The 57671-nt window shown below is 69.7% G+C and carries 50 protein-coding genes and 1 pseudogene (2 of these 51 cut by a window edge); 19 read left to right on the forward strand and 32 right to left on the reverse strand.

From position 1 onward, the window contains the following. From ABZW60_RS39400 to ABZW60_RS39415, 4 genes are all read right to left on the reverse strand, one after another. A protein-coding gene (locus ABZW60_RS39400) for a hemolysin family protein (protein WP_355485771.1) crosses the window boundary here: on the reverse strand, positions 1–575 show its 5' portion. 730 nt of this gene lie to the left of the window's left edge; the window shows 575 of its 1305 coding nt (coding positions 1–575); its start codon is at positions 573–575; its stop codon lies off the left edge, out of view. Between the two features lie 7 nt (positions 576–582). Further along, the gene (gene ybeY, locus ABZW60_RS39405; RefSeq protein WP_355485772.1) at positions 583–1059 is read right to left on the reverse strand and encodes an rRNA maturation RNase YbeY; all 477 of its coding nucleotides are present in this window, start codon (positions 1057–1059) and stop codon (positions 583–585) included. Next, positions 1056–1982, reverse strand: a complete 927-nt coding sequence (locus ABZW60_RS39410; RefSeq protein WP_355485857.1) for a PhoH family protein — start codon at positions 1980–1982, stop codon at positions 1056–1058. The genes ybeY and ABZW60_RS39410 overlap by 4 nt, the downstream gene beginning before the upstream one ends. A gap of 151 nt (positions 1983–2133) precedes the next feature. Beyond that, complete coding sequence (locus tag ABZW60_RS39415; protein WP_355485773.1) at positions 2134–3096, reverse strand: hypothetical protein; 963 nt, start codon at positions 3094–3096, stop codon at positions 2134–2136. 104 nt (positions 3097–3200) lie between these two features. Between ABZW60_RS39415 and ABZW60_RS39420 the strand changes: the two genes are divergently transcribed. Together ABZW60_RS39420 and ABZW60_RS39425 are read left to right on the forward strand one after the other, a co-directional pair. Next, the gene (locus ABZW60_RS39420) at positions 3201–3710 is read left to right on the forward strand and encodes a SigE family RNA polymerase sigma factor (protein WP_355485774.1); all 510 of its coding nucleotides are present in this window, start codon (positions 3201–3203) and stop codon (positions 3708–3710) included. After that, entirely contained in the window at positions 3707–4834 is a 1128-nt protein-coding gene (locus ABZW60_RS39425; protein WP_355485775.1) for a Gmad2 immunoglobulin-like domain-containing protein, read from the forward strand. The genes ABZW60_RS39420 and ABZW60_RS39425 overlap by 4 nt, the downstream gene beginning before the upstream one ends. 1 nt (position 4835) lies before the next feature. On the opposite strand, the gene ABZW60_RS39430 is transcribed toward ABZW60_RS39425, so the two are convergent. The 6 genes from ABZW60_RS39430 to ABZW60_RS39455 are packed head-to-tail and all read right to left on the reverse strand — an operon-like array spanning position 4836 to position 9922. After that, positions 4836–5165 carry a helix-turn-helix domain-containing protein gene (locus ABZW60_RS39430; protein ID WP_355485776.1) on the reverse strand — a complete coding sequence of 110 codons (330 nt, stop codon included), beginning with the start codon at positions 5163–5165 and terminating at the stop codon, positions 4836–4838. Between the two features lie 49 nt (positions 5166–5214). Further along, positions 5215–5931, reverse strand: coding sequence for a 16S rRNA (uracil(1498)-N(3))-methyltransferase (locus ABZW60_RS39435; RefSeq protein ID WP_355485777.1), 717 nt, complete (start codon positions 5929–5931; stop codon positions 5215–5217). Then, complete coding sequence (gene dnaJ / locus ABZW60_RS39440; RefSeq protein WP_355485778.1) at positions 5932–7074, reverse strand: molecular chaperone DnaJ; 1143 nt, start codon at positions 7072–7074, stop codon at positions 5932–5934. 25 nt (positions 7075–7099) lie between these two features. Further along, positions 7100–8122 (reverse strand): heat-inducible transcriptional repressor HrcA, encoded by a 1023-nt coding sequence (gene hrcA, locus ABZW60_RS39445; RefSeq protein ID WP_355485779.1) that lies wholly within the window; start codon positions 8120–8122, stop codon positions 7100–7102. Positions 8123–8171: 49 nt separating this feature from the next. Beyond that, positions 8172–9275 carry a Gfo/Idh/MocA family oxidoreductase gene (locus ABZW60_RS39450; RefSeq protein ID WP_355485780.1) on the reverse strand — a complete coding sequence of 368 codons (1104 nt, stop codon included), beginning with the start codon at positions 9273–9275 and terminating at the stop codon, positions 8172–8174. Continuing rightward, positions 9272–9922: a ThuA domain-containing protein gene (locus tag ABZW60_RS39455; RefSeq protein WP_355485781.1), complete on the reverse strand. Its 651-nt coding sequence runs from the start codon at positions 9920–9922 to the stop codon at positions 9272–9274. The genes ABZW60_RS39450 and ABZW60_RS39455 overlap by 4 nt, the downstream gene beginning before the upstream one ends. A 343-nt stretch (positions 9923–10265) precedes the next feature. Between ABZW60_RS39455 and ABZW60_RS39460 the strand changes: the two are divergent. The 4 genes and pseudogenes from ABZW60_RS39460 to ABZW60_RS39475 form a co-directional block, all read left to right on the forward strand. Further along, positions 10266–10565: pseudogene (locus ABZW60_RS39460) on the forward strand (EF-Tu/IF-2/RF-3 family GTPase); the annotation flags it as partial. A 13-nt stretch (positions 10566–10578) separates the two neighbouring features. After that, positions 10579–11349 (forward strand): MBL fold metallo-hydrolase, encoded by a 771-nt coding sequence (locus ABZW60_RS39465; RefSeq protein ID WP_355485782.1) that lies wholly within the window; start codon positions 10579–10581, stop codon positions 11347–11349. Positions 11350–11440: 91 nt separating this feature from the next. Then, positions 11441–12976 (forward strand): NCS1 family nucleobase:cation symporter-1, encoded by a 1536-nt coding sequence (locus ABZW60_RS39470; RefSeq protein WP_355485783.1) that lies wholly within the window; start codon positions 11441–11443, stop codon positions 12974–12976. Positions 12977–12985: 9 nt separating this feature from the next. After that, a complete protein-coding gene (locus tag ABZW60_RS39475) occupies positions 12986–13810 on the forward strand; it encodes a DUF3097 domain-containing protein (protein ID WP_355485784.1) in 825 nt (274 codons plus the stop codon). Here the strand turns inward: ABZW60_RS39475 and ABZW60_RS39480 are convergent. Further along, positions 13785–16364, reverse strand: a complete 2580-nt coding sequence (locus tag ABZW60_RS39480) for a DUF3376 domain-containing protein (protein ID WP_355485785.1) — start codon at positions 16362–16364, stop codon at positions 13785–13787. The genes ABZW60_RS39475 and ABZW60_RS39480 overlap by 26 nt on opposite strands. 35 nt (positions 16365–16399) lie before the next feature. Here ABZW60_RS39480 and ABZW60_RS39485 point away from each other — a divergent pair, with 35 nt between their 5' ends. Continuing rightward, on the forward strand, positions 16400–16954 hold the full coding sequence (locus tag ABZW60_RS39485; protein ID WP_355485786.1) for a hypothetical protein: 555 nt from the start codon (positions 16400–16402) through the stop codon (positions 16952–16954). 12 nt (positions 16955–16966) lie between these two features. On the opposite strand, the gene ABZW60_RS39490 is transcribed toward ABZW60_RS39485, so the two are convergent. The 5 genes from ABZW60_RS39490 to ABZW60_RS39510 form a co-directional block, all read right to left on the reverse strand. Beyond that, entirely contained in the window at positions 16967–17986 is a 1020-nt protein-coding gene (locus tag ABZW60_RS39490; RefSeq protein WP_355485787.1) for a LacI family DNA-binding transcriptional regulator, read from the reverse strand. Between the two features lie 106 nt (positions 17987–18092). Continuing rightward, the gene (locus ABZW60_RS39495; protein ID WP_355485788.1) at positions 18093–19415 is read right to left on the reverse strand and encodes an ABC transporter substrate-binding protein; all 1323 of its coding nucleotides are present in this window, start codon (positions 19413–19415) and stop codon (positions 18093–18095) included. Between the two features lie 211 nt (positions 19416–19626). Continuing rightward, positions 19627–20727, reverse strand: a complete 1101-nt coding sequence (locus tag ABZW60_RS39500; protein ID WP_355485789.1) for a LacI family DNA-binding transcriptional regulator — start codon at positions 20725–20727, stop codon at positions 19627–19629. After that, a complete protein-coding gene (locus ABZW60_RS39505; RefSeq protein WP_355485790.1) occupies positions 20687–22591 on the reverse strand; it encodes a DUF2264 domain-containing protein in 1905 nt (634 codons plus the stop codon). Before ABZW60_RS39505 ends, ABZW60_RS39500 begins: the two co-directional genes overlap by 41 nt. Before the next feature lie 151 nt (positions 22592–22742). Then, complete coding sequence (locus ABZW60_RS39510; protein ID WP_355485791.1) at positions 22743–23909, reverse strand: hydroxyacid dehydrogenase; 1167 nt, start codon at positions 23907–23909, stop codon at positions 22743–22745. Between the two features lie 151 nt (positions 23910–24060). On the opposite strand from ABZW60_RS39510, the gene ABZW60_RS39515 reads away from it, so the two are divergent. The 4 genes from ABZW60_RS39515 to ABZW60_RS39530 are packed head-to-tail and all read left to right on the forward strand — an operon-like array spanning position 24061 to position 28930. Next, positions 24061–25080, forward strand: a complete 1020-nt coding sequence (locus tag ABZW60_RS39515; RefSeq protein WP_355485792.1) for an ABC transporter permease subunit — start codon at positions 24061–24063, stop codon at positions 25078–25080. Next, positions 25077–25970 (forward strand): carbohydrate ABC transporter permease, encoded by an 894-nt coding sequence (locus ABZW60_RS39520; RefSeq protein ID WP_355485793.1) that lies wholly within the window; start codon positions 25077–25079, stop codon positions 25968–25970. Before ABZW60_RS39515 ends, ABZW60_RS39520 begins: the two co-directional genes overlap by 4 nt. A gap of 12 nt (positions 25971–25982) precedes the next feature. Beyond that, positions 25983–27674, forward strand: coding sequence for an extracellular solute-binding protein (locus ABZW60_RS39525; protein ID WP_355485794.1), 1692 nt, complete (start codon positions 25983–25985; stop codon positions 27672–27674). Next, positions 27671–28930: an alpha-L-fucosidase gene (locus ABZW60_RS39530; protein WP_355485795.1), complete on the forward strand. Its 1260-nt coding sequence runs from the start codon at positions 27671–27673 to the stop codon at positions 28928–28930. Before ABZW60_RS39525 ends, ABZW60_RS39530 begins: the two co-directional genes overlap by 4 nt. A 90-nt stretch (positions 28931–29020) precedes the next feature. Here ABZW60_RS39530 and ABZW60_RS39535 read toward each other — a convergent pair whose 3' ends face one another. From ABZW60_RS39535 to hemW, 3 genes are all read right to left on the reverse strand, one after another. Continuing rightward, positions 29021–30364, reverse strand: a complete 1344-nt coding sequence (locus ABZW60_RS39535; protein ID WP_355485796.1) for a M60 family metallopeptidase — start codon at positions 30362–30364, stop codon at positions 29021–29023. 80 nt (positions 30365–30444) lie between these two features. Continuing rightward, positions 30445–32802: a polysaccharide lyase 8 family protein gene (locus ABZW60_RS39540; RefSeq protein ID WP_355485797.1), complete on the reverse strand. Its 2358-nt coding sequence runs from the start codon at positions 32800–32802 to the stop codon at positions 30445–30447. A gap of 99 nt (positions 32803–32901) precedes the next feature. Then, positions 32902–34128 (reverse strand): radical SAM family heme chaperone HemW, encoded by a 1227-nt coding sequence (gene hemW / locus ABZW60_RS39545; RefSeq protein ID WP_355485798.1) that lies wholly within the window; start codon positions 34126–34128, stop codon positions 32902–32904. 97 nt (positions 34129–34225) lie between these two features. On the opposite strand from hemW, the gene ABZW60_RS39550 reads away from it, so the two are divergent. Next, positions 34226–36241, forward strand: a complete 2016-nt coding sequence (locus ABZW60_RS39550) for an MDR family MFS transporter (protein WP_355485799.1) — start codon at positions 34226–34228, stop codon at positions 36239–36241. Positions 36242–36244: 3 nt separating this feature from the next. On the opposite strand, the gene ABZW60_RS39555 is transcribed toward ABZW60_RS39550, so the two are convergent. Continuing rightward, positions 36245–37033 (reverse strand): META domain-containing protein, encoded by a 789-nt coding sequence (locus ABZW60_RS39555; protein WP_355485800.1) that lies wholly within the window; start codon positions 37031–37033, stop codon positions 36245–36247. Between the two features lie 61 nt (positions 37034–37094). Between ABZW60_RS39555 and ABZW60_RS39560 the strand changes: the two genes are divergently transcribed. From ABZW60_RS39560 to ABZW60_RS39570, 3 genes are all read left to right on the forward strand, one after another. After that, on the forward strand, positions 37095–37772 hold the full coding sequence (locus tag ABZW60_RS39560; RefSeq protein WP_355485801.1) for a Crp/Fnr family transcriptional regulator: 678 nt from the start codon (positions 37095–37097) through the stop codon (positions 37770–37772). A gap of 103 nt (positions 37773–37875) precedes the next feature. Then, positions 37876–38766 carry an MBL fold metallo-hydrolase gene (locus ABZW60_RS39565; RefSeq protein WP_355485802.1) on the forward strand — a complete coding sequence of 297 codons (891 nt, stop codon included), beginning with the start codon at positions 37876–37878 and terminating at the stop codon, positions 38764–38766. A 397-nt stretch (positions 38767–39163) separates the two neighbouring features. Then, entirely contained in the window at positions 39164–39856 is a 693-nt protein-coding gene (locus ABZW60_RS39570; RefSeq protein WP_355485803.1) for an IMP cyclohydrolase, read from the forward strand. 17 nt (positions 39857–39873) lie between these two features. Here the strand turns inward: ABZW60_RS39570 and ABZW60_RS39575 are convergent, their stop codons facing one another. Beyond that, entirely contained in the window at positions 39874–40290 is a 417-nt protein-coding gene (locus ABZW60_RS39575; RefSeq protein ID WP_355485804.1) for a hypothetical protein, read from the reverse strand. A gap of 141 nt (positions 40291–40431) precedes the next feature. After that, on the reverse strand, positions 40432–42267 hold the full coding sequence (locus tag ABZW60_RS39580; RefSeq protein WP_355485805.1) for an AMP-dependent synthetase/ligase: 1836 nt from the start codon (positions 42265–42267) through the stop codon (positions 40432–40434). A gap of 181 nt (positions 42268–42448) precedes the next feature. On the opposite strand from ABZW60_RS39580, the gene ABZW60_RS39585 reads away from it, so the two are divergent. Next, on the forward strand, positions 42449–43975 hold the full coding sequence (locus tag ABZW60_RS39585) for a peptide-N4-asparagine amidase (protein ID WP_355485806.1): 1527 nt from the start codon (positions 42449–42451) through the stop codon (positions 43973–43975). Here the strand turns inward: ABZW60_RS39585 and ABZW60_RS39590 are convergent. The 4 genes from ABZW60_RS39590 to ABZW60_RS39605 all read right to left on the reverse strand — a co-directional run bounded on the left by ABZW60_RS39590 (position 43963) and on the right by ABZW60_RS39605 (position 49660). After that, positions 43963–46689, reverse strand: a complete 2727-nt coding sequence (locus ABZW60_RS39590) for a BTAD domain-containing putative transcriptional regulator (RefSeq protein ID WP_355485807.1) — start codon at positions 46687–46689, stop codon at positions 43963–43965. The genes ABZW60_RS39585 and ABZW60_RS39590 overlap by 13 nt on opposite strands. Before the next feature lie 40 nt (positions 46690–46729). Further along, positions 46730–47755, reverse strand: a complete 1026-nt coding sequence (locus ABZW60_RS39595; protein ID WP_355485808.1) for an aspartate-semialdehyde dehydrogenase — start codon at positions 47753–47755, stop codon at positions 46730–46732. 155 nt (positions 47756–47910) lie between these two features. Next, on the reverse strand, positions 47911–48096 hold the full coding sequence (locus ABZW60_RS39600; protein WP_355485809.1) for a tautomerase family protein: 186 nt from the start codon (positions 48094–48096) through the stop codon (positions 47911–47913). 52 nt (positions 48097–48148) lie between these two features. Continuing rightward, positions 48149–49660 carry a sodium:solute symporter family protein gene (locus tag ABZW60_RS39605; RefSeq protein ID WP_355485810.1) on the reverse strand — a complete coding sequence of 504 codons (1512 nt, stop codon included), beginning with the start codon at positions 49658–49660 and terminating at the stop codon, positions 48149–48151. Between the two features lie 151 nt (positions 49661–49811). Here ABZW60_RS39605 and kduI point away from each other — a divergent pair, with 151 nt between their 5' ends. Genes kduI through ABZW60_RS39620 form a run of 3 tightly spaced genes read left to right on the forward strand, consistent with a single transcriptional unit; the run spans position 49812 to position 52164 of the window. Further along, positions 49812–50636 (forward strand): 5-dehydro-4-deoxy-D-glucuronate isomerase, encoded by an 825-nt coding sequence (gene kduI / locus ABZW60_RS39610; protein ID WP_355485811.1) that lies wholly within the window; start codon positions 49812–49814, stop codon positions 50634–50636. Next, the gene (locus ABZW60_RS39615; protein ID WP_355485812.1) at positions 50633–51388 is read left to right on the forward strand and encodes an SDR family oxidoreductase; all 756 of its coding nucleotides are present in this window, start codon (positions 50633–50635) and stop codon (positions 51386–51388) included. Before kduI ends, ABZW60_RS39615 begins: the two co-directional genes overlap by 4 nt. A 20-nt stretch (positions 51389–51408) precedes the next feature. Continuing rightward, complete coding sequence (locus tag ABZW60_RS39620) at positions 51409–52164, forward strand: IclR family transcriptional regulator (protein ID WP_355485813.1); 756 nt, start codon at positions 51409–51411, stop codon at positions 52162–52164. On the opposite strand, the gene ABZW60_RS39625 is transcribed toward ABZW60_RS39620, so the two are convergent. From ABZW60_RS39625 to lepA, 6 genes are all read right to left on the reverse strand, one after another. After that, positions 52129–53382 (reverse strand): MFS transporter, encoded by a 1254-nt coding sequence (locus ABZW60_RS39625; protein ID WP_355485814.1) that lies wholly within the window; start codon positions 53380–53382, stop codon positions 52129–52131. The two genes, ABZW60_RS39620 and ABZW60_RS39625, sit on opposite strands and share 36 nt — an antisense overlap. After that, positions 53379–54005 (reverse strand): MOSC domain-containing protein, encoded by a 627-nt coding sequence (locus tag ABZW60_RS39630; RefSeq protein ID WP_355485815.1) that lies wholly within the window; start codon positions 54003–54005, stop codon positions 53379–53381. The genes ABZW60_RS39625 and ABZW60_RS39630 overlap by 4 nt, the downstream gene beginning before the upstream one ends. Positions 54006–54044: 39 nt before the next feature. Next, the gene (locus ABZW60_RS39635; RefSeq protein ID WP_355485816.1) at positions 54045–55424 is read right to left on the reverse strand and encodes an MFS transporter; all 1380 of its coding nucleotides are present in this window, start codon (positions 55422–55424) and stop codon (positions 54045–54047) included. Then, positions 55421–55999 (reverse strand): TetR/AcrR family transcriptional regulator, encoded by a 579-nt coding sequence (locus ABZW60_RS39640; protein ID WP_355485817.1) that lies wholly within the window; start codon positions 55997–55999, stop codon positions 55421–55423. The genes ABZW60_RS39635 and ABZW60_RS39640 overlap by 4 nt, the downstream gene beginning before the upstream one ends. 71 nt (positions 56000–56070) lie before the next feature. After that, positions 56071–56979: an aminoglycoside phosphotransferase family protein gene (locus ABZW60_RS39645; RefSeq protein WP_355485818.1), complete on the reverse strand. Its 909-nt coding sequence runs from the start codon at positions 56977–56979 to the stop codon at positions 56071–56073. Continuing rightward, positions 56980–57671, reverse strand: the end of a protein-coding gene (lepA, locus tag ABZW60_RS39650) for a translation elongation factor 4 (RefSeq protein ID WP_355485819.1). 1198 nt of this gene lie beyond the right edge of the window; only the last 692 of its 1890 coding nucleotides appear in the window; its start codon lies beyond the right edge, outside the window — the gene reads right to left on this strand; its stop codon occupies positions 56980–56982.

A 57671-nucleotide genomic window follows, 5' to 3' on the forward strand; every position in this document is an offset into this window, starting at 1 on the left:
ATCATCTGCCGCTCGCCGGACTCGATCACCGCGGACTTCTCCGCGTAGTCGACCAGCGCCCGCAGCTCGGCCTCGGTCGCGAACGGGCCCTCGGCGAACCCCTTGCCCGGGGTCAGCGCGTTGCCGAGCATGATCAGCACCTTCGGCAGCGGGCCGAGGATCCGGGTCACCGCCATCACCGGGCCCGCCGACAAGATCGCGAACCGGTCCGAGTGCTGCCGGCCGAGGGTCCGCGGCGCGACGCCGATGATCACGTACGAGACCAGCACCATCACCACGGAGGTGATCAGGATGTGTTCCCAGGTCACCTCGAGGACCTCGGACAGCGCCTGGGTGACCAGCACGATCGCGGTGATCTCGCAGCTCAGCCGGAGCAGGAGCAGCGAGTTCAGGTAGCGCGGCGCGTCGGACAGCAGGTCGCGCAGCCGGACCGCGCGCAGGTTGCCCTGCTCGACCTGCTCGTTCGCCCGCACCTTCGAGTACGACGACAGCGCCGCCTCCGCGCCGGCGAACAGCCCGGCGAGCAGCACCAGCACCGCAGCCACAACCAGCAGGACCAGGTCGTGGGAAGTCATCGCAGTATCACGCCTCTAAACGATTGCCGGGTGCGCGCCATGCTTCCAGCAGGCGCCCCTGGACGTCCCACATCTCCGCTTTCTCGGCGGGTTCGGCGTGGTCGTAGCCGAGCAGGTGGAGGATGCCGTGCACCGTCAGCAGCTCCAGCTCGGCCCACGTGCCGTGGCCGGCCTTCGCGCCCTGCGCGGCGGCGACCGTCGGGCAGAGCGCGATGTCGCCGAGGTGGCCGAGCGGCAGGTCGTCGTCCGACTCGCCGTCGGACCCCGGCCGCAGCTCGTCCATCGGCCACGACATCACGTCGGTCGGACCCGGCAGGTCCAGGAACTCGACGTGATACCGCGCCATGGTGTCCTCGTCGACCAGCTTGATCGACAGCTCACACTCCGGGTGCAGCCGCAGCGACGACATCACGAACCGGCTGAGCCGCATCAGTCCGTGTGCGTCGATCTCGACCCCGGACTCGTTGTTGACCTCGACGTTCATCGGTGGTTGTCAGCACTACCTTCATAGTTTTCGTAGGCCGACACGATCCGGCCGACGAGCTTGTGCCGAACCACGTCGTGCGACGTCAGACGACAGAATGCCAGATCTTGCACACCCTCGAGAATTTCCTGCACGACCTTGAGCCCGGAGTTGGTCCCGTTCGGCAGGTCGACCTGGGTGACGTCGCCGGTGACGACCATCTTCGAGCCGAACCCGAGCCGGGTCAGGAACATCTTCATCTGCTCCGGCGAGGTGTTCTGCGCCTCGTCCAGGATGATGTAGGCGTCGTTCAGCGTCCGGCCGCGCATGTAGGCCAGCGGCGCGATCTCGATCGTGCCGGCGGTCATCAGCCGCGGGATGGACTCCGGGTCGAGCATGTCGTGCAGGGCGTCGTACAGCGGCCGCAGGTACGGGTCGATCTTCTCCGACAGGGTGCCGGGCAGGAACCCGAGCCGCTCGCCGGCCTCGACGGCCGGCCGGGTCAGGATGATCCGGTTGACCTCCTTGGCCTGCAGCGCCTGGACCGCCTTGGCGACCGCCAGGTAGGTCTTGCCGGTACCGGCCGGGCCGATGCCGAAGACGATGGTGTTCTTGTCGATCGCGTCGACGTAGCGCTTCTGGTTCAGCGTCTTCGGCCGGATCGTGCGGCCGCGGCTGGACAGGATGTTCTGGGTCAGCACCTCGCGCGGGGACTCCGCGGTGGCCTGCTTGATCATCGCGATGCTCCGCTCGACGGAGTCGGCGGTCAACCCGTGCCCGGTGCGCACGACCGCGACCAGCTCGTCGAAGAGCCGCTCGGTGAGGGCCAGCTCGGCCGGCTCACCGGTCATCGAGATCTCGTTGCCGCGGACCATGATGTCGGCGGCGAACTCCTTCTCGACGATGCGGAGGAACTCGTCCCGGGCTCCGAGCAGGGCCACCATGTCGATGCTGTTCGGCACGACGATCTTGTGCGACGCCTGCGTGCTGGTGGCGGCGCCGGCCACAGTGCCGTTCGCGCGCGCCTCCGGTTCGATACTGCGTGGCCTGGACAGGCTCTTCCTCCTGGGATCAGTGGTGTTGACCCTGTCCATGCTAGCCGCCCCGTCCGACACCCTCACTCGAAATTCCTCCGGACACGCCTGGCCTCGCCGCCGGCGCCCCGGTCGCGGGCGTGATCCGGGCCGCGTCGGCGTTCGCCGCGAGGACCGCGCTCAGCCGGTCCAGCTCGCCGCGCCCCGGCGCGGAGCCCGGCGCTGCGGAGGTGCGCTCGAGCCCGATCCGGCGGTCGCGCTCGGCGGCCCATTCGCGGTTCGGGTGCAGGTTGACGGTCACGCCGGACGCCGACGGACGCAGCATCGGGGCGAGATCGGTGCGCCGGGCCCGGTCGGCCGCGCCGGGCTCCTGGCTCCGGTGCAGCTCGTAGCTGCGCAGCATCCGGTACGTCGCCTCGATCGCGGCCCGGGTCGATCCGGACTCGGCCGGCGGTGTGTCGAACTCGTCGGCGTGGGTGTTCTTCCCGTCGTCGATGCCGACCGCGTGTGCGGGCGTGAACACGTGCAGCGACTGCACCGGCGCGGCCGGATCACCGTCGTACACCGAGTCCTCGCGCCAGGCGTGCGCGCCGGAGTAGCTGTCCTGCAGGGCGTGCGCGGCCGCGCCGAGATGCGTGAACTCGGCGTCCGACGCACCGTGCGCGGCGGCGAGTTGCTCGTGGACGTACCCGACGTTCGTGGCGAGGTTGTCCCAACCCTTGCGGAACGGGTCCGCCATGAAGTGTTCGCGCTGCGCGTTGGGGTTCGCGTACGCCGAGTGCGTGGTCGGCCCGGGGCCCGCGTACGGATAGGACAGCCCCGTGCCCTTGAAGTTCTCGATCAGGCCGGCGCCGAGCGGGCGGTCCTGGTGCGCCTGGGCCTTGTCGAGCGCGGCGGCGTACTCGTCCCGCCGCAGCCCGTGGATGGTGCCGTCCGGGGCGGACAGGTGCTGGTACAACCGGGCCACGGCGGCGTACGTGATGTCGTGATGACCCGACCACGTACCGTCCCCGCGCTGCTTCATCCCCTCAGAATTCCACGTTGTCGGGCCACGGCTGTTGTCAACCTGGGACAGGGTCTTTGCGTCGTCTTTTCGTGGCACAACCGGCCGTGGTGTACGAAGAGTGCGTGACACATGAGTCCTCGTGGGATGCCGACGAGGCGCTGACGGCTGTCTACACCGCGCACTACACCTCGCTGGTCCGCCTCGGGTCCCTGCTGCTGCGCGACACCGGGACGGCCGAGGAGATCGTGCAGGACGCCTTCGTCGCGATGCACGGCCGCTGGAACCGGCTGCGCGACCCGCACAAGGCGCTCGCGTACCTGCGCACCGCGGTGGTGAACCGCTGCCGCTCCCGCCAGCGCCACCTGGTGGTGGTGGACAAACACACCCCGAAGTCGCTGCCCGACGAGCCGAGCGCCGAGCAGGCCGCCCTGCGGACCGCGGAGACGGACCGGGTGATCGAGGCGATGCGGAACCTCCCGGAGAAACAGCGCACCGTGATGGTCCTGCGGTACTACGGCGACCTGTCGGAAGCCGAGATCGCGGACACGATGGGTATCAGCCGGGGATCCGTGAAGAGCCATGCCGCGCGCGCGACCAAGTCGCTGCGCCAGCTCCTGGAGCAGACCGTATGAACGACAAACCGAACGACCCGTTCGACGAGCTGATGCGGCGCGCCCTCCACGAGGAGGCGGACCGGATCGAGCCGTCCGACGCGCTGCCGGAGATCCGCGCCCGCGCGCACGCCCAGCGCCCGGCCGCGCGGCGCCCCTGGCTGATGACCGCCGGCCTGGCCGCGGTCGGCACCGCGGCCGCGATCGGCGCCTTCACCGTGCTGAACGGCGCCGACGACAACGCCAACGACGGCGACGAGGTGGCCGGCCCCGGCACGACGGTCACCGCGACCGGCGTACCGCAGAGCCAGGCCCCGTCGGTCCTGACCGCCTCCCCCGAACCGTCCGCGGCCCCCACACAGCCGCCGAGCACGTCCCCGTCGGCGAAGACCGCCGGCCCGACCGACCGCGGTGTCACCGAACCGCCCGTCAAGAACACCCTCGTGCCGGTCTACTGGCTCGGTCAGCAGGTCGGCGCGCGAGAGAAGTCGGCCGCCCGGCTGTACCGCACCTGGGCCAAGGTCAGCGGCCGCCCGGCCGAGCAGGCGGTGCGCATCATGACCACCAAGCAGCCGGACGACCCCGACTACTACTCCGTCTGGCGCGGCGCCGCACTGAACACCGTGACCCGCTCGGACAGTGTCATCACCGTCGACTTCAAGCAACTTCCGAAGACGACCCTGGACGGCAACCTCGCGAGGCTCGCCGCCCAGCAGTTGGTCTACACCGTCCAGGGCGCGTTGCAGGACAACCAGACCCCGATCCAGGTCACGCAGGGCGGCCGCTCGGTCCAGAAGCTGTTCGGCCAGGTCGACACCAGCACGCCTCTGGGCCGTGCACAGGCCGCGGAGGTGCAGGCACTGGTCTGGATCGACTCGCCGTCCGAGGCTGAGGTGGTGAAGCCCAAGGTGACGGTCCACGGCGTCGCGGCGGCCTACGAGGCGACGGTCAACTACCAGGTGACGAACCTGAAGACCCGTGAGACGAAGAAGAGCTTCGCGAACACGAAGGAAGGCCAGAAGTTCTCGCCGTACTCGTTCCAGCTGACGCTCAGTCCCGGCCCGTGGCAGATCAGCGTCTACCTCGTGTCGGGGGAGGACGGCCGGATCACCGATACGGACAGCAAGTCGGTGCTCGTGAAGTAGGTCAGTCCGCGCGGTCGATGGTGGCGGCGAGGAGCCCCGGGAAGGCGGAGTCGAACTCGGGGCGGCGCAGGCGGTTGAGGCGGCGGGCGCCTTCGTCGCGTTGCTCGATCAGGCCGGCGGACCGCAGGACGGCGAAGTGATGGCTGGCGGTGGCCTTCTTCACCGGCAGGTCGAACGTGCCGCACGCGCGCGTCCACTCGTCGTGTACAGCCAGGTCGCGCAGGATCGAGCGGCGCACCGGGTCGGCCAGCGCGTCCAGAGCCGCCTGCAGCGGCACCTCGGCCGGGTCGACGTGGGTGAGCGTACGGGCGCGGGCTGACTCGACGGCCATGTTCGATCCTTGTGTTCGGTTGCTGTCTAACAGCGTACGCCGCGGATCGTCACAGCCAACGTGAGCGCGCCAGGAGCGCGGCGGCGGCCGCCACACCGGCCGTCGACGTGCGCAGGACCGTGTCGCCCAGGCGGACCGGCTCGACGTCGAAAGCCTTCAGCTCCGCCGGTGCGATGCCGCCCTCGGGGCCGATCACGATCACGATGTCGCCGGACGCCGGCGGTTCGAGGGACGCCAGCGGGATGGTGGCCTCTTCGTGCAGTACGACGGGCAGCGCCGCGCCGGCCAGCAATGCCGCGACGTCGGCCGTGGTGGCGAGCGGAGCGACCTCCGCGAACCGGGTCCGCCGCGACTGCTTGCTCGCCTCGAACGTCCAGGCGCGCCACTTCGCGAGCATCTTCTCCACCCGCTCGGGATTCGCCCGGAACTGGCTGCGCTCCGCGTTCCACGGGACGATCACGTCGACGCCGACCTCGGTCAGCATCTCCACCGCCAGCTCGGCCCGCTCCCCCTTCGGCACCGCCTGCACCACAACCACCCGCGCCGCGGGCACGTCGACCGTCCCCCGCTCGTCGACCGCCACGGTCACGCCGGTCTTGGACGCGGCCACCACAGGCCCTTCGGCCCAAGCCCCACGCCCGTCCGTCAGCCGGATCCGCTCGCCGGGCCCGATCCGCCGGACGACAGCAGCGTGCCGTCCTTCAGCACCTTCGAGGGTCAGCTCGGCACCGGACAGGTCTTCCAGGTGGAAGACGGCGACCCCCATCTAGTGGGCGCCGAAAGCGTCGCGCAGTCGGCCGAAGACACCCTTGTGGGTGGCTTGGACCTGGCCCTGCGGGCGCTCCTCGTCGCGGAGGCCTGCCAGCTGCTTCAGCAGGTCGGCCTGGGCGTCGTCGAGCTTGGTCGGGGTCTCGACGATGACCTGCACGATCAGGTCGCCACGGCCCGCGTGCCGCAGCCGCGGTACGCCGCGCGCGGACAGCGTCATCGCCGTGCCGGACTGCGTGCCGGGCCGGATCTCCAGCGGTGTCGTCTCGCCCTCAAGCGTCGGCAGGTCGATCGTCGTACCGAGCGCGGCCGCCGTCATCGGCAGCGTCACCGTGCAGTGCAGGTCGTCGCCGTTGCGGGTGAAGATGTCGTGCGGCTCGACCTCGATCTCGACGTACAGATCTCCGGCCGGGCCACCGCCCGGGCCGACCTCCCCCTGACCGGACAGCTGCACGCGCGTCCCGGTGTCGACACCGCCCGGGATCTTGACCGTGACGGTCCGCCGGGACCGCACGCGGCCGTCGCCGGAGCACTCGACGCACGGGTTCGGGATCGTGGTGCCGTAGCCGCGGCAGTTCGGGCAGGGCCGCATGGTCCGCACCTCGCCGAGGAACGACCGCTGCGTGTGCGTGACCTCGCCGCGGCCGTGGCAGATCTCGCAGGTGACCGGCTCGGACCCGGCCGCGGCGCCGGACCCGCTACAGGTCGGGCACAGCACGGCCGTGTCGACCTTGAGCTCCCGCGTCGTGCCGAAGGCGGCCTCGGCCAGGTCGATCCGCAACGGGATCAGCGCGTCCTGACCGCGCCGGGTCCGCGGCCGCGGCCCGCGGGTCGCCCCGCCGGTCTGGCCGAAGAAGGCGTCCATGATGTCGGTGAACGTGAACGCCTGGCCGAAGCCGGCGCCGCCCGGCCCGCCGCCCGCGGCCGCGAACGGGTCGCCGCCGAGGTCGTGCATCTGCCGCTTCTGCGGGTCGCTGAGCACCTGGAACGCGCGCCCGATCTCCTGGAACTTCTGGTGCGCGTCCTCGGAGTCGTTCACGTCCGGGTGGTACTGACGTGCCAGCTTGCGGTACGCCTTCTTGATCTCGTCCGGTGACGCGTCACGGCTGACACCTAGGACGGCGTAGTAATCGGTGCTCATACTCCAGACCAGGGGGTTGTATTCGTCATGATTCAGCCAGGATCTGGCTGACGTAGCGCGCGACGGCCCGTACGGCGCCCATCGTGCTCGGGTAGTCCATGTGCGTCGGTCCGACGATGCCCAGTGTGGCCAGCACCTCCGACTTCGACCCGTATCCGGTCGCGACCACCGAGGTCGTCGCGAGTTCCTCGAACGGGTTCTCGTGGCCGATCCGGACGGTCAGGGTCTGCGGGTTGGTCGCCTCGCCGAGCAGCTTCAGCAGGATGACGTGCTCCTCCAGCGCCTCCAGCACCGGCTTCACGTTCCGCTCGAAATCGTCGCCGTACCGGGTCAGGTTGGCGGCGCCGCCGACCGCGATCCGCTGCTCGCCGACCTCGTCGGTGAAGGCTTCCAGCAGCGTGGTGACGATGGCCGCGACCAGTGACCGGTCGGCCGGCGCGAACAGCTCCGGCACGCCGGCCAGTGAGGCCGTCGCCTCGGTCAGCCGCTGCCCGGCCACGGCGGTGTTCAGCCGGGACCGCAGATCCGCGATCACCTGCTCATCGACGTCGTGCGGATGCTCGACGAGCCGCTGCTCGACCCGGCCGTTGCTGGTGATCAGCACCAGCAGCAGCCGCCGCGGGCTCATCGTGACGACCTCGATGTGCCGCACGCTCGACCGGTTCAGCGACGGGTACTGCACGATGGCGACCTGGCGGGTGATCTGGGCCAGCAACCGGACGGTCCGGCGGACCACGTCGTCCAGGTCGACCGCTCCGGCCAGGAACGACGTGATCGCCTTCTTCTCCGCGATCGAGAGGGTCTTGACCGTGCTCAGCTTGTCGACGAACAGCCGGTAGCCCGCGTCGGTCGGGATCCGCCCGGCGCTGGTGTGCGGCTGGGTGATGTACCCCTCCTCCTCCAGCGCCGCCATGTCGTTACGCACGGTGGCCGGGGAGACGCCGAGGTTGTGCCGGTCGACCAGAGTCTTCGAGCCGACCGGCTCATGGGTGGCCACGTAGTCCTCGACGATGGCGCGGAGAACATCCAGCTTGCGTTCGTCGAGCACGCGCACCACCCTCTCGGCCTCTTGGCACTCAATCCTTCAGAGTGCCAGTCTAGGCGGTCTCGGGCGACGCTCCCAACGGAACGGGCGCGGGGCGCGTCACTGTACTGGCCACATCAAGCGGCTGGTCCTGGACCGCGGAGTCCACGAACGACTCCAGTACGTCGAGCACGTGGTACGCGAGCTCCCCGCTGGCGCGGTGCGGCTCACCAGTACGCACGGCCCGGGCCATGTCCGCGACACCGACCCCGCGCCCGGCCCCGGCGTACCCGCCGCTGACCGGCACCTCGGTCCACTCGCGCTGCTCCGGAGTCACGATCTCGACGGTCCCGTCGAACCCGTTCGGGTCCGGCACCGACAGGCTGCCGTCCGTACCGTGGACCTCGATCCGCGGCAGCCGGCCGGCCCACACGTCGAACGACATCAGCACCGTGGTCAGCGCGCCCGACTCGTGCTCCAGTACGCCGGTGACGTGCGTCGGCACCTCGACGTCGAACACGGTCCCGGCCCGCGGGCCGGTGTGGATCTTCCGCTGCTGTTTCGCCCGGCCCGCGCGGGCCGTGACCCGGACGACCGGGCCGAGCAGCGTCACCAGGCTGGTCACGTAGTACGGCCCCATGTCGAGGACCGGGCCGCCGCCTGGCTGGTAGTAGAACTCGGGCGCCGGGTGCCACAACTCGTGGCCGGGCGTCACCATGAACGCGGTCGCCGCGTGCGGGGTGCCGATGTCGCCGCGGTCGATCACGGCCCGGGCCGTCTGGGTGCCGGTACCGAGGACCGTGTCCGGCGCGCAGCCGATCCGCAGGTCGTTCGCCGCGGCGTACTTCAGCAGCGGCTCCGCCTCGGCGCGGTCCATGGCCAGCGGCTTCTCGCCGTACACGTGCTTGCCGGCGGCCAGCGCGGCCTGGTGTACGGCGGCGTGCGCGGCCGGGATGGTGAGGTTGAGGACGATGTCGACGTCGTCGGCGGCGTACAGCTCGTCCGGGGAGAGCGCGCGGATGCCCGGGCTCTGGTCGGCGACCGCCTGGGCGCGGGTCACGTCCAGGTCGGCGACGGCGACCACGTCGACGCCGGGCAGCTTGCCCAGGTGGTCGAGGTACGTGCCGGAGATGACGCCGGTACCGACGATGCCGACACGGGTCACGGCGTCGGTCACTTGCTCGCCCACAGCAGCCCCCGCTCGATGATCGTCTTGACCTCGGGCGTCTCCAGGTCGTCCAGCTTGTGGCCGACCGTGCAGACGAAGACCTTGCCCTCGCCCCAGGTGCGGGTCCAGACCGCCGGCATCACGGCGCCCTCGATCCACGGGTAGTCCGGGTGCGACTCGAACGTCGTCGTGGCGAGCACGGTGTTGGTCGGGTCGTAGTGGATGTAGTACTGCTCGGTGTGCACGTCGAAGTGCGTGATGCCCGCGACGATCGGGTGATCGGACTGCTCAGGGACCACGTCGACGCGGTAGTCGGTGAACCCGTGCGGGTGCGAGATGAACTGCCCGCCGGTGATGAAGCTGTAGTCGACGTTCTTCCGGAACGAGTCCGCGATCCCGCCGTGCCAGCCGGCGAACCCGGTGCCGCGGCGGATCGCCGCCTCCAGGCCCTTGAAGTGGTCCGGCTCGATGTCGCTCATCGTGACGCACTGCAGCACGAGGTCGACGCCGTCCAGGTCGAGATACGCCGCGGTCGTGTCGGAGACCGTGACGTCGAAGCCGTTCTCCTTGAGGAACGGGATGAACAGGTCGGTCGCCTCGACCGGCGAGTGACCCTCCCAGCCGCCCCGGACCACCACAGCACGTCGTGTCGTCACACCGGCCACCCTTCGAAAGTTTCGAGATTCCGATCGGAACAGTTGCGACTCTAGGTCCCGGGCAGAGGGCTTGCCAACCGTCAGGGCATGTCTGGTCGTCCCCCGCCGTCGCGAGCAGGCGCTCGGTGCGGTGCATCGGCGTGCTGGAGCGAAGGCCTCGATGTGGTTTCATCGTGGCCTTTGCTCCAGTGCGGCGAGGTGCCGTGCCGAGTGTCGCGCAGTAGGCGGGGGACGACCAGACATGCCCTAGTGTCGAAGGATGGGCTGGAAGTTCTGGAAGCGGTCGAATCCGATGGATCCGCAGGAGATGCTCGCGCGGGGGCATGCGCAGGCGAACAGTTTTCCGGAGCCGCCGCGGCCGCAGGACACGTTGCCGGTGGGGTCGTTCGGGATGACGGTCGAGGACGTGTTCTCGATCACCGGCCGGGGCACGGTGGTGACCGGCCGGGTGACGGCCGGGACCGTCTCGGTCGGCGAGCAGGTGCTGCTCACCCGCGCGGGGCAGCCGCTGCTGCAGGTCGAGGTAACCGGCGTCGAGATGTTCCGCAAGACCGTGCAGACCGCGAAGGCCGGCGACAACGTCGGCCTGCTGCTGCGCGGCATCAGCCGGGACCAGGTGCTCAAGGGAGATGTGCTCAGCAAGTAGTGTCGAACCCATGAGCGCTTGGGCCGAGATCGGCGATCGCACCTGGGTCCGCCGGTACGAGGAGTGGGATCTGAACGTCGGCCTGGTGGTCGGCTCCGGCGGCGCGCTGGTCGTCGACACCCGGGCCACGACCGAGGAGGCCGAGCAGCTCCGCGAGCACATCCGCGAGCTGACCGACGCGCCGGTCCGCTGGGTCGTCAACACCCACGCCCACTTCGACCACGTGGCCGGCAACAGCGTCTTCACCGACGCGACCGTCCACCTGCACGAGAACGCCGCCGCCGAGGAGAACCTGGCCGGTACGACGTTCGCGGCCGCGAAGGTGATCGACCTCGGCGACCGCCGCGTCGAGCTGCTGTACGTCGGCAACGCGCACACCTCGGGCGACACCGTGGTCGTCGTGCCGGACGTGGACGTGTTCTTCGTCGGCGACCTGCTCGAGGAGTCGGCGCCGCCGTCGTACGGCGAGGACTCGTTCCCGCTGGAGTGGCCGGACACGATCCAGAGCGCGGTCGGCATGATGGGCCAGGACGCGAAGGTCGTCCCCGGGCACGGCGCGGTCGTCGACGTCGAGTTCGCCCACGACCAGGCGATCGACCTGGGCAAGGTCGCCAACACGATCTCGACCCTGCACCACGCCGGCACCCCGCTCGAGGACGCGCTGAAGCACACCGAGGACTGGCCCTGGCCGGTCGACAAGCTGCAGGACGCGATCCGCCGCGGCTACCAGGCCCTGGGCACGCCGCAACGCCCGACACTGCCCCTCGTCGGCCCGGGATAGCTCTTTCGGGTAGTTGTCCGTTGACACGACGTCATCGCGTCGCGCAACTTGTTCGGAACGGACAACGCCCGACCGGATGGGGTGGGTACTCATGGCCACGACGGAGCAAACCGTTCACTCCGACGGACGTGTCGAACTGACCGATCCCGGCGCGCTCGCGGACAGCCCGTACGCGAACGCGGAGCTCGCGCCGACCCGGTTGCCGGAGCGCACCTGGACGACGTACAACTACGCCGCGCTGTGGATGGGAATGGCGCACAACATCCCCAGCTATCTGCTCGCGTCCGGCCTGGTGGCGCTCGGCATGAACTGGCTGCAGGCGTTCCTGACGATCACCCTCGGGAACCTGATCGTGCTCGTCCCGCTGCTGCTGAACAGCCACGCGGGGACGAAGTACGGCATCCCGTTCCCGGTGTTCGCCCGGGCGTTCTACGGCGTCCGCGGCGCGAACTTCCCGGCGTTGCTGCGGGCCTTCATCGCCTGCGGCTGGTTCGGGATCCAGACCTGGATCGGCGGCCAGGCGATCTACGTGATCGTCGGCGAGCTGTTCGGTAAGGGCTGGACCGAAGCGGGCGCGATCGGCGGGCATCCGTGGACGATGTGGCTGAGCTTCCTGTTCTTCTGGGTGCTGCAGATGGTGCTGATCTTCCGCGGCATCGAGGGCCTGCGCCGGTTCGAGAACTGGGCGGCGCCGCTGGTGACGATCGCGTTCGTGGCGCTGATGGTGGCGATCCTGGTGAAGGCCGGCGGGTTCGGCCCGATCCTGTCGCAGCCGTCGAAGCTCGGCTGGGACGCCGACTTCTGGAAGATCTTCGCGCCGTCGCTGATGGGCATGATCGCGTTCTGGGCCACGCTGTCGCTGAACATGCCGGACTTCACCCGGTTCGGGAAGGGCCAGCGGCAACAGGTCTGGGGGCAGATCATCGGGCTGCCGACCACGATGTCGTTCATCGCGCTGGTCTCGATCATCACCACGTCCGGCACCGTCGTGCTGTACGGCTCGGCGATCTGGGACCCGGTCGAGCTCACCCGCCGGTTCGAGAACCCGGCGGTCGTGACGATCGGCCTGGTGATGGCGATCCTCGCGACGATGTCCTGCAACGTCGCGGCCAACGTGGTGAGTCCGTCGTACGACTTCGCCAACGCGCTGCCACGCTGGCTGAACTTCAAGACGGCGGGCCTGCTGACCGGGGTGATCGGCATCGTGATCCAGCCCTGGCGGCTGATCTCGGACCCGTCGATCTACATCTTCGTCTGGCTGTCGTTCTACGGCGGCCTGCTCGCGTCGGTGGCCGGCGTCCTGATCGCGGGCTACTGGGTGCTGGACAAGACGAACCTGGCACTCGCCGACTTGTACCGTCCGGGCGGCCGCTACTGGTACAGCGCCGGCTGGAACTGGCGCGGTGTCGTCGCCACGCTGTTCGGGTCCCTGCTCGCGGTCGGCGGCGCGTACTCGAACCCGGGCGCCGGCCCGTTCCCGCAGGACGGCCTGATCCCGTTCCTCAAGCCGCTGTACGACTACTCGTGGGCCGTCGGCCTGGTGGCCGGATTCGTCGCGTACTACGCACTCACCCGCACCGCGCCGAGCCGACAGTCAACGCCGACCGAGACCGCTCCCAGTTATTAGCATTGGCGCGTGGCTGACAGGTATGGGAACGACGTCCTCGCGGGCGACTGGCGCAAACCCAAGAACGGCCGGACCGTCGAGGTCGAGATCGAGAAGGGCATGGTCGTCGAGGAGCCCAGCTCGGGGTTCGTCGGCGCGGTCGTGCGCTGGGAGCACGGCGTCGTCGACCTCGAGGACCGGCACGGCAAGATCCGCACCTACCCGCTGGGCCCGGGCTTCTGGCTCGACGGCAAACCGGTCAGCCTGAAGCCGCCGAAGAAGGCCGGCCCGGCGAAGAAGACCCGGACCGCGTCCGGTTCGGTGGCCGTCGACAACGTCCGGGCGAAGGTCGCGCGGGCCAGCCGGATCTACGTCGAGGGCCGGCACGACGCGGAGCTGGTCGAGAAGGTGTGGGGCGACGACCTGCGGATCGAGGGTGTCGTCGTCGAGTACCTCGAAGGTGTCGACGACCTGGTCCAGATCGTCAACCGGTTCCAGCCCGGGCCCGGGCGGCGGCTCGGCGTCCTGGTCGACCACCTGGTCGAGGGGTCGAAGGAGTCGAAGATCGCGGCCCAGGTGTCGGACCGCTACGTGCACGTCGTCGGTCACCCGTTCATCGACATCTGGGAAGCGGTCAAGCCGTCGTCGGTCGGCATCAAGGCGTGGCCGCGGATCCCGCACGGGCAGGACTGGAAGAAGGGCGTGCTGCAGGCGTTCGGCTGGCCGGCCACCGACCAGGCCGACGTCGCCGCGGCCTGGAAGCACATCCTGTCCAAGGTGAACAGCTTCGCGGACCTCGACCCGGCCCTGCTCGGCCGCGTCGAGGAACTCATCGACTTCGTGACTCTGGACTGATCTGCGGCATCCGCCGCTCGATCCAGGACCGGATCCGGCGGCGGGTACGGCGGACGTACCAGGTCACGACGCCGAGCACCGCGCTGAGCGCCAGCACCGCCCCGGCGAGCACCGCGGCCGGGATCCGGACGGCGTCGACGACTCCGGACAGCACGAGCAGGACGACGCCGGCGGCTGCTGTTGCTGCGGGCAACCATGGCTCGAAGATCGCCGGCCGGCGCGCGGGACTCAGCTTGGCGCCGCGCACCATCCGGTCCCAGACCGTCTGCCGCGCCGGTTCGGTGAACCAGCGGGCTGTCCGCAGCAGCCATGAACCGGGCTGGTGCTTGCGGCCCGCGGCCGCCTTCACCCAGTCGCCGACCTGCGGACCGAGACCGCCCGACACGTCGACCATCCGGTCCGCGAGTCCTTTGGTGATCGCGCGGCCCTCGGGGGACGCGTTCAGCTCGTCCCGCATCGTCACCAGCGCGCCCATCCCGGCGTCGAGCGGGAAGTCCCTGGCCAGCCGCTCGACCCGGCCGGCGACCGCGTCGAGCTCCCAGCCCTCGGCCCGCAGCACCTCGCGCTGCGTCTCGCGGATCCAGTCGGCGTCGGCACCGAGCATCGCGCCGAGATGCGCGACGCAGTGCAGGCGGCCCATCAACCAGTCCCAGCGCCGCCAGTCGGCCGCGCCGAAGGCGCCGAAGTGGCCGACCTGACTGCCGTACAGGATGCGGTCCTTCAACTGGTTGGCGATCGATCCTTCCTGTACCTCGTCCAGCACCGCGAGCGGGATGTCCGGGCCGAGGCGGAGGAACTGGAACGGCGCGCTGCGCTGCTGCGGTGTGCGCGCCGACGTACAGCGGGAGACGATCTCGACCTCGACGGCGGTGTCGACGAGCTCCCAGCCGACCACCGAGATCAGCGCGGCGAACGCGTCGCCGAGCGCCCGCTGGATCTGCAACTGCTCGAAGATGTCGTTCAGCCCGACCGCCACCGCCTCGGCGCCGCCGGCCGGCCGGAGGTCGAGATCCGCGGCCGCCAGCGCCGCGTTGAGCGCGTCCCGGACGGCCTGGACCTTCATCAGGCAGTCGCTCGCCGCGGTCAGCCGTTTCTCCAGCTCGGCGCGCTCCTCCTGCGGCGCGGCCCCGACCCGGTTGCGCAGCGAACGCAGGATCAGCCGGACGATCCGCTCGGCGGCGCCGGTCCCCCACAACCAGCTCGGGTTGCCCTCGGCATCGTCGCGGATCGCCGCCGTCGAACCGTCCGGCCCGGGCACCCAGGGATGCTCCGTCGTCAGGATCTCGTCGATCTCGGACTCCGACAGCGCGGTCGCGGCGTCCAGCACGGTCGACTGGTCGTGACTGGCGATCGTCACCGCCTCCCACACGCCACCGGCGGCGCGACCTCGTGAGTACGCCGGTTGCAGCGCCTCGGCGGCCGCCTTCAGCCGCGCCCGCTCCTCTGGTTGCTTCAGGCAACGATCGAACAGCCGCTGGGTGTCGGACCAGGACGCGTCCGCCTCCAGCAGCAGGCGTTCCAGCTGCTCGACGTCGGAGCGGAAGTCCACCTCGCGCGGGAACTGCACCGCGGACAACGCCGCCACCCGCCAGCTCGGCTCCTTCGCGCCGGGCAACGCGGTCGCCGCCCGCCCGATCCCCGCCGACGGTACGACGTACAGCACGTAGCGGGTGGCCTTGCCGGCGACCGGACGCCGGGCGACGACGTCGAGCACCGGGCCGAACGGCGCGTTGTCGAGCACGCCGCCGTCGATGAGCCAGGATCCGGACTCGGCCGGACCGGGCTGGATCCGCGGCGGCTGCGCGGCCAGCTCCGGCGTCTCCAGCACCGGACCGAAAGCAGCCGGGAACGACGCGGACGCACGGGCCGCGCGCGCCAGCAGGTCGGTGTCCTTCAGCCCGTTCTTCACCTCGACGCTGAACTCCCGGCGCACACCGTCGTACGTCGGCGCGTCCTCACTCGTGAAGCCGAACAGGTAGCGATGGTCCGGTACGACGAACGCCTGGCCCGCCGCGTCCTTCGCCTCGAACTGCTGCACGCCCAGCCCGGACGCCGTGACGAACAGCGTCACCGGCTCCTCGGCGTCGCTCTCGCCGGCGTCGGCGACGCCCTTGAGCAGGTCCTCGAGTTGCCTCAGGAAGTACTTGCCGTCGAGCACCGACGTGGACTTCGCGCCCGCGGACGGCACCAGCTTGCCGACGTCGAGCGACCCGAGCCCGACCCACTTCCGCCGCAGCCACGGCCCGTCGTCGCCGTCCGGGTCGAGGGTCGAACCGTTCGCGATCGCGGTCGCCAGCAACGAACCGTTCAGCCCGCCGGCGCTGGTCCCGGCGATCACGTCGACGACCACCCGGCGGCGTTCGGTGCCCCGCCGGCACAGGTCCCGCCAGCGATCCGCGAGCACCGTGTCGTACTGCTGCGGACCGGGCGCGCCCTCGTCACCGGACGCGCGCCGGATCAGATCGAGCTCATGCGTCACCCCACCCATCCAGACCGCCAGGCTGACACCACCGTTCAGAACCAGCGCGATCCGGATCTCGTGGTCAGTCGTCATGGGCGCCCCCTTTCACTCAGAGATACCACAGCGTCATGCTTGGGGTGGGGGTGGTCGCCGTGCGCGTGTTGGCGTTGGCGGTTGCGGTGCTGGTCCTGGCCGGCGCGGGGTGTTCCGGCACATCCGGGGACACGTCGCCGCCGAACGTGACCGTGACCGTCGCGGCCACGGCCGCGCAGGCACCGCCGAAGTCGCAGCAGACCAAGCCCACGGTCGAGATCGCCTCACTCCCGGTCGGCGGGATCGCGGCGGACGGTTCGCACTGCAACCCGATCAGCTGGCTCGCCGAAGCCATTCCCGGCGGCGTCACGATCACCCTGGGCACGCCGGCGTTCGACCCGCCCGGCATCTTCGAGGTCGACCCGTCCGGCTGCCGGCCCGACGCGCAGTCCTGTCCCGACCTCGAGTGGACGGCGCAGAACCTTCCACAGTGCTGGGTCGGCTTCCGGCAGCTCGCCGGCGAGGGAACCGTCACCCTGATCATCCCGGCCGTCGCGACCTGCGACAGCGAGGCACTGTGCGACGCCCTCCGGACCATGGGCGGCAGCCAGATCACCCTCGTCGCCCGGCCGCCCGTCGCCAGTTCGTGAACGACCCGCCGGTCAGGCGCTGTCGCGGATGATCAGTTCGGTGTCGTAGATCTCGGGCGTGGTGTGCTCGGCGCCGGCGATCTTGGCCAGCAGGATCTCGGCGAGGCGGGCGCCGAGTTGCTCCACCGGCTGGCGGACGGTGGTGAGCTTCGGCGTCGTGGTGGTGGCGAGGACCGAGTCGTCGAAGCCGACCACGGCGACGTCCGCAGGAACGCGGCGGCCGTGCTGGGACAGCACCCGCAGCGCCGCCGTCGCCATCAGGTCGGACGCCACGAACAGGCCGTCCAGGTCCGGGTGGTCGTCCAGGAGGCGCAGGGTCGCCTGCTCACCACCGTCGGCGGTGAAGTCGCCGTACGCGATCATCGCCGGCAGCCCGGCTTCCTTCATCACCTCCTGGTAGCCGGTCAGGCGGTCGATGCCGGCCGTCATGTCGAGCGGTCCGGCGACCGTCGCGATCTTGCGGCGGCCGATCGACAGCAGGTGCTCGACCCCGGTCCGGGCGCCGGCCACGTTGTCGACGTCCACACTCGCCACCGGTACGTCGACCCCGAGCGGCCGCGCGCTGAACACGATCGGCAGCGGCAGCTGCGCGAGCTCCTGCAGCACGTTGTCGCGGCCGTGGTGGCTGATCACGATCGCGCCGTCGACGTGCCCGCCGCGCAGGTACCGCAACAGGCGCTGGTCGTCGGCTCCGGTCGGCTCCGGAGCGGGCTCGATCAGCAGCACGAGCTGCGACGACGTGGGCGCGAGCGTGCGGCTGACACCGCTGAGCATGCCGGCGAAGAACGGGTCGGAGAACACCCGGCTGTCCGGCTCCGGCACGACGATCGCGATCGAGTCGGTCCGCCGCGTCACCAGCGCGCGGGCCGCCCGGTTCGGCACGTAGCCGAGTTGCAGGATCGCCTGCTCGACCGCCGCGACCGTGTCCGGCAGCACCTTCGGCGACCCGTTCACCACCCGCGAGACGGTCGCTCGCGACACCCCGGCGAGCGCCGCGACCTGCTCCAGTGTCGGAGAACCAGACCCGTCCATCGGCCCTCCTCAGTTCTCGTTTGGCTTGCGTTCACACCGTAGTACGTCCCCGGCCGACCGTGCGTCGGTCGTTGGCCGCACGAGGGGGCGTGTTGGCAGAAATCCTTCAGTTGCCGGCGCGGGTGTTCGCGGTCTTCTCCGCCTGGGCGAGCGCCTGGTTCCACGCCGCGTCCGGGGTCTGCTTGCCGTCGTCGACGCGCGAGAGCGCCGCACTGAAGATCTGGTTGACCTCCCCGTCGCGGGGACCCTTGTGCTGCTTGAGGATCACGTTGCGGGCCCGGTTGACGAAGATCTGCCCGACCGGCGCGTTGTTGAAGTACGCGTTGACCTGCGACTTCACCTGCGGGTCGTCGTACGCGTCGACCGTCGACGGGAACGAGCCGATCTTCTTGAAGACCTTCACCTGCTGCTCCGGCGCGGTCAGCCAGGCGGCGAGCTTCGCGGCCTCCTCGGGGTGCGGCGACTGCGCCGGCACCGTCAGGTACGAGCCGCCCCAGTTGCCACCCCCGCCGGGGAACACGTCGGCGACGTCCCACTTGCCCTTGCCGTAGGCGCCCGCGTTGTCCTGGATCACGCCGAGCAGCCAGCCCGGGCAGGCGATCGTCGCGAACTTGTCGCTGCGGAACGCCGCGTTCCACGCGTCGCTCCAGGCCGGCAGCCGCGCGGACAGACCGTCCTTGCTGCCCGCGACCACCTGGTTCCAGGTGTTCTTCAGCAGCGGGTTCTCGTCCCCGAGGAACCGGTCCTCGTTCGAGTAGTAGGCCTGGATCAGCTGGTTGCGCATCGCTTCCCAGGTCAGCACCGCGGAGTCGTACCAGGCCGAGCCCGGCACCCGCTGCTTGAACTTCCTGCCGGCCGCGAAGTACGACGGCCAGTCCTGGAACAGCTCGGCCACCTTGGCCCGGTCGGTCGGCAGCCCGGCCTTCGCGAACAGGTCGCGGCGGTAGCAGATCGCCTCCGGGCCGATGTCGGTGCCGTAGCCGATGATCTTGCCGTCCGGCGTGGTCGCGCCGGCCACCTTCCAGTCCAGCCAGCGGTCGCGCAGGTCGTCCGCGCCGTACTGGCGCAGGTCGACGAACTTGTCGTCCTTGGCCAGGTACTTGTAGATCCAGCTGACCTCCATCGCCTCGATATCGGCCAGGCCGGTGCCGCGGGCCAGGTTCGCGTCCAGGTTCTTGACGTGGTCGTCGACGGTCTTGGCGTGCTGCTCCACGATCGTGATGTTCGGGTGCTGCGCCTCGTACTCGGCGTACAGGTCGGCGTACCCGAACTCGTTGAAGGTGGCGATGGTCAGCTCGATCTTGGGCCCGTCGGCGCCGGAACCGGCCGATTCGGTGCTGCCGGAGCCACCGCCGCAGGCGGAGACGAGCAGGATCGCGGCGCACGCCAGCACGCCGGCTACGGGGCGATAGCGGGCACTGGGCCGCATGCAAAGCTCCCTGGAACTGGACGGAGTTGAGAGCGCTCTCGGATCGCGAAAGTGAGCTGAGTCTCAGGGAGCCGCACTGGATATGTCAAGCACCCCGTCGTCACTCTGAGATACGGGGCCGAACAGGTCCGGACATAGTGTCATCGCTGGTCACGCTGCGGATCACGACGATCACCGAGGGCGGTGGCTGCTGGGAGTTCGCTGTGAGTGATCAGCCGGTCGCCGGCGGCCCGACCGAGTCGCGGACCACCACGACGGTGCCCAGCGTGGTCATCGGCTGCTGGTGCGCGAACGGGTCCGCGCTCGGCTCCTGCCCCGCCAGCCCGGCCCGGACGGCGGCCCGCCCGAGCTCCTCCAGCGGCACCCGGACCGTGGTCAGCGCCGGCTGCAGCTCGGTCGCCACCGGTACGTCGTCGTACCCGACCACCGACACGTCGTCCGGGATCCGCAGGCCGCGCTCGCGCAGCGCGGCGTACACACCGGCGGCGACGATGTCGTTGGCGGCGAAGATCGCGGTGAAGTCGAGGCCGTCGTCGAGGGCTTTCAGCGTCTGCTGGTATCCCCACTGCCGGCCGAACGCGCCGGTCCGGACCAGGCGCGGGTCGTGCTCCAGCTTGCGGGCCGCGAAGGCCTGGTGGAAACCGCGCAGCCGGGCCGTGGTCGTCGACAGCGTCGTCGGGCCGCCGAGATACAGGATCCTGGTGTGCCCGGCACTGAGCAGGTGGTCGGTGATCGCCGCGGCGCCGCCGATGTTGTCGTACTCCACGGCGTACGCCGGCACGCCGTCCTCCAGACCCGGCCGGCCGCACAGGACCAGGCTGGATCCGCTGCTGGCCAGCTGCCGCGCCCGCTGGCCGACCGCGGCGAAGTACTCCTTGTCCTCGACCGCGCCGCCGACCAGGATCACGGCGTCGGCGCGCTGCTCGAGCAGCAGGTCGACGAACCGCAGCTCGGCGGACTCACCGCCCTGCGTCGAGCAGACCAGGCACAGCCGTCCGGAGGCGAGCGCCTCGGCCTGCACACCGCGGGCGATATAGGCGAAGAACGGGTCGACGATCTCGCTGACCACGATGCCGACGACACGGGTGGTGGAGCCGGCCAGCGCCCGGGCGTGCGCGTTCGCGACGTACCCGAGGTCGCGCATCGCGCGCTCGACCGCGGCCCGGGTCGAGGCCGCGACCGGATAGTTGCCGTTGACAACTCGGGAGACGGTCGCGGTGGAGACGCCGGCCCGGGCGGCCACGTCCCGGATCGTCCGGGCGGCCTCGGGGTCACGCCGGCGCGCCCGCGTCCGGGGCGGTTCCGCCGCCATCACCCACCTCCTCACCCAACTGGACGTCGGCCCGAGTACCGTCGGCGAACCGCACGGTGACGTTTCGGCCGTCCACAGTCACGTCGACGCTTTCGGCCAGCTGCCGTGGCCAGACCGTGTCGCCGGACAGTACCACCGCCGAGACCAGGACCCGCGGATCCTTCCCGTCGTGCTGCGCCTCCAGGTACGGCGTCGCGGAGTGCGGACCGAACGCGTTCGAGTCGAGCCCCCGGCGTACCGCTGCTCGGTGGTATCCGTGCAGGGCGATGGTGGCCGTGGTCAGGCGGTCGGCGGTGCTGGCCTGGGCCCAGTGGGCGTCCGAGCTCGCGTCCGGCAGGTCTTGTCCTGCCACGGCGTATCCGCCGTGCCTGACCAGGCCCTCCGGCCCGTCCACGAGGACGCACCGCACCTCGATCCGGCCGTGCACGACGGTCGCCACCTCGATCCGCACGTCACCCGCCTGCCACCGCGAATGCCCTTCGTCGATGCGCTCGATCCCGCCCCGATGACCTGTCGCGCCGGCGAAGGTGACGTGGTTGTCGAGCTGTTCGCCGGTGTGCTCGGGGCCCGTCCGGCTCGAGTAGGCAAGGCGGTTGTAGTGGGCGTCGCCCTCGGCGTTGTGGTCACTGCCGTGGTTGAGCAGGCGGACGATGCCGTCGTGCTTGGTCGCCTGAACCACGAACCCCGGCGCCGGCATCGCCCGCACCTGATCTGCTTCGTCCAACGGCAGCGCGGCCTCGCGGGCGGTCCACACCTCGTGATCGGCCGGAAGCAGCAGGCCGAGGAAACCCTTGGAGGCCCAGTACGGCGAGGCGGGTCCGGAGTACGGCTGGGTCGTCGGCAGGAACTGGTGATGCCAGCCGAGTGTGAGGAGCCCGCGCTCGTCCGGGACGCCGTGGTCGACGAAATGGCGCAGCGTGCCGGAGCAGAGCCGACGCGTCTGCCCCGGCGTCAGCGGCGTCGCGTCGAGCAGCGCACCCATCCAGTACGGCGCCGCGGCCGCCATCCGGTAGCAGAGCGACCGGCCGAAATGGATCGGCGCACCGTCCGAGCCGGTGAGGTGGACGGCGTCCTCGAGGAAGCGGCGCAGACGCTCTTTGTAGACCGCCAGGCGACCGTCCGCCGACGGGCCGGCCATCCGGGTCCACAGGCCCGGATACAGGTGCATGGCCCAGCCGATGTAGTGGTCGAAGTTCTGCCCTGGGCCGTCGGAGTACCAGCCGTCGCCGACGTACCAGTCCTCGATCCGGTCGAGACCCGCGTCGATGTCGTCCTGCTTGAAGGGCGCTCCGACGGAGGCGAGGAACTGCTCGCCGACGACCTGGAACAGGCGCCAGTTGTTGTCCCACGTCCGCGACCCGACGAAGCCGCTGAGCCAGTCGACGACGTGCGTCTGCTCAGCTCCGTCGAGCTTGTCCCACAACCAGGCCCGCGACTCGTGCAGGCCGACCGCGATCGCCGCCGCCTCCACCGTCTGCTGCGAACACGGCGTCAACCGCGGCCAGTCACCCGCCGCACCCGCCACCAGGCCGCGCGAGTACCGCTCGACCAGTCGCTCGTCACCACCGGTCGCCGCAATCCGGAACGAGGCCAGCAGGAACGACCGAGCGAACCCCTCCAGGCCGTCACAGTCCGCCCCCGACCAACTCCCCCGCCCAGGCAACCGCACCTGCGCCCCACTCGCTGTGAACCAAGGCACCAACGAGTCCAGCAAGTGACCCGCCACCGCCAGCCACGTTTCCCTGGTATATCCCGTCCGCGAAGACAACACCCGATCCGGCGCAGGCAACTGAAGCCGCCTCACACCTACTTCCCGCTCCACACCGCGCTCCCGCTCCGCATCTACACCGCTCCGAGCCTTCACGCGCCCCACCCCGCTCCGCAGGCACGCGGCGTCACCCGAGGGGATAACCCCTGGCGGTGGGGGTTCTCTGCCGGCACACCAACGGAGAACCCCCAACTCACGGGGATATCCCCTCGTGCGACGGGCCGCCGGATCCTCTGTTCGGTGCTGCTCATGCGATTCGCCGCAGGTCTTCGTGGGTGATGCCGTGGGCGAGGGGCCGGCCGGCGGCCAGTCGCTCGATCTCGGCGACGGCGGCTTCGCCCAACCTCGTGGACTCGTTGCCCATGGCGCCGGCCAGGTGGGGGGTGATGAAGACGTTGGGGAGCTGCAGCATCGGCGAATCCGGCGGCAGCGGCTCGGGGTCCGTGACGTCGAGGATCGCGTCCAGGCGGCCGGAGACACACTCCCGCTCCAGTGCGGCGTGATCCACGACCGGGCCGCGCGCGGTGTTGATCAGCACGCCGCCGTCCGGCATCGCGGCCAACAGCTCCGCCGACACCAGCCCATGGGTCTCCGGCAGCAGCGGCGCGTGCACGCTCACGATGTCGCTGGCCGCGAACAATTCGGGCAGCTCACACCACCGAGCGCCGAACGCCGCAGCCTCCGCCGGGCTGAGGTACGGATCGTTCACCAGCACCTCGACGTCGAGGCCCCGGAGCCGCTCGAGCACCAGCCGGCCGATCCGCGACGCCCCGAGTACGCCGACCGTCGTCCCGAGCGTGCCCAGAATCGGTGCCCCCGGCAACGGTCGCTTCACGCCCGAGGTCCGGAACCAGTCGCGGTGCCGGAATGCTCGCTTGCCGGCCAGCACGATCGCCGCGAGCGTGAACTCCGCGACCGGCACCGCGTTCGCCGCAGCGGCCGACGACACCTCGACCCCACGCTCGAACACCACCGGATCCACGAACGTCTTGACCGTGCCGGCGGCGTGCACGATCGCGCGCAGCTTCGGCGCCGCGTCGAGCACCTCGGCGGTGATCCGCGGGCAACCCCACCCGGTCAGCAGCACCTCGGCCGCTGCGAGTTCCTCGGCCACCTCCGCGAACGACGTCACCAGCCGCGGCACCCCGTCGCGCACCCCACGGTCGCGCACCCCACGGTCGGCACGGTCGGCGCCGTCGGCACCGTCGGCACCGTCGGCACCGTCGGCACCGTCGGCACCGTCGGCACCGTCGGCACCGTCGGCGGAGCCGCCGCGGAGGCCGAGGACCTCGGCGACGCCGGCCAGTCGGTCGCGGACGGTCGGGGTGATCACCTCCGACCAGGTCTCCGCGGGCATCGCCACGAGCGTGCGCAACCGCGGACTACTGCCCCGGTCGGGTTCAGGATTCGGCACGGATCACTCCTAGTAAACGGTTACTGAAAACCGTAGGCAGACCATCGACCATCGGTCAAGACAAGTTCCACGAACGCTTGACAGCAAGGCGCTGAACGTTTCATGGTTGCTGCCACCGCGACAGCAACCGTTTACTATCAGGAGGCGCCACATGCATCGCGTCCGCCGCTCCCCCGGCCGCGCGCCCGACCGCGCCGCGTCCTGGTCGGCCCGCCGGGCAGCATCCCGGGCCGCCCGCGAACAGCGCGGGTCGAAAGGCAGTGGAGGGCCCGGGCTAGGAGCGCGGCTGTGGCGGGACCGGGTGATGTTGCTGCTGGTGCTGCCCGGGCTTCTGTTCTTCGTGGTGTTCCACTACGTGCCGCTGCTGGGGAACGTGATCGTCTTCCAGGACTACCAGCCGTACCTCGGGTTCAAGGAGAGCCCGTGGGTCGGCTTCGGCAACTTCGCGGTGTTCGCCGAGCCGGACTTCTACCGGGCCCTGCTCAACACCCTGAAGTTCGCGCTGCTCCAGCTCGTCCTGTTCTTCCCGGCGCCGATCGGGCTGGCGCTGCTGCTGAACAGCATCGTCAGCCCGAAGATCAAGCGGTTCGTGCAGAGCGTCGTGTACCTGCCGCACTTCATCGGCTGGGTGATCCTGATCTCGATCAGTCAGCAGCTGATCGGCGGCACCGGACTGCTCCCGCAACTACTCGGTGAGCTCGGCCTGCCGCGCGTCGACCTGATGACGAGCTCCGGCTTCTTCCCCTGGCTGGTGACGCTGCAGCTGATCTGGAAGGACGCCGGCTGGGGCACGATCATCTACCTCGCCGCCCTGCTGAACATCGACACCGAGCATTACGAGGCCGCGGCGATCGACGGCGCGGACCGCTGGCGGCGGCTGTGGCACGTCACGCTGCCGGGCATCGTGCCGGTCACGTTGCTGCTGCTGATCCTGAACCTGGGCAGCATCCTGTCGGTCGGCTTCGAGCAGATCCTGCTGCAACGCGACGCCGTCGGCGCCGACGCGGCCGAGGTCCTCGACACCTACGTCTACTTCCACGGCGTCCTCGACGGCCAATGGGGCCCGGCGGCAGCCGTCGGCCTGGTCAAGGGCGTCATCGGCCTGGTGCTGATCCTCGGCGCCAACAAACTCGCCCACCGCTTCGGCCACGAAGGGATTTACTCGCGATGAAGAGTTCGCAGCGGCCGCCCTGGATGGAGGCGCCGAGCAAGGCCGGGCTGGCGATCAAGGGGGTGGTGATCGCGGTCGTGTGTCTGCTGGTGCTCTACCCGTTCGTGAACATCGTCGCGACGAGCCTGGCCGGGGAGTCCGAGATCACCCGGCGCGGCGGCATCATCCCGCTGTTCCCGAGCGAGCCGACGCTGGCGGCGTACCGGACGATCTTCGCCGGGGGCGTGGTCAGCCACGCGCTGCTGGTCAGCGCGGGCATCACGATCATCGGTACGGCGCTGAACCTGGTCGTCACGATCGCGCTCGCGTACGGGCTCAGCCGGCCGATCGTCGGCGGGCGGTTCGTGTTGACAGCAGTATTGTTCACAATGCTCTTCGGGGCCGGGATCATCCCGAACTTCCTGCTGGTCAAGGCACTCGGGCTCTACGACTCGTACGCGTCGCTGATCGTCCCGGGCCTGGTCAGTGCCTTCAACTTCCTGGTGCTGCGCAACTTCTTCCAGAACATCCCGGCCGAGCTGCTGGACAGCGCCCGGATCGACGGCGCCGGCGACCTGGCGATCCTGGTCCGGATCGTGCTGCCGCTGTCGAAGGCGGTGCTCGCCGTCGTCGCGCTGTTCTACGCCGTCGGGCACTGGAACGCGTTCTTCAACGCACTGCTCTACCTCAGCGACACCGGCAAGTGGCCGTTGCCGCTCGTGCTGCGGCTCTACGTCCTGCAAGGACAGCCGGTCGGCGGCGCCTCCGAATCGCCCGGCGAGGCGGTCGCGTCGATCCAGGCCGTGCAGATGGCGGTCGTCGTCGTGGCGCTCGTCCCCATCCTCTGCGTCTACCCGTTCCTGCAGCGCTACTTCACCAAGGGCGTACTCACCGGCGCCATCAAAGGTTAGGAGACCGCAATCGTGACCACCCCTCCGCTCAGCCGGCCCTTCAATCGGCCCTTCGACCGGCCCTTCAATCGGCGCAGCTTCCTGCGCAGTGCGGTCGGCGTCGCCGTGATGAGCGCCACCGGCGTCCCGACGCTGGTTGCCTGCAGCAACGGCAGTACGGCGTCCGGCCCCGCCCGCGCCTCCTCGGTGACGTTGCCGACCTATGTCGCCTTCGAGGGCCCGAAGCCGGATCTGCCCGGCACTGCCGACGGCGTACCGCCGGGCTACCTGACGTACCCGAAGGACCTCGTCACCACGGTCAAGACCCCGCCGCTGTCCGGCGGCACGGTGAGCGTGATGACCGACATCTTCGACCCGCTGCCGCCGGCCAAGGACAAGAACGCGGCCTGGCAGGCGGTCGAACAGAAGCTCGGCGGCACGCTCGACCTGACCATCGTCCCGGACAGCGACTGGGCGACGAAGTTCCAGACGGTGCTCGCCGCGAACGAACTGCCGGACCTTGTCCTGTTGTCCGACTCGAGCCTTGTCAACAATCTGCCGGCCTTCTTGTCGGCGAAGTGCACCGACCTGACGCCGTACCTGTCCGGTGACAAGGTCAAGGACTACCCGAACCTCGCGAACATCCCCCAGGTGATCTGGCAGGCCTGCGTGGTCCAGGACAAGATCTACGGGCTGCCGATCCCGCGCAGCATCACCGGCGGCGCGGGCTTCTACAACAAGCGGCTCTTCGACGCGGCCGGTATCGAGTACCCGGCGACCGCCGAGGACTTCCTCGCCGCCTGCAAGGAACTGACCAGGCCGCAGCAGGGTCAATGGGCGATCGTGAACTCCAAGGGCAACACGTTCTTCACGATGATCCAGCAGATGTTCGGCGTCCCGAACGGCTGGAAGGACGACGGCGGCAAGCTCACGCGCAGCTTCGAGACCCCGGAGTACAAGGCGGCCCTCGAGTTCGCCGTCCAGCTCGTCAAGGCCGGTGTCACCGTGCCCGGCTCCGACGGGATCGACGGCACCGCCCGGAAGAACGCGTTCCGCGCCGGCAAGGGCGCACTGGTGTACGACGGCTTCCCGGCGTACTCGGGCTACGTGAAGGACATGGCCCGGCTGGACCCGAAGAACGACCCGCGGGCGTTCGTCCCGATGGCGCCGAAGGGCGGCAAGGCGAACACCTGGTCGGACAACATCCTGTTCGCCTACACGTTGATGAAGAAGGCCGACGAGAAGCGCGCCAAGGAGCTGCTCGCGGTGGCGAACTTCTTCGCCGCGCCGTTCGGCAGCACCGAGAACCTGCTGCTCACGTACGGCGTCGAGGGCGTCGACTTCACCCGCGACGCGAAGGGCAACCCGACGCTGACCAGCAAGGGCGAGGCGGAGCTGACGGTACCGTGGAAGTACATCACCGCCCCGCCGCAGGCGCTCTACAACGCCCAGTTCCCGACCTACGTCGAGCGCGCGCACGAGGACCTGACCAAGCTGATCGGCATGGTGGTCAAGGACCCGACCGCGAGCCTGATCTCGCCGACCAACGACAAGTTCGGCGGCGACATCGGCCAGGCGCTGACCGACGTCCGCAACGACGTGATCGCCGGGCGGAAACCGATCAGCGCGTTCGAGGCCGCGGTGAAGAAGTGGGCCAAGGACGGCGGCGACAAGATCCGCGGCGAGTTCGAGTCGGCGCTGAGCGGCGGTGCGAGCCCGCGATGAGCTGGCTGACCGAGGCGAGGTTCGGGCTGTTCGTGCACTGGGGCATCTACGCGGCCGCCGCGCGGCACGAGTGGGTGAAGTCGTACGAACAGCTCACCGACGACGACTACCAGCCGTACTTCGACCACTTCGAGCCTGATCTGTACGACCCGGTGCGCTGGGCCGACGCCGCGTGGAACACCGGCATGCGGTACCTGGTGATCACCACCAAGCACCACGACGGGTTCTGCCTGTGGGACTCCAAGCTCACCGACTACTCGGCGCCGAACACACCGTGGGGCAAGGATTTGCTCGCGCCGATGGTCGACGCGTTCCGGGCGCGCGGTTTCAAGATCGGGCTGTACCACTCGTTGCTCGACTGGCACCACCCGGAGTTCCCGGTCGACCTGTACCACCCGCAGCGCAAGGACGTCGACTTCATCGACCGGACGGCGGATCGCGACGTCTCGAAGTACGCGGACTACCTGCACGGACAGGTGCGCGAGCTGCTCACGGAGTACGGGCGGATCGACGTGATGTGGTTCGACTTCTCGTACGCCGAGCGCGGGTTCAACGCCAAGGGCCCGGACGAGTGGCGGTCCGCCGAACTGCTCGCGATGGTCCGCGAACTGCAGCCGGGGATCCTTGTCAACAATCGACTGGGGCTCGGCGCGGGCGACTTCACCACGCCCGAGCAGGTGCAGCCGCCGGGCAACGAGGTGGCTGCCGGCAACGGGACGCAGGTGCCGTGGGAGGCGTGCCACACGCTCAACGGCAGCTGGGGGTACCACCGCGACAACCACGACTGGAAGTCGCCGGCGCTGCTGATCCGGATGCTGGTCGACGCGGTCTCGAAGGGCGGCAACATGCTGCTCAACGTGGGCCCGAACGGCCGTGGCGCGTGGGAGCCGCGCGCCCTCGGCGTCCTCGCCGGCATCGGTGACTGGATGGCGCTGCACGAACGGTCCGTCCGCGGCTGCGGTCCGAGCGAGTACGTCCCGCCGGCGGACTGCCGGTACACGCAGAACGGCCGGCGGCTGTACCTGCACGTGTTCGCGTGGCCGATGGGTCATCTCCATCTGCCCGGGCTCGGCGACCGCGTCGAGTACGCGCAGTTCCTGCACGACGCGTCGGAGGTCAAGCGGGTGGACGTCGACCCGTCGGCGCCCGGGCACACGTACCTGACCGGGCTGCCGGACAACACGCTGACGCTCAAGCTGCCGAACCGCGCGCCCGAGGTCGACAGCTGCGTGATCGAACTCTTCCTGCGCGACTGACCTCCCCCGAACGACGAAGGCACCCACCTCGACCCGGTGGGTGCCTTCGTCCTTTTGTCTATTCGCAGGATTGTCTACTGGCCGGATTGTCTACTGGCGGATTGTCGACGGGTCGGTGGGCGGCGGGGTCAGGTGCAGGTCGCTGATCCGGGCGACCGCCTCGGCGTCGACCGGGACGCCCCAGGCCCGGAAGAAGTCGCTCAGGTCGTGGCCGGCGGTCCGGCTGGACAGCACGACGAGGTTGCGCAGGCGAAGTACCTCGTCGGTGTAGTCACTCGCGTACGGGCGCTCGACCCGGACCAACTTGTGCAGGTCCGGCCAGAAGCGATCGCCGAACGCCAGTCGCAGCTGCTCGAACATCACGAGCTTCTCGTAGGGATCGAACGTCGTGCCGTAGTTGACCCCCGGCGTTCGCAGCTTGCCCGGCGCGCTCTGCCACGGGGTCAGCCCGGTCTTCGCGTCCGGTGCGTGCAGCCGCGGCACCTGGCCGTACTTGGTGGCGAAGACCGCGTTGACCGCGAGCGAGTAGATGTTGACCGTCACCTCCGTCAGCGAACTCGGCTTGTAGGTGATCTGCTGATGCTGGTGACCGAGCTCGTGGTAGATGCCCCAGCCGCGGGTCCGCAGGGCCTCCACGGTCAGCATCCGGTCCTGGATCGGCGGCGGGAACGACATGTGCCCGTGCGTCGCGTACGCGCCGACACCGGTGATCGCCGACGGGTACCCGACGAAGTGGTACCGGTGCGCGAGGCGGGCGTGCTCCGGCGCGGACCCGTCGTACCCGCTGGTGGCGTCCTCGATCCCGATGATCTCCTCGTAGGTGGCCAGCAGGTCGGTGTGGTTCTCGGTGCGGTAGGTCAGCGCGGACGGCCGTTCGACGGTGAGCATCGCGTGCTGGCTGACGAGTTCGACGTACGGCGTGGTGCGCTCGTCGAGCTGGCGCTGGAAGTCGGCCTCACCGGTGCGGCCGAGGACGAAGTACGGCATCGGCTGCGCCTCCTCGCCGATGGAGACCTTGGCCTGGCCGGTGTCGCCGATCAGCTTGAGGTAGACGACACCGCCGCCGGCGTCGGTCACGGTGTTGCGGCCGAGCTGGAGCGGGTACTCGCGCGGCGACTTGAACTCCTTGCGCGCGTCGGCGTCGGGTGCGCCGATCACGAGTGTCGGGGCCAGGCTTCCGGCGTGGACGACGACGTTGAGTGCGGTGGCGGCCGGCAGGTAGAAGCCGGTCGAGCGGAGTTCACTGGCGCTGAGCGAGTTCTGCGTACGGTCGAGCTCGGTCGTGCGCGCCGACGGGAGCGCGGGGATGGTGATCGTGCTGGTGCTGGTCTGCGCTCTGGCCACCGCTGGTACGGCGGCCAGCGCCACACCGGCTCCGGCTACTTGAAGGACACGTCGCCTGGTGAGCTGCAGGGGGCGGGCGTGCGGCATCATCGAACAACCTCCTGGTTGAACTTGCCAGCACCCGGCGACCCGGCCGGCCCTGGTGGCCGGCCCCGGTTGCTTGCGGAAACTCAGTCGAAGGACACGCTGTGGGTGGCACCCTTGGTGCCGCCGACCGCGACGTCCAGAACAAGCTGCTTGCCAGCAGCAACTACTGTGACCGCCGGATCCTTCGCGATCACCGCACCGACCTGCCGGTCGATGGTCAGCCGGACGGTCTGCGCGGTCCGGCTCGGATCGGACACCGCGACAGTCGTCGTCCGTCCCTCCCGGCCGATCACCACCGAAGCGGGCCCGTCACAAGCCAGGCCTGCCACTGCGCCGGCGGTCCAGAAGTTCGCCAGGAGCAGGTTCTCGCGGTGGGAGCGGACGGCTTGGACAGTCGTGGTGTTGGCCAGGACCGTCAGGCCGGGATCCGCCGCCACCTCGGCGGTCCGCCGGGCGGTTGCGTTGGGCAACAGCACGTAGGCGTACGAGCCGACGTCCGTCCCGTGCTCCAGGACGAGCTTCGCGTAGCGGCGGGTGTACTGCGTGGTCGAACCAGCCGTGTCGTTGCCGATGTTGATCTCGGACCACGACCCGGTCCGGTCCTCACGTTCCAGCCTCAGACGACCACCGGCCGGGAAGACGTAGCCGGCGACACCGTCCAGGTGCGCCCATTGCGGGGCGTCGTACGTCTGGTCGGTGGCCGGCCGGCCGTTCACCTGCAGCGCGGCCGTCCCGTTCTCGTGGAGATTCCGATTGTCGACAATCGTCTCGACCGGGTAGCCGTCGGTGCCGGCGATCCCCGCGCCGAGCGCCACGACCGAGTCGCCCAGACAGAACCAGGACTTCCTCGCCTGCAAGGTCTTGTCGTGATTGATCAGGTGCATCCCGACCGCACCGGCGACACCCCGGTACGACGCGCCCCCGACCCACTCGGCGAACGCCGCGACCGTTCCGGTCCCACTGCCGGACCCGCCCGGCACGCGAGGTTTCGTGCTGACCGTCGTACCGGGCATCCGCTGCGCGTCGACCGTCGGCCAGTACGCGTCGTTGAACTGCGACTGGTCGCCGTTGTACAGGTACGTCATCCCGTCCCCGACGTACCACCCGCGAAGGTTCTCGCCGTTGCCCCACTCGTACCGGGCCATGCGTTTCGACGACATCGCGATCGCGAACGTCCAGCCCGGGCGGCGATGCACGACACGGTCCTGGTTGTAGAACTGGAAGTGCCGCGGCAGTGCGGGCGCCGGCGCCACGGCGGCGTCGGCGAGCAGCGCCTTCGCCCGGGAGATCTCGGGGATCGACGCACCCGGCAGGTAGTCGTCGAGGCGGTCGCGGGTGATCCATCCCTTGGCCAGCGCCTTGTACCGGGACGCGTACGGCTCGGCGACGCCGCTCGCGAGCAGCAGCACGGTCGACGTCGTGCCATGGCCGTTGCGGTGGTCGCCGGCGCGTTCGCGGGAGATCGCCCGGCCGGACACGCAGTCCATCATCAGACCGTCGACGACGAACGGGGCGAAGCTGGCCTCGACGGCATCGAGCAGGACGGCGCGGTTCGGGTCGGCGATCTCCCAGGTGGAGCCGCCGAGCAGGGCGATCAGGTTCGCGACACCGCCGAGCGCGACGTTGCCGTACGTGCCGACGTACGCGAGGTTGCCGTGCTGGACGAACGAGCCGTCGCGGTAGAACCCGTCGCCGCTGGTGACGTAGGTGAAGACGCTGTTCTTGCCGGATTCGGCGACATCGCTGAGCGCGTCACGGGCCGCGGCGAGCTTGGCGGCCGACTTGCCGACGATGCCGCGGAGCGCCACGATCAGCGCCTTGTCGACACGGTTCGCGCCGGTCTCGCGGAGCGTGGGCGCGTTGGTCCGCCGGTTCGGGTCGGGCACGAACTTGTCGACGGCCGTCAGGTACTTCGTGAGCTGGTCGGCCGACAGCACGTCGTACGCCAGGATGCAGGTGTCCAGCAGGGCGCGCGGCGAGCCGATCTCCCAGAACCACCAGTTCCCGGTCTCTTTGAGCGTCTCGTTGTACGCATTGGCATTCAGGAAGTCGAGCGCCCCGCTGAGCAGCGGACCGGCCTCGCTCAGAGTGGTGCCGGCGGTCGCGCGGGCGAGGGCGATCGTCTTCAGCCGGGTGTAGCTGATGGAGAAGTTGCCGCTGCTCGGGCTGAGCGGCAGGTCCGGCCAGAGCGCGGTCCGGTCGGCCGCGGTGATCATCGTGTCGGCGAACTGCCGCGCCTGGGTGCTCAGGTTCGCGAGCGCGTCGGCGTACGCCGGGTCGGCCGGGTCGATCGCTCCACCGGTGCTCAGCTCGGCCCACCGGGCCCGCAGGACGTCGAACTCGTCCTCGGCGAACGCGCGGGTGGGCAGCCCGAGCGTGCTGAGCGCGCCGGCGGCGAGCCCGGCCCGAAGCAACAGTCGACGACGGATGAAGGGCGGCATCGCGGACTCCTCGGCGGCGGTAGTAAACGCTTACCGCACAGCCTGCCGCGTGCGCACAACAGTCGTCAACAGCTCACTGTGATCACTTCTGATCACTTTTCAGGGCAGCAGGTCGCGGACCACCGCGTCAGCCAGCAACCGCCCTCGGTCGGTCAGCACGAGCCGCTCACCCTCCGCCGGTCGGCCGGTGACGACCGCGAGGCCGGTGGCGACCACCTCAGCCACGGCAGCGCGCCCCGCCTCGTCCAGGACCTCCAGCGGCAGACCGGCCGACAATCGCACCTCGAGCAGCACCCGCTCGATCCGGCGAGTCTCCTCGTCGAGGGTCTCGCGCGCATGAGCCGGGCTCACGCCTGCGGTGATCCGCTCGGCGTACGCGCTCGGATGCTTGACGTTCCACCAGCGCACCCCGCCGGCATGACTGTGCGCGCCCGGTCCGATCCCCCACCATGTGTCGCCGCGCCAGTAGAGCTCGTTGTGGCGGCAGCGCGCCTCCGCACTGCGGGCCCAGTTGGACACCTCGTACCACCGTAGCCCCTCGGCCGACAGCAGCTCGTCGGCCAGCACGTACTTGTCGGCGAGATCGTCGTCGTCCGGCATCGGCAGCTCACCGCGCCGGATCCGCCGCGCGAGCTGCGTGCCGTCCTCGATGATCAACGCATACGCGCTGACGTGGTCCGGCTGCGCCGACAGCGCCGACTCCAGCGAGGCCCGCCAGTCGTCCAGCGACTCACCCGGCGTGCCGTAGATCAGGTCCAGGTTCACGTGTTCGAAGCCGGCCGCGGTCGCTTCCTTCACCGCCTGCAGCGCGCGCCCCGGCGTGTGCTGCCGGTCGAGGATCCGCAGCACGTGCGACGACGCGCTCTGCATGCCGAAGCTCACCCGCGTGAAGCCCGCTTCGAGCAACGCCTCGAGGTACGCGGGATCGACCGACTCCGGATTCGCCTCGGTCGTCACTTCGGCGCCGGGCGCGAGGCCGAACTCGTCCCGGACCGCGGCCAGCATCTTCCCCAGATCCGCCGCGGGCAGCAGGGTCGGCGTACCGCCGCCGAAGAACACCGTGTCGACCGGCCGGTCCAGGTCCCGCAGGACGCGCCGCGCGAGCCTGACCTCGTCGACCGCGGTCTCGGCGTACGACGCCTGCGACCCACCGCCGCCCAGCTCTTTGGCGGTGTAGGTGTTGAAGTCGCAGTACCCGCAGCGCGACGCGCAGAACGGGACGTGCAGGTAGAAGCCGAACGGCCGCTCCGCCGCCTCCCGGACAGCAGCATCCGGCAGCGCCCCGTCCCGGGGCGCAACCTCCCCCTCGGGCAATGTCGACGGCACCCACCCATCGTACGGACCGCGCGCGACGGGTGGTTTCTTGACCTGATCGCCGAGTGGTTGTGGTAGCGGAACGTACCGTGACGGTTACATTCAGCTCATGGACACCGAGGCTCAGCCTGTCGGACGCGCCACGAGGAACGCGGTCGTGGTCGCGATCATGCTCGGAATGCTGCTCGCGGCCCTCGACCAGACGATCGTGGCGACCGCGCTGCCGACCATCGTCAGCGACCTCGGCGGCGCCAACCACCTGTCCTGGGTGGTCACGTCGTACCTGCTCGCCGAGACGATCATGACCGCGCTGATCGGGAAGTTCGGCGACCTGTACGGGCGCAAGCCGATGTTCCTGCTCAGCGTCGTGCTGTTCCTGGCCGGCTCCGCGCTCTGCGGGATGGCCGATTCGATGCTGTGGCTGGTCGGCTCCCGCGCGATCCAGGGCCTCGGCGCCGGCGGGCTGATGGTGACCGCGATGGCGGTGATCGCGGACGTCGTCCCGCTGAGCGAACGCGGCCGGTACCAGGGTGTGATGGGCTCGGTGTTCGGCGTCTCGACCGTCGCGGGACCGCTGCTCGGCGGGCTGTTCGTCGACCACCTGAGCTGGCGGTGGGCGTTCTACGTCAACCTGCCGCTCGGCATCCTCGTGCTGATCGTTGCCTCGATCACCCTTCCGTCGGTGAAGGCCGCGGTCGGGCCGAAGATCGACTACCTGGGCATCCTGTTCATCGGTCTCGCCGCGACCGGGCTGACCCTGGTGACGACCTGGGGCGGGAACGAGTACGCGTGGACGTCGACCGTGATCATCGCGATGGCGGTCGGGTCGGTGATCGCGCTGGCGCTCTTCGTCCTGGCCGAACGCCGCGCAGCGGAGCCGTTGCTGCCGCTGCGACTGTTCCGGTCCGGCGTGTTCACGGTGTGCTCGGTGATGAGCTTCATCATCGGGTTCGCGATGCTCGGCGGGGTCACGTACCTGCCGACGTACCTGCAGTTCGTGCACGGCGCGTCCGCGACGGAGTCCGGGCTGCAGATGCTGCCGCTGGTGGGTGGGTTGCTGATCGCGTCGGTGGCGGTCGGGCAGATCATCAGCAAGACCGGGCGGTACCGGCTGTTCCCGATCATCGGCACCGTGCTGATCGGTGTCGGGCTGTGGCTGCTGTCCCTGATGGACAACTCCACGTCGTACGTCGAGACCGCGGCATTCATGGTCGTCCTGGGTCTGGGGGTCGGGCTGTGCATGCCCGTGCCGACCGTGGTTGTGCAGAGCACCGTCGACTACTCGGATCTCGGGGTGGCGACGTCCGGGGTGAGTTTCCTGCGGACGATGGGCAGCTCGTTCGGGGTCGCGGTGTTCGGCTCGATCTACGCGCATCAACTGCCGGAGAAGCTCGGCGTCGCCGTCCAGACCGCGCAGGTCGATCCGCGGCTCGCTTCCACCGTCGAGGGCGTGCGGTCACTGCCCGACGAGGCCCGGTCGGTGATCACGGCGGCGTACGCCGACTCGCTCCATGTCGTGTTCCTCTGGGCGGTCCCGGTCGCCGGGCTGGGGTTCCTGACCGCGTTGCTGCTGAAGGAGGTCCCGCTGCGTGACACCGCGCGGATGGCGGCCTCGGACGTCGGCGAGAACTTCGCGGCGCCGGCGTCGTTCGACTCCGAACGCGAACTGCAGAAGCTGGCGGCGCTGGTCGTCCAGCACCACAAGCGCAACCCCGCACCCGAGGTACTCGCCGAGTCCGGCCTGCCGCTGAGCGCCGCACAGGCCTGGATGATCATGCGCGTCTTCCGCGGCGGCGCCGAATCCGGCTCCGCCACCCTCGCCGAGATCGCCGGCGACCTCCGGATGCCACCCGGCGCCCTGGAACCCCTGGCCGGCCAACTAGTTGCCGACGGCTACCTCTCCGAGACCCTCGGCCACTACCGCTTCACCACCCTCGGCCTGGAAATGTTCCAGCGCTTCGTCGGCGCCTTCCGCAGCTGGATGCTCGACCGCCTCACCGACTGGGACCCCGACAACTCCGAAGCCTTCTCCCACGCCGTAGACCGAATCGCCGAACAAATGATCGACCAGGGCCAATCCCTCACCACCGGCAAACACGCCGCCGCCCTCACGCCCGTGACTTGAGCATCACCGCACGTCGTTGGGGCTCCGGGGCACGGTGTAGTAGGGGCTTCCTTCGGGCCGGGGCGCGCTGAGGTTCAGGCCGGTAGTTCGGTTCGGGCCGCGGAGTTCGAGGCGGTTGGACTCGATCGAGTAGGTCAGGGGCGTACGGAGGTTCTCGAGGACAGCTTGTTCCAGGTCGGCGGCGGCTCGGGCTTCGGGGTAGGTGGGGGTGACAGTGAGTTCGGTGAAGGTGAGGGTCGGGTCGTCGCGGGTGACGGTCGCGGTGAACGGGCTGCTACCGGTTGAACCGGTCGCTTCGGTGCCGTCGATGGTGAGGGTCGCGGGGGCGGCGAGTGGGAAGTGTTCCAAGGCGTCACCGCGGACTACCGACTCGACGGTCCAGGTGGTGCCATCCAGCGGTAGATCGGATTCGGCGAAGCGCCGGTCCAGCAGGACGAGCGTCGCACGGCCGTCGATCAGCGTGAAGGTGTCGCCGTCGACGGTCCACAGCGGCTCGTGGAGCAGGAATCCGAAGAACCAGTCGTCCTGAGCCTCGAACTCGGGACCGCATCCCATTTGGGTCTGGATCGCGCGCTCGAAGCGCAGTACGCCGTCGTCGAGCATGATCCCCCCGCTCAACTCGTTGCATCCGGCCCGTGCGATCAGTACGCCATCCTTGCGGATCCGCACCTTGATCCGCGTACCCGGCAGCAGCGCCCGCTCCACACCGTTTTCCTGCACCGACACCGACAGGTACGTCTTCCCGAGCGGCGACCCTTCCCCACCGATCAACGGCCCGTACACCAACGTCACGTCGCTCCCCCTTCGACTGCCCATGGTATGAGCCGCCCGCGCGGACTGTCATGCTCGGCGGGTGGCTGTGGATGTCGTGGCTGCGATGGCGGGCAGCTTTCTCGGCGGGTTGCCGGAGGAGCTGACCGGGCGGTTGCTCGCGTCGGGTCGGCGGGCCGATTACCCCGCGGGTAGCACGCTGTACCGGGAGGGCGCGGCTCCACAGGCAGTGCTCGTCGTTCGTGGGTTGCTGCGGGTGTACATGTCGTCGCCCGAGGGCCGCCAGGTGACGGTGCGGTACGCGCGCGTCAGCGACGTGCTCGGCATCGCGGTACTCGTCGGCGGGCCGGCGAATGTCGGCGTACAGACGCTGGCGGGTTCAACTCTGTTTCGGATCGACGCCGGTCTACTGACGGCCGCTGCGCGTACGGACAGCCGGGTCGGGTGGGCCTTGGCGGAGGAGCTGAGCCGTCGCCTGTACGAGAACCTGCGGCAGACGGCGGTGAACGCGTTCGGCACGGTCCGGCAGCGAGTCGCGGCCCACCTTCTCGACCTGGCATCCACACAGCAGAGCCCACGTGGCGAACTCGTCGCGCAGGTGTCCCAGCAGGAACTCGCGGACGCCGTCGGCTCGGTCCGTGAAGTGGTGGCCCGGGTACTGCGGGAGTTCCGGCAGGCCGGCCTGGTCGCGACCGCGGCCGACACCGTGCACATCCTCGACCCGACCGGGCTCCACGACCAGACGTGGAATCCGGAGTGACCACGGCAACTTCCGCGGACGACAAAAGTCACAGACCGGCGGCACCGCCGGGCGAAGACTGATCTCCTCGCCCCGAATCCGTCGGGGCCCGAAGGGAGTTCAGATGTCCACGAAAGCGATCAGATTGCCCGCCGGCACCGAAGATCCGGTCCGCGCCGTGTCGGTCATCAGCACCGGCAGCGTCGAGATCCATCCCGAACACGCCCACGGCACGAAGAAGCCGTTGTACTGGTGGCTGCTCACCTCCCGCCGGTGGCTGCCGCCCCGACCGATCAACGTGTACGTCGTCGAGCACGCCGACGGGCTGGTGCTGTTCGACACCGGACAGGACCGCGCCTCGGTGACCGACCCGTCGTACTTTCCTCGCGGATTCACCGGCATCGTGTACGACCGGCTCGCCAAGTTCCACATCGGTGCGGACGAGACCCTCGACGCGCAACTGGGCACGCTCGGGTACTCCGTGGACGACGTCGACAAGGCGGTCATCTCCCACCTGCACCAGGACCACATCGGCGGTATCCCGCAGCTGAGCGGCGACCTCCTGATCACACCGGCCGAATGGGCCGAGCTCTCGGGGTTCTCCCCCGAGGCGCGCGGCTTCCTTCGCGCGCATATCGACGTACCCGGCCGGCGCTGGAAGCACGTCACATTCACACCGACCGACGATCCCGGTCTGGCGCCGTTCACCGAGATGTACGACGTGATGGGCGACGGGTCGATCGTGCTGCTGCCGACGCCCGGGCACACCCCCGGCTCGATGTCGATGCTCGTCCGGCGCCGCGACCTGCCACCGCTGCTGATGGTCGGCGACCTCACCTACGAAGCCGGCCTGCTCGAACGCCGCCAACTCCCGGGCGTCGGAGACCGCGGCGAACTCGGACGAACCACCGACAAGGTCCTCGCCCTCGCGGAACACCTACCAGGCCTGGTCATCCTCCCCGCCCACGACCCGACAGCAACCCAACGCCTGATCAACAGCTCCCGCCGCGCCTGACCCTCACCGCCACTGAAGCCAGTCCTCGAGTGCGGCGAGGTCCTCGTCCGTGACTCCGCAGTGCGGCTGCACCCGCCGGAGGAAGGCTGCGCCGTGGTACTGCTGCGGACCCACTCACGATCCGCGTCGGTGATCTCGTCGTCGAGCCAGGCGAACGGACGGCCTCCTGCCCACTCCATCAGACCGCGTGTCTTCCAGTGCAGGCCGAACCAACGGTCCTCCGCCTCGTGCTCGCTGTCCGACTCCCAGGTCACCACCGGAAGTCGGCGTGCGGGTTCGCCGCCGTGCGGCAGGAGGGTCCCATCGACATCGAGGAAGAGGATCGGGCCGCCATCCGGTGTCATCGCGGTCAGGATGTCAGCTGGGTGGGTTCAGTGGCGCGCGTATGCTCGCGGCCATGTGGAGGGATGGGGTCGAGTATCCGGGGCGTGGGCTGGCGGTTGGGCGGGATGTGGACGGAGTGCCGTTCTTCTCGTACTGGTTGACCGGGCGGTCTGCTGCGTCGCAAGCTCGGGAGCTTGTGGTGCGGGATCGCGAGATCGTTGTGCGGGACACCTCCGGCGGGCCGGCTGACGATCTTCGGCATTACACGGCGGCGATCCGCGGGGACGACTGGGTCATCGTCGGGAACGGGACCCAGGTTGCCGAGCTCGCGGCGCTTCGTGGGGAGGAGCCGGATCTGCAACGTGCGATGCGCGGACTCACCTACGAGCCTGACCCGCCGATCCGCACGCCACGCATCACCGCCGGCGCGACTGTCACGTCCGCCGGGCTGACGGATGTGGTGATCGGGGCCGCTCGGCCGTACGACGGGGCGCCGGAGTTCACCGAGCATCCGTCGTTGTACGTCGCGCGTGTCGCGCCAGGCAGCGCGCTCACGACGACGACGTACGGCGGTAGCGCGGAAAACGTGATCATCAACGGGCGGCCCGAAATGACGGCGATCCCCCTGCGCTGGGGCGAGGTCACCGACAGTCTCTGGCAATCCCTACAGCCGTCTCTTCGCGTCGCCGCGGTCACCGTCCCCCTGGACCGCTCCGACTTCACCGGCGCTGTCCTGCGATCCCGGCTAGACGAGAGTGGTGCCTGATGCGAGTACCGGTGCACTCAGCTGATGGGGCTGCTGCCGGAGCGAAGCCGGAACAATGAGAGGTCGTATCCACTGCCTGTCACACTGCTTCTCAGCTCGTTTCCTTCGGCAGTTCTGAAGGTCAACTCGGTCAAGTCGATGCCCGAGAGGAACGCGCCCTCGACCGGGTACGCATCGCCATGCTTCTTGATCTGTGTCGACAACTGCTTTGCCAGGTACTGCGCCAGACTGACCTGCTGACCTGTACCAGCACCACCGAGCTTGACCTTGAGCTGGCCCGCCAAGTCGGGGAACTTCTTAGCCACCTTGATGGCAAGTTGGTACGTCGTAATCCAGGCTCGCCCGTAGTGATGGCCATCGGCGTTGACCACCGGCACTTCGGACAGGACGGCCCGTACCTTCGCTTCGACATCGTTGTCGATCCACGCACTCATCCCCGCAGGCTGTCGCAGCCGCGTCGCTTGGTCAATGGCGCAATCGCTCCGGACCGCGCGACAGAACCACAACATGACGGGCGGGGTTCGCCGCGGCGGCAGCGATCCCATTCACCCGAATTACCCGACCAGGGCGCCCGGCTACTCGTACATCTTGTCCAGTACGTCGGCGTACTGGGTTTCGACGTGTTTGCGCTTGAGTTTGAGGCTCGGGGTCATTTCGCCGGATTCCACCGTGAGGTCGCGGTCGAGGATGGTGAACTTCTTGATGGTTTCCCAGCGGTTCAGGCCGGCGTTGAGTTCTTCGACGTAGCCCTCGACCATGGCGTGGGCGGCGTCCGAGGTGACGATCTCGGCGTAGGACTTGCCGCCGAGGCCGTTCGCCGCGGCCCAGCCCTCGATCGCGTCGGGGTCGAGGGTGACGAGCGCGGAGACGAAGTTGCGCAGGTTGCCGTGGACGATGAACTGGCTGGCGTACGGGCAGATCGTCTTGAAGCGGCCTTCGATCGCCTGCGGCGCCACGTACTTGCCGCCGGACGTCTTGAACAGGTCCTTCTTCCGGTCGGTGATGAAGAGGAACTCGTCCTCGAAGTGCCCGATGTCGCCGGTGTGGAACCAGCCGTCGGCGTCGATCACCTCGGCGGTCTGCTCCGGCTGGTTGTGGTACCCGCTCATCACGCCGTCGCCCTTGATCAGGATCTCCCCGTCCTCGGCGATCTTGAACTGCGTGCCGGGGAACGCCGGACCGACGCTGCCGAGCCGGTACTGCGTGGGCCGGTTCAGCGTCGACCCCGCCGACGTCTCCGACAGCCCGTACCCCTCGAGGATCAGCAGACCGGCCGCGTGGAACCACTCGGCCAGCGTCTTGTCGAGCGCCGCCGAACCGGACACGAAGAACCGGACCCGCCCGCCGAACCGGGCGCGGATCTTCGACAGCACGAGCTTGTCGGCCGCCGCGAACTGGGCGGCCAGCACGCCGCTCGGCTCCTTGCCGGACTGGCGGACCGCGGAAACCTTCGCGCCGACCCCGAAGGCCCAGTCGAACATCTTGGCCTTGACGCCGCCCTCGGACTGGATCATCGTCACGATCCGCGCGTGCGCCTTCTCGAAGATCCGCGGCGCCGCCGCCATGAAGGTCGGCTGGACGACAGCAGCATTGTCGACAATCTTGTCGATCCGCCCGTCGACCGCGGTGGCGAACCCGATCTGGAACTGGACGGCGAGCAGCACCTGGCCGAACACGTGCGACAGCGGCAGCCACAGGAACTGCAGGTCGTCCGGCGACAGCACCCGCATGCCCTCGACCGCGGCGCCCTCGTACGTCCACACCGAGTGCGGCAGCCGGACACCCTTCGGGCGTCCTGTCGTGCCGGATGTGTAGATCAACGTGCACAACGTCTCCGGCGTAATGCCGGCAATCCGATCGTCGACAATCGACGGGTGATCGGCGAGGTACGAGTCCCCCAGCATGTCGAGCTGGCCGAGCCCGATCACCCAGTCGCCGTCACTCTCGAGCGGCGTGCCGTCGAGCAGCACGACCTTGCGCAGCGACGGCGTCTCGGCGCGGTGCTCGCGCAGCTTGTCGACCTGCGACGCGTCCTCGGCGAACACCACCTGGACGTCGGCGTCGGCGACGATGAACGCCACGTCGGCCGAGATCGTCGACGGGTAGATCGTGGTGGTCGCGGCCGCGGCCAGGACGGCGGCCAGGTAGCACTCGATCCATTCGATCCGGGTGCTCGACGCGATCGCGACCCGCTGCTCGGGCTCTACGCCGAGCGCGATCAGTCCGGCGGCGCGCCGGCGCGTCAGCGCCTCGGTCTCCCGCCAGGTCACCGACGTCCACTGCTCCCCACGCGGGAACCGGAACGCCTCCCGCTCGGGCGTCGCCGACACCCGGTCCAGGAACATCTGGGCCATGGTGCCCTTGCGGTTGCTGAGGAGTGCGAGCTGTCCGGAATCGGCAACAGGCTTCATGAACTGGCCTCCATCGGGGGTCAAGTAACCGGAGGGTAATCGGTTAGGGCGGTGCCTGACCATGGCACTCGCTTGCCCACCTGCACCTTCTCCATTACGTTTCCGCAACATGCGCATACGGTCGGTGGCTCTTGTCTCACTATCCGTTCTTCTCCTCACTCTGGGCGCTCCAGCCCGCGCGGTGACCCCGCCGTCGGAGTTCGGCTCGGACTACGACGACCCGCGGACGCCGGCGCCGAAGGTGGCCGTGCCGGACACCAGGCACTGCGAGGTGCAGATCGTCCGGAACCAGTTCCGCAACTTCGACCCGTACCGGGCGACCTACACGCCCCCGGCCGACTGCCAGGGCCCGTGGTCGAAGGTCGTGGTGCGGATGCACGGCGCGGTGAAGGGCGTCCAGTACGACCGCCTCGGCCACATCACGATCGGCGGCGTCGGCGTCTTCCGTACGTCGACCCCGGAGCCGAGCACGGACGGGATCGCCTGGGACGTGGAGAAGGACGTCACGTCGTACATCCCGCTGCTGCGGACGCCGCAACCCGTCGTCATGGAGCTCGGCAACGTCGTCGACGACACGTACACCGGCGTCCTCGACATCACCGTGACGCTCGACTTCTACACGACCGACCGCCACACCCCGCCGGCCCGGACCGCCAACGCCGTCCTCCCCCTGAAGGACCAGATCCGCGAGGACTCCGACCTGATCGGTACGGCGACGTTGCCGCGCAACACGACGCGCCTGCTCGGCGAGGTCTACGTGACCGGATCGGGCGGCGGCTGCGAGGAGTTCTGGGACACGTCCGCGCCCGCGTCGACCGGGTACTCGTGCCCCGACGGATCGCCGTACCGCGAGGTCGACGTGAGCATCGACGGCAAGCTCGCCGGGATCGCGCTGCCGTACCCGTACATCTACACCGGCGGCTGGTCCAACCCGTACGAGTGGCGCCCCTCCCCCGCGCCCCGCGCGTTCGACATCAAGCCGCTGACCTACGACCTGACCCCGTTCGCCGGCGTGCTCACCGACGGCAAGCCGCACGAGTTCCGCGTCCACGTCGACGGCGTACCGGCCGGCCAGTCCGGCTGGTTCACGGTCCCGAACCTCCACGTGTGGACGGACCCGCACCGCGCACAGACCACCGGCAGCCTCACCTCGTACGCCGTCGGCCCGCTGGCGAAGACCGACGACGTCACCGGCGCCCCCAACCAGGCCGGCTCCGTCGACACCACCGCGTCCCGCACCCTGTCGATCAGCGGGTACGTCGACACCTCGGCCGGCCGCGTGCGGACGAGCGTGAACCGCACGCTCAGCAACGTCTCCAAGCACACGTGGGACGCGGGTGAGTCCCGCGACGCCCTCGATGCGACCTGGCGGGACACCGCGACCACGATCAGCAACGGCCGCGTCGAGCGGACCGAGCTCGACTACGGCAAGAACGGCGTCCTCACCTTCTTGCCCAACGCAACGATCCCCGGCGGGTACGACGTGGTCACGGACCTGAGGATCCACGACACGATCCGCACCCCGGCGCGGACCAGCACCGAGACGTACGACGGCCGCGCGTCCTGGATCTACGGCGTACCGCGGGACCAGCGGCACGCGACCGGGACCCAGACCGTGCGCTACCGGGCGATCGGCCAAAACGGCTGCTTCGACCACACCCTGACCGCGGTGAACGGCGTCTACACGAAGGACTTCTACCGCTGCTGAGCGAGGCAGTTGCGGACGAGCTGCGCGTCCGGATGGTCGAGCGCGTCCAGGATCTCGAGGGCCGCGGCGTAGCTGGCGACCGCGCCGTCGCCGCGGCCCGCGCGATCCTGGACGCGGGCCATCGCCATCAGGCAGTCCGCCGTGTCGAGCCGCCGGCCCAGCCCGCGCAGTACGTCGACCGCGACCGTGTACAGCGCGATCGCCTCGTCGAACCGCCCGAGCCCGGCGAGCGCATAGCCGCTGGTGTCGCTGGCGACGGCGCGGCCGAACTCCGAATCCACCTCGGCATACAGCTTCAGGGACTGCTGCGCGTAGTCGAGCCCGGCCTGGTACTCGCCGAGCTCGGAGTGGTACCAGCCGAGGTTGTTGAGGGCGTTGGCCCGCGCGTCGACATGACCGGTGCGCTCGTAGATCCGCAGCGCCCGCTGGGTGTGCTCGATCGCCCGCCGATGGTCCCCGATCCGCGTGTACACCCGCCCCAGCCCGAGAGCACCGTGCGCGACACCGGCCTCGTCGTCGAGCTCCTCCGCGATCCCGAGCGCGAGCTCGTGCTGCCGGATCGCCTCGTCCCACTCGCGCATCGCCATGTGCCCGCGGGCGAGATCGCGCCGCGTGTGCGCCTGTTTGCGGAGATCGCCCAGCCGCACGGCCGCCTCGAGCGCCAACTGTTGCGCCTGCGGGTACCCGGACCGGCCCCGGAAGTCGAGGTAGTCCGCGATCGTCCAGACACAAAGCCACAGCAGTACGTCGGCACGCCCGGCCGCGGCGCGCAGGACCGCGAGATTGTTCGGCTGCTCGGAATCGAACCAGGCGAACGCCTCGTCGCGGGTCGTCGGCGCGACCACCTCGACATCCGCTGGCAGGTCCGGCAACTCGACCCGGACCCGGCTCGGCGCGAGCAGCACCGCGGCCGCGAACCCGGTATGGACGAGGTAGGTCAGCAGCCGCCCGAAGGCCTCCTTCGCCTCGCTCGGCACGCACAGCTCCTGGCCGTAGACGCGCAACAGGTCGTGCAGCACCCAGCGATCCGGCTCGATCTCGATCAGCTGGTGGTTCGCGACCAGCTCCGCGATCATCCGCCGCGCCTCCCGGATCGGTACGCCGGCCAGCGCGGCCGCCGCTCCGGGCGTGATCTCGGTGCCGGGATGCTGCGTGACGAGGCGGAACATCCGGGCCAGCTCCGGCCGCAGCTGCCGGTACGACCACGAGAAGATCGTCCGTACGCCGACCCCGTCCGCGGTCGACAACGCGTCCAGGGGACCCTCGCCGAGCGCACTGACGAAGGACGCCAGCGTCCGTCGCGGCCGCAGCGCGATCTGCGCCGCGAGCAGCGACAACGCCAGCGGCAGACCGGCGCACCGCTCGACCAGCGCGTCGACACTCTCCGGGTCCGACGCGAACCGCCGCGCACCGATCCTTGCCGCTAGCAATTGCTTGGACTGGGCCTGGTCGAACACGTCCAGCCGGATGGGCTCGGCTTGCTCGGTCGCGACCAGACCGGCCAGCTCGTTGCGGCTGGTGACGACGGTCTGGCAGCGGGATCCGGCCGTCGCGAGCGGACGGACCTGATCGCCGGACCGGGCGTTGTCGAGGACAACCAGGACCGCTCGCTCGGCCAGCAGGCTGCGGTACAGCGCGACCTGCTCCTCGGCGTTCGGCGGCAGCCGATCGGGTGCGGTGCCGAGCGCGACCAGGAAGCGGGACAGCACCGCCTGCGGGTCGGCCGGCTCCGCGACGGGCGAGAAGCCGAGCAGGTCGGCGTACAACACGCCGTCGGGGAAACGGTCCGCGACCTGGCGCGCCCAGTGCACGGCGAGCGAGGTCTTGCCGACGCCCGCCGGGCCGATGACCAGGCCGAGGCTCGCGGTCGGAAGCAGCTCGTCCAGTCGCCGGAGATCGTCCGTGCGGCCGGTGAACGCGGGGATGGACGCGGGCAACTGCCGCGGCACGACGCTGGATCCGGTCGCGTTGTCGGTCGCGCTGAGCAGTTCGGCGTGCAGGTCCCTGAGCTCGGGACCGGGGTCGGCGCCGAGGAGATCGCGGAGCCGCTCGGCCACATCGCCGTACGTCGCCAGAGCGAGCGCGGTCCGGCCGGAGGCCTGGTGGGCGCGGATCAGCTGCGCCCAGAAGCGTTCGCGGGTCGGGTGGCGCTCGGCGAGCTCGGTCAGCTCGGGGACGAGGTCCGCGGACTCGCCGGCCGCCAGCCGTGCCTCGAAGTACAGCTCCTGGGCCTGGAGGTGCTCCTCGTCGAGGCGCGGGATCAGCTCGCGGGCGACGGTGCCGGTGTCGAGGCCCGCGAGCGGCTCGCCACGCCACAGCGCGAGGGCGGCCGTGAGCGGCTCGATGCGGTCGGCCGGATCGGTGATCGCGGCGGCGTTGCGGACCAGCGCCCGGAATACCTCGACGTCGACCTGCGCGGGTTCGACGTGGAGGGAGTAGCCGCCGGCGCCCGTGCGGACCATCGACCGGCCGGCGTCGCCGAGGATGGCGCGCAGCCGGGAGACATAGACCTGCAGCGCCGAGCGTGGGTTGCTCGGCAGCTCGTCCTCGTCCCACAGCAGGTCGACGAGCTCGTCGACGGGAACCGTGCGGTTGGCCCGCAGTACGAGCGCGGCCAGCAACACCGCGCCGCGGCGCGACGGCAACGGTACGACGTCGCCGCCGGAAGTCCTGACCTCGACCGGCCCCAGCACCCGGAACTCCAGCTTGGCCACCTCCCTCGCCAGAGCGTTCAATCCTAGGGCCCGCCCAGGGTCAGCGTGCGGCGAGCAGCTCCGCGATCTGGACCGCGTTCAGCGCGGCGCCCTTGCGCAGGTTGTCGTTGGAGACGAACAGGACGAGACCGCGGTTGCCCGGCACCGACTGGTCCTGGCGGATGCGGCCGACGTACGACGGGTCCTGGCCGGCCGCGAGCAGCGGGGTCGGAAGGTCCGTGACGGCGACACCCGGCGCGCTGCCCAGGATCTCGGTCGCGCGCTCCGGCGTGATCGGCTCGGCGAACTCGGCGTGGATGCTGAGCGAGTGACCGGTGAAGACCGGCACGCGGACGCAGGTGCCGGCGACCGGCAGGTCCGGGAGGTGCAGGATCTTCCGGCTCTCGTTGCGGAGCTTCTGCTCCTCGTCGGTCTCACCGGTGCCGTCGGCAACGATCGAGCCGGCCAGCGGGAGCACGTTGAAGGCGATCGGACCGGCGTACACCTTGGGCTCGGGCAGCGCGATGCCGTCGGCGCCGCGGGCGAGCCGGCCGCCGGCGGCCACCAGGTCGCGGGCCTGGTCCTCGAGCTCGCTCACGCCGACGCCGCCGGAGCCGGAGACGGCCTGGTAGGTCGCGACGACGAGGCGGGTCAGGCCGGCTTCACGGTGCAGCGGGGCGAGCACCGGCATCGCGGCCATGGTCGTGCAGTTCGGGTTCGCGACGATGCCCTTCGGGATCGTGGCGAGATCCTCGGGGTTCACCTCGGAGACGACCAGCGGCACGTCCGAGTCCATCCGCCAGCCGGACGAGTTGTCCACGACGACGGCGCCCGCGGCGGCCACCTTCGGCGCGAGCTCCTTCGACGCCGTCTTCCCGTTCGAGAACAGCGCCAGCTCGAGCCCGGAGAAGTCCGCCGTCGCCGAGTCCTCGACGACGACCTCCCGATCCCCGAACGGCAGCTTCGTCCCCGCCGACCGCGCCGACGCGAAGAACCGCACCTCGTCCACCGGGAAGTCGCGCTCGACCAGCAACTCCCGCATCACGCCGCCGACCTGACCCGTCGCACCGAAAAGACCTACTCGCATGCGCCCGACAGTAGTTGGTCGGCGGCACCGATGCCTGCGGGTTTCACGCAGCGGACCCCAGACACTCACCAACCGGCCCGCTTCCGGCGGCCGCACGCTCAGCCGGGGCCGGCCGCGCTGGGTTGGTGAGTGCTGGAGGTCCGGCCGGCGGCGGCTCAGGCGTCCGCGACCAGCGTGCCGCCGTTGGCGACGTCGGTGGTCTCGATCTCGGTGAAGACGATGCGGACCGATTCGCGCTTGGCGCCGAGGATGGCGATGGCGGAGTCGGTGACCGCGGCGACGAACTCGCGGCGCTGGTCGAGGGTGCGGCCGGAGAGGAGTTCGACGGTGATGTTCGGCATGAGGCGGTTCTCCTAAGGGGCTAGTTCCGTGTCGTGGGACAGTGTTTCAGATTCAGGACAGGGCCGCGGCCCGGCGGGCGGCGACCTCGTCGGTCTCGGCGGGGTCGGTGTTCAGCGAGCCGACCAGCTCGTCGACCTCGGTCCGGTTCTCCGGCAGCAGCAGCCCGAGCCCGCCGTACACCACCAGAGAAGTTGCCAACGGCAACGCGACGACCAGTGTCGTGTCGGTGGAGCCGACGCCGTACTTCACGATCGCCCAGGCGACCAGCCCGATCGCCCACGAGGCCAGCGCGGCACGGGATCCGCTGCGCCGGAACCAGGGCAGCAGGCCGAGCATCAACGGGATCGCGATCGGTCCCATCGTCGCGGCGACCAGGTCGACCACGATCTTCAGCACCACGCCCTCGCCGTTCGTCGCGATCGCGATCAGCATGCTGACCGTGACGAACGTGAACGTGACGATCCGCGCCATCTTCAGCGTCGCGGCATCGGTCAGCCGGCGCACCCGCGGCACGAGCACGGGCGCCAGGTCACGCGTGATCACGGACGAGATCGCGTTCGCGTCCGAGGCCACCATCGCCATCGTGTGCGAGAAGAACCCGGCCAGCACCAGCCCGATCAGCCCGGTCGGCAGGAGCAGTTGCGCGAGTGCGACGTACGACTGCTCGGGTTTGCCCGGCTGCACCAGCAGCGGCGCCGCACACATCGGGATGAACAGGATCAGCGGCCAGACCAGCCACAGCGCCGAGGAGAGCAGGGCGGATTTCTTCGCCGCGGACCCGGACGGCGCGGCCATGTACCGCTGCGCCAGGTTCCACATGCCGCCGTTGTACTCGAAGGTCTTGATGAACAGGAACGCGATCAAGAAGATCGGCGTATACGGCCCGTTCAGCGCGTCGCCGTGCCCGGCCGGCAGCTGGTCCCACATCGTCCACACCGTCGGTACGCCGTCCAGGTGCGCGAGCACGCCGATGAACATCGCGACGCCGGCCCCGAACTGGATCACGAACTGCCCGAAGTCGGTGAGTACGTCGGCCCACAGCCCGCCGAGCGTGGCGTACAGCATCGTCACCACACCGGTCAGCAGGATCCCCCACCGGATCGGAACGCCGGTGAATCCGTTCAGCAGCACGGCGATCGCGACCCACTTCGACGCGATGTCGACGACCTTCAGCGCCGCACCGGAATACGCGAGGGCCTGCTGTGTCGGCAGGTTGTAGCGGCGCGCGAGGTACTCCAACGGCGAGACGACCCCGTGTTTCGCGCGCAGCCGGTTCCACCGTGCCGCGAACAGGAACGCGCCGATGCCGACACCGACGCCGATCGTCATCGCCCACCAGACGTAGACGGTGATGCCGTACGTGTAGGCGACGGCCGCGAACGCGACGAACATCACCGCGCTGTAGCCGGACATGTGATGCGAGATGCCGGACAGCCACCAGGGGATCCGGCCTCCGGTCGTGAAGTAGTCCACGACCGTCTTGATCTTGGTGCGTGACCAGACCCCGATCAGCACCATCAGCACGAAGTAGCCGACCAGGACAGACCAGTCCACAGCGGTCATCACAGATCCTCCCAGGGGCGATGGGCGAGTGACTGGAAGGTTCCATTCACCAGAACCCGGTGTCAAGAGACGGAACCTGGAACATTTGCCGGCCTTGTTCCAGCGCTCTGCGACGATTGACAGGTGGTTCTGCTGAGTAGAACCTAGTTCCGTGACTCTGCAGATCAGGCACGCCACCCATCCCGAGCAGCTGCCCGGCTTCGACACGGCCGCACTGCGCCGCCACTACCTGGTGGACGATCTCTTCGTCCCCGGCGCCGTCACCGCGATGCTCACCCACCACGACCGGATCGTGCTCGCCGGCGCCCGCCCCACGAGCGGGCCGCTGATCCTCGACACCTATCCCGAGCTGCGCAGCGAGTTCTTCCTCGAGCGCCGCGAGGCCGGCATCGTCAACGTCGGCGGGCCCGGCACGGTGACCGCCGACGGTACGAAGTACGAGCTGACCACCGGTGCCTGCCTGTACGTCGGCCGCGGGGTGCGCGACGTCGTCTTCGAGGGACCCGAGTCCGCGTTCTACGTCTTCTCCGCGCCCGCGCACACGAGTTTCCCGACCGCGCAGGTCGATCCCGGCGAGGGCAACCGGCTCGAGCTCGGCGATCAGCAGACCGCGAACCGTCGCACGATCGACCAGTACATCCACGCGGGCGGGGTCCGGAGCTGTCAGATCGTGCTCGGCGTGACGACCCTGCACCCGGGCAGCACCTGGAACACGATGCCCGCGCACACCCACGACCGCCGGACCGAGTGCTACCTGTACTTCGGCCTCCCGGAGACCGAGCGGATCGTGCACCTGCTCGGCGAGCCCGCCGAGACGCGGCACCTGCTCGTCGCGGACCGCCAGGCGATCATCTCCCCCAGCTGGTCGATCCACTCCGGCTGCGGCACGTCGTCGTACAGCTTTGTCTGGGCGATGGCCGGCGAGAACCAGGCGTTCGGCGACATGGACGGTGTCGACGTCCGGGATCTGCGGTGACGTCCTTCAGCCTCGAAGGACGCATCGCGCTCGTCACCGGGGCCCGGCGCGGGATCGGCGCGGCGATCGCGGCCGGGTACGCCGCGGCCGGCGCCGAGCTGATCCTGATGGCCCGGGACGCCGCGCTCGAGGACACCCTCGAGGCGATCAAGCAGAACGGTGGCGGCGACGCGACGGTGGTGACCGCAGACTTCGCCGACCCGGCCGCGGTCGAACACGCCGCAACGGAGATTGTCGACAACAGGACGGTCGACATTCTGGTCAACAACGCCGGCACGATCCGGCGGGCGCCGGCGGCCGAGACGACGACCGCGGACTGGCAGCACGTGATCGACGTGAACCTCAACTCGACCTGGGCGGTGACCCGTCCGATCGGGGCCGCGATGGCGGCCCGCGGTCGCGGGAAGATCGTCACGATCGCGTCGCTGCTGAGCTTCCAGGGCGGGATCACCGTCCCGGCCTACACGGCCAGCAAGCACGCGGTGGCGGGGCTGACCCGCGCGCTGGCCAACGAGTGGGGACCGGCCGGGGTCCAGGTGAACGCGATCGCGCCCGGGTACATCAGTACCGACAACACCACCGAGCTGCGGGCGGACCCGGACCGCGAGGCCGCGATCCGGCAACGCATCCCGGCCGGTCGCTGGGGGCGGCCGGAGGACGTCGTCGGGGCCGCGGTCTTCCTCGGTTCGGCGGCGGCGGACTACGTGAACGGCCACGTGCTGGCCGTCGACGGTGGCTGGCTGGCCAGGTAGGGAGTGGCAGGATGTCCGACATGAGTTCGCCCTCGGCCATCGACAAGACGTTGATGGTGCTGGACGCCGTCCTGGAGCACTCGCGGTTCACCGACGTGGTGAACGCGACCGGCCTGGCCAAGTCGACCGTGCACCGGATCATGGCGTCGCTCGTCGAGCACGAGTTCGTCGCCCAGGCTGACGACGGTTCGTACCACCCGGGCCCGAAGGCGCTCCGGCTGGCCGGTCATGCGCTGACCAACGTCGACCTCGCCACGGTCGCCCGTCCGGTGCTCGCGGACCTGGTCGCACAGACACGCTGCACGGTGCACGTCGGACTGCTCAACGGTGACGAGGCGATCTACGTCGCGCGTCTCGACGGCCCGAAGCCGTACCGGATGCCGTCGCGCGTCGGCAAGGCGATCTGGCTGCACTGCACGGGCATCGGCAAAGCACTGCTCGCGGAGAAGGACGACGAATCGCTCGACGTCCACATCACCCGCACCGGCCTGCCCGCGCGGACTCCCCTGACCCACACGTCGGCCGCCGCGTTGAAAGCGGATCTCGCGCAGACCAGGGCCCGCGGGTACGCGCTCGACGACGAGGAGAACGAGCCCGGCATCCGCTGCGTCGCGGCCGTCATCCACGACCACACCGGCGCCGCGATCGCCGCGGTCAGTATCTCCACGCTCTCCCTCGAACAGTCGATCGCCCAGGTCGCCCTGATGGCCCCGGCGGCGATCGAGGCCGCCCGCAAGATCTCAGCCGCTCTGGGCTACCGCGAGCCGGTCGGCTGACCGCGCCGCTGCCCAGCGCACGACCGGGACGAACAGGATCCCGATCACCGCGAACCAGACGCCGAGGATGATCCAGCCGGGCACGCCGAGGCCGAGCGGGAGCAGAGCGAGGACGGTCGGGGCGAGCATCGTGCTGATCGACATGCTGGTGTTCCAGACGCCCTGGTACTGACCTTGGGCGTGCCCCGGCGCCAGGTCGAAGCTCAGCAGGAACGCGCCCGACGACTGCAGCAGCTCGCCGATCACCTGCACGAGCGCGCCCGTCGCGAGCAGGCCGACCGCGGTCGCGGCGTTCCCCCAGGTGGCGCCGGCCATCAGCACCATCGAGGCCAGGAGCAACAATCCGGCCGTACGGGTGGCCCGGGCCGCGGTGGCCGGGTCGGCGACGCCGCGCGACGACCGGACCTGGAAGAGCGCGACGACCACGGTGTTGACGATCAGCAGCAGCGCGACGGTCCAGCGCGGCGCGTCGGTGTGATCGACGACCCAGAGCGGGATCGCGACGTCGAGGACGGCGTAGTGGATGCTCATGCCGGCGTTCAGCGCGGCGACGGCGAGGTACCCACGGTCGCGCAACGCGATCCAGACCGGGCCGTCCGCGTCGTGCGGCTGCGGCGCGACCCGTGGGATCGCCAGGACGACGAACGCCGCGACACTGGTCAGGACCGCGTCGAGCACGAACATCAGGCGGTACGCCGTACCGGTGTCGAAGTGCAGCGCGAAGGCGCCGATGCCCGCGCCGGCCATGATCCCGATGTTCGTGACGGCCCGCAGGTAGGCGCGGGCGGCGACCCGTCCCGCGCCCGTGGTGACCGCGGCGATCAGGGCCGCGCGAACCGCACCGGCGCCGCGGTCGATCATCGTCAGCACGATGCTCACGACCAGGAACTGCCAGAAGGTGTGGACGAACAGGTACATCAGGGAGAGACCGCACGCCATCAGGCTCAGTACGACGAACAGCCCCCGCGGGCCGCGACGATCCGCGAGATGTCCCAGCGGTACGGCGGACAGCAGTCCGAACAGGCCCGCGACGGTGAGGCCGAGCCCGACCTCGGCGATGCTCAACCCGACGATCCGGTTGAAGTAGAGCACGCTGACCGTCATCAGCAGCCCGTTCCCGACCCGGCTCAGCAGGGTGGCGAGGGCCAGCGGCCGCAACGGTCCAGGGGCCGGCAGCACCCCCTGCACCGTGTTGCCCTGGTCGTTCGGCGCGCTCACCCGCGGGCCACGACGCGGCGCGCCGTGTCGCGGAGCTCGTCCATGAGGTCGACGCCGGAGTCGAGCATGCGCTGCATCCTGGCGGCGTCCTGCTGCGCGAACATGAGCGCGACGGTGACCTCGTGGTCCGGGCGGCTGACGATCTCGATCGGGTCGCCGGCGGCGATCGTGCCTTCGCGGAGCACCTTCAGGTACGCGCCGGGGCAGCCGGCCTGGTGGAACCGCTTGGCCCAGTGCGGTTCCTGCATCCGGTGCTGGAACGTGATGCACGGGATGCGCGGCGCACGGACCATCACCTCGACCTCGTCGCCGATCCGCCAGACCTCGCCGAGCAGCGCGCCGCTGATGTCGACGCCCTCGGTGCGCAGGTTCTCGCCGAACAGGCCGGTCGGGATGTCGCGGCCGAGCTCGGCGGACCACCAGCGCGCGTCCTCCTCGGCGTACGCGTAGAGCGCCTGATCGGGGCCGCCGTGGTTCTTGGTGTCGCACACCCGGTCGCCGGCCAGGCCGAGCTCGCCGACGCGGACCCGCCCGGACTGCGGCCGCTTGTCGATCGCGGTGAAGCCCGTTTCCTTGGGACCCGGGATCAGCTTCTCCACCACGTTCACCGTCAGCAGCCGCATACCCGCATCATCGCCCGGCTGCCTGACCAGATCCACCGGTTATCGGTGCTTGAGCGGGAGCACGGCGATGACGAGCAGCGTGGCTGCGGTCGCCGCGACACCGATCCAGGCGGCGGCGCCGTACCCGGACTCGCTGGGGAACACGCCCGTGGTGTGGGCGGCCAGGATCAAGCCGCCGAGCGCGCTGCCCGTGGAGAAGCCGACGCTGCGCACCACCGCGTTCACGCTCATCGCACTGGCGGTCTCGGCGGCCGGGGTCACCGCGAGAATGACACCCGGCATCGCGGCCGAGAACGCACCGACACCGACGCCGAGGATGCCGATCGCGACGACCGGTTCGACCAGTTGTGAGCGCGCGACCGCGAACAGTACGAAGGCGACGAGCACCGCAGCGGTACTTGCCACCAGCAACAGCCGTGGGCCGAGCCGCGAACGCCAGGCGGGAACGAGGCGGCCCGCGACGAAGCCGAGGATCGAGAACGGTACGAGGACCAGGCCCGCCTGGAAGGTGTTCAGCCCGAAGCCGTACCCGGCCGCGAACGGAGTCTGCACGTACCGGGTGATCAGGCTGAACAGCAGATACATGCCGACGCCGCCGACGAGCATCACCAGGTTGGCCGCGGCGACCGCCGGATGCCGGAGGAGCTTGATGTCGACGAGCGGACTCTCGGTGCGCACCTCGAGGACGGTCCATCCGGCGAGCAGGACGAGGGACCCGACCAGGACGGTCAGCGCGACGCCGGTGTGGTGCCGCCACAGGCCGGTCTGACCGATCACCACGAGCAGCGCCGGCAGCGCGATCGCCAGCAGGATCGTGCCTCGCAGGTCCAGGCGCGACGACGGGCGGTCCGGTGCGTGCGGGAGCGCGACGACCGCGCCGACGAAGGCCGCGGTCGTGGCGACGAGGCCGAGCCCGTACGCGGCGCGGACACCGCCGAGGTCCGTGATCAGTCCGCACAACGGATAACCGATCCCGATCCCTGCGGTCGATGCCACGGACAACAAGGCAATGGTCTTCGCGGCCCGCTGCTCGTCGAGGTGATCGCGGGCGATCGCCATCATCAGCACGAGCAGACCGAGTCCGGATCCTTGCGCGGCCCGGCCGATCAGCAGGAACGCGAACGGCAACGGCAGCACGGTCAGCAGGCTGCCGACGACCTCCACCCCGAGCATGGCGAGGAAGACGGCACGACGGCGGGGCCCCGACCCCAGCCGCCCGAGCACCGGCGTCGCAACGGATCCCGCCAGCAACGCGACCGTCAAGGTCCACTGCGACGCCGCGAGCGAAACGCCGTACTCCTGGGCGACCGCGGTGATCAGCGGAGCTCCGAGACTCCCGATCACCACCGCGACCGTCAGGCCGACGAAGAGCAGGTACCCCACGAGTACCCGGGGCTTGTCGACGACCTGGGTGCTCATCGATTCGTCTCGGTGGTGATGTGCGTGAAGAGGCCCGGCTTGATCCGGGTTCTGGCCTGGTGGGACCAGGGCTCGTCGACCTGAGGCAGGTCGAGCGCAGCGTTGGTGTTGAGCAGCATCCCGAAGGCGAGGAACGCCTTCACGGTGACCGGGTCCAGCTGTGCGGTGTCGGCGACGGACTGCCACAGTCGCGCGAAGCTCGCCCGGACGGCGTCCCGCACCTCGCCGTCACCCGCGGCCGCCGCGGCCGTGCCCTGCAACTGCAGCAGCAGCGTGGTGCGGTCGGCGAGCATGTCGTTGTACTCCTGCCCCATCGCCGTCAGCGCCTCGATCCCGCTCGCCCCGCCGGCGGCCGCGACCATCGCCAGCCGCATCCGCTCGAACGCGGCGTCCACGCACTCCAGGAACAGCAGCTTCTTCGTCCCGAACAGCCGGAACACGTACGCCTGGGTGATCCCGGCCCGGCGCGCGATCGTCTCGGTCGAGGCGCCGTACAACCCGGCGGCCGCGAACTCCTCCTCGGCGATCCCGAGGATCTGTTCGCGCCGCTCCCGTCCGCTCATCCGCGTCGCCATACCGGCGAAGTTAGTAGGTAGTAACTACTAACTACAACCGAATGTCTGCTACCTCACCCCGAACGGGCGGATCAGTCCTGGACGGCCTTGACGATGGCGATGTTGCGGGTCAGCCAGTCCTGCGGCAGGGATTCGTCGGCAGACGTGGCCTGGAGCGTCCAGAGGACGTTGAGCATCTGGCGCAGGATGACCCAGGCGCGGGCGCGATCCTCGTCGAAGCCGGCGGCGTCGACGGCGGTCCAGAACCGTTGCTGCACCGCGAAGCGCAGGTCGCGCGCGGCCGTGACCTCGTCCCAGCGGTTCCAGATCAACGGCGCGACCTCGTAGTGCGGATCGCCGGACAGCGGCTTCGGGTCGATGACCAGCCACGGCTCGCGGTCGGCGGCGAGCATGTTCTCGTAGTGCAGGTCGGTGTGGATCAGCCGCCCGTCGGTCGCCGGGTCGGCGATGAAGTCCTCGGCCAGCGAGATCGCCTGCTCGACGTACCGGTGCGGCACGGGCGCCGACGCGGGCAACTGCCGGAACCCGTCGACCCAGCGCCGCAACTCCCCGGACAGGGTCCGGTACTGCGGTCCGGCCGGGACGTGCAGGCGCTTGTAGGTACGCCCAACGATCTCGCAGGCGTCCAGCGCGTCGATCGTCGTCAGGTCACGGGGCTCCAGGCGCTCCAGCAGCAGCGCGAACCGGCGCGGATCCGCGCGCAGCAGCTGTACGGCGCCGTTGCCGGCCCAGTCGCGCAGCGCCAGGTGCTCGGTCTCCGCCTCCCAGTGCGGAAACTGCACCTTCAGTACGGCGGGACGCCCGTCGACAAGCACCGGTACGACGAGGGCGCAGTTGCCGTACGCCGCCGTACCGTCGACCCGGAGCTGCCACTCGTCGAGCAACTCCCGGACCAGCCGTGGCAGCCGATCGAGCCAGTCGGCCCAGTCCTGCCCGCGCGAGGCGACGACCAGCAGCCCCGCCGGGATCTCGACCGGCACCTACTTCTTGCCTGCCTTCTCGGGAGCGTCGGAGGTGCGGAGGGCGGCGATGAAGGCCTCCTGGGGGACCTCGACGCGGCCGACCATCTTCATCCGCTTCTTGCCTTCCTTCTGCTTCTCGAGCAGCTTGCGCTTCCGGGTGATGTCACCGCCGTAGCACTTGGCCAGCACGTCCTTGCGGATCGCGCGGATCGTCTCGCGGGCGATCACCCGGGACCCGATCGCGGCCTGGATCGGCACCTCGAACTGCTGCCGCGGGATCAGCTCCTTGAGCTTGCCGGCCAGCGCCACGCCGTACCCGTACGCGCTGTCGCGGTGCACGATCGCCGAGAACGCGTCCACGGTCTCGCCGTGCAGCAGGATGTCGACCTTCACCAGCTCCGCGGACTGCTCGCCGGTCGGTTCGTAGTCGAGCGACGCGTAGCCCTTGGTCTTCGACTTCAGCTGGTCGAAGAAGTCGAACACGATCTCGGCCAGCGGCAGCGTGTACCGCAGCTCGACCCGGTCCTCGGACAGGTAGTCCATGCCCTGGAGCGCGCCGCGCTTCTGCTGGCACAGCTCCATGATCGCGCCGATGTAGTCGCTCGGGCTCAGGATGGTCGCCTTGACGACCGGCTCGAACACCTCGTCGACCTTGCCCTCGGGGAACTCGCTCGGGTTGGTGACGACGTGCTCGGCGCCGTCCTCCATCT

Source organism: Kribbella sp. NPDC003557, assembly GCF_040610805.1.
Taxonomy (GTDB): domain Bacteria; phylum Actinomycetota; class Actinomycetes; order Propionibacteriales; family Kribbellaceae; genus Kribbella.

What these genes read in the sequence shown, in the direction of transcription:
- ABZW60_RS39565 (WP_355485802.1), top strand. Translation starts at nt 37,876, where the DNA reads ATGTCCACGAAAGCGATCAGATTGCCCGCCGGCACCGAAGATCCGGTC.
- ABZW60_RS39540 (WP_355485797.1), bottom strand. Translation starts at nt 32,802, where the DNA reads ATGCCGCCCTTCATCCGTCGTCGACTGTTGCTTCGGGCCGGGCTCGCC.
- ABZW60_RS39435 (WP_355485777.1), bottom strand. Translation starts at nt 5,931, where the DNA reads ATGGGGGTCGCCGTCTTCCACCTGGAAGACCTGTCCGGTGCCGAGCTG.
- ybeY (WP_355485772.1), bottom strand. Translation starts at nt 1,059, where the DNA reads ATGAACGTCGAGGTCAACAACGAGTCCGGGGTCGAGATCGACGCACAC.
- ABZW60_RS39600 (WP_355485809.1), bottom strand. Translation starts at nt 48,096, where the DNA reads ATGCCGAACATCACCGTCGAACTCCTCTCCGGCCGCACCCTCGACCAG.
- ABZW60_RS39485 (WP_355485786.1), top strand. Translation starts at nt 16,400, where the DNA reads ATGCTTGGGGTGGGGGTGGTCGCCGTGCGCGTGTTGGCGTTGGCGGTT.
- ABZW60_RS39635 (WP_355485816.1), bottom strand. Translation starts at nt 55,424, where the DNA reads ATGAGCACCCAGGTCGTCGACAAGCCCCGGGTACTCGTGGGGTACCTG.
- dnaJ (WP_355485778.1), bottom strand. Translation starts at nt 7,074, where the DNA reads ATGAGCACCGATTACTACGCCGTCCTAGGTGTCAGCCGTGACGCGTCA.
- ABZW60_RS39595 (WP_355485808.1), bottom strand. Translation starts at nt 47,755, where the DNA reads ATGCGAGTAGGTCTTTTCGGTGCGACGGGTCAGGTCGGCGGCGTGATG.
- ABZW60_RS39500 (WP_355485789.1), bottom strand. Translation starts at nt 20,727, where the DNA reads ATGGCGGCGGAACCGCCCCGGACGCGGGCGCGCCGGCGTGACCCCGAG.
- ABZW60_RS39465 (WP_355485782.1), top strand. Translation starts at nt 10,579, where the DNA reads ATGAGCGCTTGGGCCGAGATCGGCGATCGCACCTGGGTCCGCCGGTAC.
- ABZW60_RS39575 (WP_355485804.1), bottom strand. Translation starts at nt 40,290, where the DNA reads ATGAGTGCGTGGATCGACAACGATGTCGAAGCGAAGGTACGGGCCGTC.
- ABZW60_RS39605 (WP_355485810.1), bottom strand. Translation starts at nt 49,660, where the DNA reads ATGACCGCTGTGGACTGGTCTGTCCTGGTCGGCTACTTCGTGCTGATG.
- ABZW60_RS39550 (WP_355485799.1), top strand. Translation starts at nt 34,226, where the DNA reads ATGGACACCGAGGCTCAGCCTGTCGGACGCGCCACGAGGAACGCGGTC.
- ABZW60_RS39530 (WP_355485795.1), top strand. Translation starts at nt 27,671, where the DNA reads ATGAGCTGGCTGACCGAGGCGAGGTTCGGGCTGTTCGTGCACTGGGGC.
- ABZW60_RS39515 (WP_355485792.1), top strand. Translation starts at nt 24,061, where the DNA reads ATGCATCGCGTCCGCCGCTCCCCCGGCCGCGCGCCCGACCGCGCCGCG.
- ABZW60_RS39580 (WP_355485805.1), bottom strand. Translation starts at nt 42,267, where the DNA reads ATGAAGCCTGTTGCCGATTCCGGACAGCTCGCACTCCTCAGCAACCGC.
- ABZW60_RS39630 (WP_355485815.1), bottom strand. Translation starts at nt 54,005, where the DNA reads ATGCGGCTGCTGACGGTGAACGTGGTGGAGAAGCTGATCCCGGGTCCC.
- ABZW60_RS39495 (WP_355485788.1), bottom strand. Translation starts at nt 19,415, where the DNA reads ATGCGGCCCAGTGCCCGCTATCGCCCCGTAGCCGGCGTGCTGGCGTGC.
- ABZW60_RS39570 (WP_355485803.1), top strand. Translation starts at nt 39,164, where the DNA reads ATGTGGAGGGATGGGGTCGAGTATCCGGGGCGTGGGCTGGCGGTTGGG.
- ABZW60_RS39410 (WP_355485857.1), bottom strand. Translation starts at nt 1,982, where the DNA reads ATGGTGGCCCTGCTCGGAGCCCGGGACGAGTTCCTCCGCATCGTCGAG.
- ABZW60_RS39470 (WP_355485783.1), top strand. Translation starts at nt 11,441, where the DNA reads ATGGCCACGACGGAGCAAACCGTTCACTCCGACGGACGTGTCGAACTG.
- ABZW60_RS39480 (WP_355485785.1), bottom strand. Translation starts at nt 16,364, where the DNA reads ATGACGACTGACCACGAGATCCGGATCGCGCTGGTTCTGAACGGTGGT.
- ABZW60_RS39640 (WP_355485817.1), bottom strand. Translation starts at nt 55,999, where the DNA reads ATGGCGACGCGGATGAGCGGACGGGAGCGGCGCGAACAGATCCTCGGG.
- ABZW60_RS39620 (WP_355485813.1), top strand. Translation starts at nt 51,409, where the DNA reads ATGAGTTCGCCCTCGGCCATCGACAAGACGTTGATGGTGCTGGACGCC.
- ABZW60_RS39415 (WP_355485773.1), bottom strand. Translation starts at nt 3,096, where the DNA reads ATGAAGCAGCGCGGGGACGGTACGTGGTCGGGTCATCACGACATCACG.
- ABZW60_RS39520 (WP_355485793.1), top strand. Translation starts at nt 25,077, where the DNA reads ATGAAGAGTTCGCAGCGGCCGCCCTGGATGGAGGCGCCGAGCAAGGCC.
- ABZW60_RS39430 (WP_355485776.1), bottom strand. Translation starts at nt 5,165, where the DNA reads ATGGCCGTCGAGTCAGCCCGCGCCCGTACGCTCACCCACGTCGACCCG.
- ABZW60_RS39535 (WP_355485796.1), bottom strand. Translation starts at nt 30,364, where the DNA reads ATGATGCCGCACGCCCGCCCCCTGCAGCTCACCAGGCGACGTGTCCTT.
- ABZW60_RS39425 (WP_355485775.1), top strand. Translation starts at nt 3,707, where the DNA reads ATGAACGACAAACCGAACGACCCGTTCGACGAGCTGATGCGGCGCGCC.
- ABZW60_RS39490 (WP_355485787.1), bottom strand. Translation starts at nt 17,986, where the DNA reads ATGGACGGGTCTGGTTCTCCGACACTGGAGCAGGTCGCGGCGCTCGCC.